Annotated in this window: 58 protein-coding genes (2 of these 58 cut by a window edge); 7 read left to right on the forward strand and 51 right to left on the reverse strand. The window is 37.7% G+C overall.

Annotated features, from left to right (window positions below; all coding sequences use genetic code 11):
• From QRN68_RS00370 to QRN68_RS00435, 14 genes are all read right to left on the reverse strand, one after another.
• Positions 1–148: the beginning of an ABC transporter permease gene (locus QRN68_RS00370; protein WP_285394555.1), read on the reverse strand. 638 nt of this gene lie to the left of the window's left edge; the window shows 148 of its 786 coding nt (coding positions 1–148); its start codon is at positions 146–148; the stop codon falls past the left edge of the window.
• Positions 148–990: an ABC transporter permease gene (locus QRN68_RS00375; protein ID WP_285394557.1), complete on the reverse strand. Its 843-nt coding sequence runs from the start codon at positions 988–990 to the stop codon at positions 148–150. The genes QRN68_RS00370 and QRN68_RS00375 overlap by 1 nt, the downstream gene beginning before the upstream one ends.
• A gap of 156 nt (positions 991–1,146) precedes the next feature.
• Positions 1,147–1,977 (reverse strand): alkaline phosphatase family protein, encoded by an 831-nt coding sequence (locus QRN68_RS00380; RefSeq protein WP_285394558.1) that lies wholly within the window; start codon positions 1,975–1,977, stop codon positions 1,147–1,149.
• Positions 1,967–3,055 (reverse strand): ABC transporter substrate-binding protein, encoded by a 1,089-nt coding sequence (locus tag QRN68_RS00385; protein ID WP_285394560.1) that lies wholly within the window; start codon positions 3,053–3,055, stop codon positions 1,967–1,969. Before QRN68_RS00385 ends, QRN68_RS00380 begins: the two co-directional genes overlap by 11 nt.
• Positions 3,056–3,292: 237 nt before the next feature.
• The gene (locus QRN68_RS00390; protein WP_285394562.1) at positions 3,293–3,670 is read right to left on the reverse strand and encodes a 2-oxoglutarate ferredoxin oxidoreductase subunit beta; all 378 of its coding nucleotides are present in this window, start codon (positions 3,668–3,670) and stop codon (positions 3,293–3,295) included.
• 359 nt (positions 3,671–4,029) lie between these two features.
• Positions 4,030–4,401, reverse strand: coding sequence for a hypothetical protein (locus QRN68_RS00395; RefSeq protein WP_285394564.1), 372 nt, complete (start codon positions 4,399–4,401; stop codon positions 4,030–4,032).
• A 47-nt stretch (positions 4,402–4,448) separates the two neighbouring features.
• Positions 4,449–5,834, reverse strand: a complete 1,386-nt coding sequence (locus tag QRN68_RS00400; RefSeq protein WP_285394566.1) for a sensor histidine kinase — start codon at positions 5,832–5,834, stop codon at positions 4,449–4,451.
• A complete protein-coding gene (locus QRN68_RS00405; protein ID WP_285394567.1) occupies positions 5,822–6,484 on the reverse strand; it encodes a response regulator transcription factor in 663 nt (220 codons plus the stop codon). The genes QRN68_RS00400 and QRN68_RS00405 overlap by 13 nt, the downstream gene beginning before the upstream one ends.
• Positions 6,485–6,512: 28 nt before the next feature.
• On the reverse strand, positions 6,513–7,268 hold the full coding sequence (locus QRN68_RS00410) for a lantibiotic immunity ABC transporter MutG family permease subunit (RefSeq protein ID WP_285394568.1): 756 nt from the start codon (positions 7,266–7,268) through the stop codon (positions 6,513–6,515).
• 3 nt (positions 7,269–7,271) lie between these two features.
• Complete coding sequence (locus QRN68_RS00415; RefSeq protein ID WP_285394569.1) at positions 7,272–8,000, reverse strand: lantibiotic immunity ABC transporter MutE/EpiE family permease subunit; 729 nt, start codon at positions 7,998–8,000, stop codon at positions 7,272–7,274.
• A gap of 2 nt (positions 8,001–8,002) precedes the next feature.
• On the reverse strand, positions 8,003–8,710 hold the full coding sequence (locus tag QRN68_RS00420) for a lantibiotic protection ABC transporter ATP-binding protein (protein ID WP_285394570.1): 708 nt from the start codon (positions 8,708–8,710) through the stop codon (positions 8,003–8,005).
• A gap of 274 nt (positions 8,711–8,984) precedes the next feature.
• Positions 8,985–9,851 (reverse strand): 2-oxoacid:ferredoxin oxidoreductase subunit beta, encoded by an 867-nt coding sequence (locus QRN68_RS00425; RefSeq protein WP_285394571.1) that lies wholly within the window; start codon positions 9,849–9,851, stop codon positions 8,985–8,987.
• Entirely contained in the window at positions 9,851–11,590 is a 1,740-nt protein-coding gene (locus tag QRN68_RS00430; RefSeq protein WP_285394572.1) for a 2-oxoacid:acceptor oxidoreductase subunit alpha, read from the reverse strand. Before QRN68_RS00430 ends, QRN68_RS00425 begins: the two co-directional genes overlap by 1 nt.
• 313 nt (positions 11,591–11,903) lie before the next feature.
• Positions 11,904–12,170 carry a stage V sporulation protein S gene (locus QRN68_RS00435; RefSeq protein WP_053594284.1) on the reverse strand — a complete coding sequence of 89 codons (267 nt, stop codon included), beginning with the start codon at positions 12,168–12,170 and terminating at the stop codon, positions 11,904–11,906.
• Positions 12,171–12,715: 545 nt separating this feature from the next.
• Here QRN68_RS00435 and QRN68_RS00440 point away from each other — a divergent pair.
• On the forward strand, positions 12,716–12,922 hold the full coding sequence (locus QRN68_RS00440; protein WP_285394573.1) for a hypothetical protein: 207 nt from the start codon (positions 12,716–12,718) through the stop codon (positions 12,920–12,922).
• 52 nt (positions 12,923–12,974) lie between these two features.
• On the opposite strand, the gene QRN68_RS00445 is transcribed toward QRN68_RS00440, so the two are convergent.
• From QRN68_RS00445 to QRN68_RS00485, 9 genes are all read right to left on the reverse strand, one after another.
• On the reverse strand, positions 12,975–13,772 hold the full coding sequence (locus tag QRN68_RS00445; RefSeq protein WP_285394695.1) for a TIGR00282 family metallophosphoesterase: 798 nt from the start codon (positions 13,770–13,772) through the stop codon (positions 12,975–12,977).
• A 214-nt stretch (positions 13,773–13,986) separates the two neighbouring features.
• Positions 13,987–14,997, reverse strand: coding sequence for a glycosyltransferase family 2 protein (locus QRN68_RS00450; protein WP_285394574.1), 1,011 nt, complete (start codon positions 14,995–14,997; stop codon positions 13,987–13,989).
• Positions 14,979–16,523, reverse strand: coding sequence for an oligosaccharide flippase family protein (locus tag QRN68_RS00455; protein ID WP_285394575.1), 1,545 nt, complete (start codon positions 16,521–16,523; stop codon positions 14,979–14,981). The genes QRN68_RS00450 and QRN68_RS00455 overlap by 19 nt, the downstream gene beginning before the upstream one ends.
• Positions 16,510–17,649: a glycosyltransferase gene (locus tag QRN68_RS00460; protein ID WP_350224324.1), complete on the reverse strand. Its 1,140-nt coding sequence runs from the start codon at positions 17,647–17,649 to the stop codon at positions 16,510–16,512. The genes QRN68_RS00455 and QRN68_RS00460 overlap by 14 nt, the downstream gene beginning before the upstream one ends.
• 353 nt (positions 17,650–18,002) lie before the next feature.
• Positions 18,003–19,082, reverse strand: a complete 1,080-nt coding sequence (locus tag QRN68_RS00465) for a glycosyltransferase (protein WP_285394576.1) — start codon at positions 19,080–19,082, stop codon at positions 18,003–18,005.
• A gap of 17 nt (positions 19,083–19,099) precedes the next feature.
• Positions 19,100–19,795: a CpsD/CapB family tyrosine-protein kinase gene (locus QRN68_RS00470; RefSeq protein WP_285394697.1), complete on the reverse strand. Its 696-nt coding sequence runs from the start codon at positions 19,793–19,795 to the stop codon at positions 19,100–19,102.
• Positions 19,796–19,803: 8 nt separating this feature from the next.
• Positions 19,804–20,520 carry a YveK family protein gene (locus QRN68_RS00475; RefSeq protein WP_285394577.1) on the reverse strand — a complete coding sequence of 239 codons (717 nt, stop codon included), beginning with the start codon at positions 20,518–20,520 and terminating at the stop codon, positions 19,804–19,806.
• Between the two features lie 95 nt (positions 20,521–20,615).
• Positions 20,616–21,719, reverse strand: a complete 1,104-nt coding sequence (locus QRN68_RS00480; RefSeq protein ID WP_285394578.1) for an O-antigen ligase family protein — start codon at positions 21,717–21,719, stop codon at positions 20,616–20,618.
• A 363-nt stretch (positions 21,720–22,082) separates the two neighbouring features.
• On the reverse strand, positions 22,083–22,844 hold the full coding sequence (locus QRN68_RS00485) for a tyrosine-protein phosphatase (RefSeq protein WP_285394579.1): 762 nt from the start codon (positions 22,842–22,844) through the stop codon (positions 22,083–22,085).
• Positions 22,845–22,921: 77 nt separating this feature from the next.
• Between QRN68_RS00485 and QRN68_RS00490 the strand changes: the two genes are divergently transcribed.
• Entirely contained in the window at positions 22,922–23,587 is a 666-nt protein-coding gene (locus tag QRN68_RS00490) for a hypothetical protein (RefSeq protein ID WP_285394581.1), read from the forward strand.
• A gap of 86 nt (positions 23,588–23,673) precedes the next feature.
• Here QRN68_RS00490 and rny read toward each other — a convergent pair whose 3' ends face one another.
• The 17 genes from rny to QRN68_RS00575 all read right to left on the reverse strand — a co-directional run bounded on the left by rny (position 23,674) and on the right by QRN68_RS00575 (position 43,556).
• A complete protein-coding gene (rny, locus tag QRN68_RS00495) occupies positions 23,674–25,233 on the reverse strand; it encodes a ribonuclease Y (RefSeq protein ID WP_285394582.1) in 1,560 nt (519 codons plus the stop codon).
• Between the two features lie 232 nt (positions 25,234–25,465).
• Positions 25,466–25,609: a hypothetical protein gene (locus QRN68_RS00500; protein ID WP_285394583.1), complete on the reverse strand. Its 144-nt coding sequence runs from the start codon at positions 25,607–25,609 to the stop codon at positions 25,466–25,468.
• Between the two features lie 216 nt (positions 25,610–25,825).
• Positions 25,826–26,893, reverse strand: a complete 1,068-nt coding sequence (recA, locus tag QRN68_RS00505) for a recombinase RecA (protein ID WP_285394585.1) — start codon at positions 26,891–26,893, stop codon at positions 25,826–25,828.
• Between the two features lie 393 nt (positions 26,894–27,286).
• Positions 27,287–28,543, reverse strand: a complete 1,257-nt coding sequence (locus QRN68_RS00510; protein ID WP_285394698.1) for a competence/damage-inducible protein A — start codon at positions 28,541–28,543, stop codon at positions 27,287–27,289.
• A 17-nt stretch (positions 28,544–28,560) separates the two neighbouring features.
• Positions 28,561–29,139, reverse strand: a complete 579-nt coding sequence (pgsA, locus tag QRN68_RS00515) for a CDP-diacylglycerol--glycerol-3-phosphate 3-phosphatidyltransferase (RefSeq protein ID WP_285394586.1) — start codon at positions 29,137–29,139, stop codon at positions 28,561–28,563.
• A gap of 50 nt (positions 29,140–29,189) precedes the next feature.
• The gene (locus QRN68_RS00520) at positions 29,190–30,095 is read right to left on the reverse strand and encodes a helix-turn-helix domain-containing protein (RefSeq protein ID WP_285394588.1); all 906 of its coding nucleotides are present in this window, start codon (positions 30,093–30,095) and stop codon (positions 29,190–29,192) included.
• Positions 30,096–30,121: 26 nt separating this feature from the next.
• Positions 30,122–30,910, reverse strand: a complete 789-nt coding sequence (locus QRN68_RS00525; RefSeq protein WP_285394589.1) for a DUF3388 domain-containing protein — start codon at positions 30,908–30,910, stop codon at positions 30,122–30,124.
• A 217-nt stretch (positions 30,911–31,127) separates the two neighbouring features.
• Positions 31,128–31,385: a DUF3243 domain-containing protein gene (locus QRN68_RS00530; RefSeq protein ID WP_285394591.1), complete on the reverse strand. Its 258-nt coding sequence runs from the start codon at positions 31,383–31,385 to the stop codon at positions 31,128–31,130.
• Between the two features lie 44 nt (positions 31,386–31,429).
• Positions 31,430–32,158, reverse strand: coding sequence for an elongation factor P 5-aminopentanone reductase (ymfI, locus tag QRN68_RS00535; protein ID WP_285394592.1), 729 nt, complete (start codon positions 32,156–32,158; stop codon positions 31,430–31,432).
• Positions 32,155–33,456 (reverse strand): EF-P 5-aminopentanol modification-associated protein YfmH, encoded by a 1,302-nt coding sequence (gene yfmH, locus QRN68_RS00540; protein ID WP_285394594.1) that lies wholly within the window; start codon positions 33,454–33,456, stop codon positions 32,155–32,157. The genes ymfI and yfmH overlap by 4 nt, the downstream gene beginning before the upstream one ends.
• Positions 33,453–34,724 (reverse strand): EF-P 5-aminopentanol modification-associated protein YfmF, encoded by a 1,272-nt coding sequence (yfmF, locus tag QRN68_RS00545; RefSeq protein WP_285394595.1) that lies wholly within the window; start codon positions 34,722–34,724, stop codon positions 33,453–33,455. The genes yfmH and yfmF overlap by 4 nt, the downstream gene beginning before the upstream one ends.
• A 395-nt stretch (positions 34,725–35,119) precedes the next feature.
• Positions 35,120–36,079, reverse strand: a complete 960-nt coding sequence (locus QRN68_RS00550; protein WP_285394597.1) for an ABC transporter permease — start codon at positions 36,077–36,079, stop codon at positions 35,120–35,122.
• 1 nt (position 36,080) lies between these two features.
• A complete protein-coding gene (locus QRN68_RS00555; protein ID WP_285394598.1) occupies positions 36,081–37,127 on the reverse strand; it encodes an ABC transporter permease in 1,047 nt (348 codons plus the stop codon).
• Positions 37,127–38,674: an ABC transporter ATP-binding protein gene (locus tag QRN68_RS00560; protein ID WP_285394599.1), complete on the reverse strand. Its 1,548-nt coding sequence runs from the start codon at positions 38,672–38,674 to the stop codon at positions 37,127–37,129. The genes QRN68_RS00555 and QRN68_RS00560 overlap by 1 nt, the downstream gene beginning before the upstream one ends.
• 540 nt (positions 38,675–39,214) lie before the next feature.
• Positions 39,215–40,297, reverse strand: coding sequence for a BMP family lipoprotein (locus tag QRN68_RS00565; protein ID WP_285394600.1), 1,083 nt, complete (start codon positions 40,295–40,297; stop codon positions 39,215–39,217).
• 55 nt (positions 40,298–40,352) lie between these two features.
• The gene (locus QRN68_RS00570; protein WP_285394602.1) at positions 40,353–41,081 is read right to left on the reverse strand and encodes a GntR family transcriptional regulator; all 729 of its coding nucleotides are present in this window, start codon (positions 41,079–41,081) and stop codon (positions 40,353–40,355) included.
• 198 nt (positions 41,082–41,279) lie between these two features.
• Complete coding sequence (locus QRN68_RS00575; RefSeq protein ID WP_285394605.1) at positions 41,280–43,556, reverse strand: FtsK/SpoIIIE family DNA translocase; 2,277 nt, start codon at positions 43,554–43,556, stop codon at positions 41,280–41,282.
• Positions 43,557–43,714: 158 nt separating this feature from the next.
• Between QRN68_RS00575 and QRN68_RS00580 the strand changes: the two genes are divergently transcribed.
• The gene (locus tag QRN68_RS00580) at positions 43,715–43,945 is read left to right on the forward strand and encodes a hypothetical protein (RefSeq protein ID WP_285394606.1); all 231 of its coding nucleotides are present in this window, start codon (positions 43,715–43,717) and stop codon (positions 43,943–43,945) included.
• 22 nt (positions 43,946–43,967) lie between these two features.
• On the opposite strand, the gene QRN68_RS00585 is transcribed toward QRN68_RS00580, so the two are convergent.
• The 6 genes from QRN68_RS00585 to QRN68_RS00610 all read right to left on the reverse strand — a co-directional run bounded on the left by QRN68_RS00585 (position 43,968) and on the right by QRN68_RS00610 (position 49,924).
• Positions 43,968–45,635 carry a ribonuclease J gene (locus QRN68_RS00585; RefSeq protein ID WP_285394607.1) on the reverse strand — a complete coding sequence of 556 codons (1,668 nt, stop codon included), beginning with the start codon at positions 45,633–45,635 and terminating at the stop codon, positions 43,968–43,970.
• Between the two features lie 601 nt (positions 45,636–46,236).
• Positions 46,237–47,154 (reverse strand): 4-hydroxy-tetrahydrodipicolinate synthase, encoded by a 918-nt coding sequence (gene dapA / locus QRN68_RS00590; RefSeq protein WP_285394609.1) that lies wholly within the window; start codon positions 47,152–47,154, stop codon positions 46,237–46,239.
• 13 nt (positions 47,155–47,167) lie between these two features.
• Complete coding sequence (locus tag QRN68_RS00595) at positions 47,168–48,205, reverse strand: aspartate-semialdehyde dehydrogenase (RefSeq protein ID WP_285394610.1); 1,038 nt, start codon at positions 48,203–48,205, stop codon at positions 47,168–47,170.
• 82 nt (positions 48,206–48,287) lie between these two features.
• On the reverse strand, positions 48,288–48,878 hold the full coding sequence (locus tag QRN68_RS00600; protein WP_285394611.1) for a dipicolinate synthase subunit B: 591 nt from the start codon (positions 48,876–48,878) through the stop codon (positions 48,288–48,290).
• Entirely contained in the window at positions 48,872–49,651 is a 780-nt protein-coding gene (locus QRN68_RS00605) for a dipicolinate synthase (protein ID WP_285394614.1), read from the reverse strand. Before QRN68_RS00605 ends, QRN68_RS00600 begins: the two co-directional genes overlap by 7 nt.
• Positions 49,652–49,660: 9 nt before the next feature.
• Positions 49,661–49,924, reverse strand: coding sequence for a YlmC/YmxH family sporulation protein (locus QRN68_RS00610; RefSeq protein ID WP_053594254.1), 264 nt, complete (start codon positions 49,922–49,924; stop codon positions 49,661–49,663).
• A 143-nt stretch (positions 49,925–50,067) separates the two neighbouring features.
• Between QRN68_RS00610 and QRN68_RS00615 the strand changes: the two genes are divergently transcribed.
• From QRN68_RS00615 to QRN68_RS00630, 4 genes are read left to right on the forward strand one after another with little or no spacing between them, the layout of a single operon-like run.
• Complete coding sequence (locus tag QRN68_RS00615; RefSeq protein WP_285394619.1) at positions 50,068–50,445, forward strand: GntR family transcriptional regulator; 378 nt, start codon at positions 50,068–50,070, stop codon at positions 50,443–50,445.
• Complete coding sequence (locus QRN68_RS00620) at positions 50,446–51,288, forward strand: ABC transporter ATP-binding protein (protein WP_285394620.1); 843 nt, start codon at positions 50,446–50,448, stop codon at positions 51,286–51,288.
• A 3-nt stretch (positions 51,289–51,291) separates the two neighbouring features.
• Positions 51,292–51,918 (forward strand): ABC-2 transporter permease, encoded by a 627-nt coding sequence (locus QRN68_RS00625; RefSeq protein ID WP_285394621.1) that lies wholly within the window; start codon positions 51,292–51,294, stop codon positions 51,916–51,918.
• Positions 51,919–51,930: 12 nt separating this feature from the next.
• A complete protein-coding gene (locus QRN68_RS00630; RefSeq protein ID WP_285394622.1) occupies positions 51,931–52,545 on the forward strand; it encodes an ABC-2 transporter permease in 615 nt (204 codons plus the stop codon).
• Positions 52,546–52,588: 43 nt separating this feature from the next.
• Here the strand turns inward: QRN68_RS00630 and QRN68_RS00635 are convergent, their stop codons facing one another.
• The 5 genes from QRN68_RS00635 to ribF all read right to left on the reverse strand — a co-directional run.
• Positions 52,589–53,812: a M16 family metallopeptidase gene (locus tag QRN68_RS00635; RefSeq protein WP_285394623.1), complete on the reverse strand. Its 1,224-nt coding sequence runs from the start codon at positions 53,810–53,812 to the stop codon at positions 52,589–52,591.
• A gap of 32 nt (positions 53,813–53,844) precedes the next feature.
• Positions 53,845–54,036: a hypothetical protein gene (locus QRN68_RS00640; protein ID WP_285394624.1), complete on the reverse strand. Its 192-nt coding sequence runs from the start codon at positions 54,034–54,036 to the stop codon at positions 53,845–53,847.
• 184 nt (positions 54,037–54,220) lie between these two features.
• The gene (gene pnp / locus QRN68_RS00645) at positions 54,221–56,335 is read right to left on the reverse strand and encodes a polyribonucleotide nucleotidyltransferase (RefSeq protein ID WP_285394626.1); all 2,115 of its coding nucleotides are present in this window, start codon (positions 56,333–56,335) and stop codon (positions 54,221–54,223) included.
• Between the two features lie 309 nt (positions 56,336–56,644).
• A complete protein-coding gene (gene rpsO, locus QRN68_RS00650; protein WP_053483257.1) occupies positions 56,645–56,914 on the reverse strand; it encodes a 30S ribosomal protein S15 in 270 nt (89 codons plus the stop codon).
• Positions 56,915–57,198: 284 nt separating this feature from the next.
• A protein-coding gene (gene ribF, locus QRN68_RS00655) for a riboflavin biosynthesis protein RibF (RefSeq protein WP_285394627.1) crosses the window boundary here: on the reverse strand, positions 57,199–57,671 show its 3' end. Its footprint extends 484 nt past the window's final position; 473 of the gene's 957 nt are visible here — the last part of the coding sequence; the start codon falls outside the window, past its right edge; its stop codon occupies positions 57,199–57,201.

Genomic DNA, 57,671 nt, shown 5'->3' on the forward strand with positions numbered 1-57,671 from the left:
TAGTAATCCATTTAAATGTTAATCCTTCTGGCAAAATGGTGTTGTTCCAATTTTCCGCAAAGGCATAAAGCATTGTTGCAATAACTGGAAACACTAAATACACGACTAACAGGAGGAAAAATAAATCAGCAACGCCTCTCTTTTTCACTATAACTTCCTCCTTGTTTTTGAAATGCTCCATTCACTTAACAGCATCGCCGTCACCATCGTTACCGCTAGTATGACTGCAATAGCACTTGCCAGCTCTGGTTGGGCAAAAATATCTCCTTTAATAAGAGAACCAATACGTATTGCGACTAAATTGTAACTACTATTCGTTAGCGCATAGGCTGAGGCATACGCTCCCATTGCATTGGCAAACAATACGCTAAATGTCCCAACGATCCCAGGAAGCATAACAGGAACACCAATCTTTATCCAAAACTGCCATGTAGACGCTCCAAGCAGTGCCGCCGCTTCCTTCCATTGTTGCTGAATTCCATCATAAATTGGGTATAGAAGCATTAATGCTAACGGTAGCTGAAAATAAACATAAATGAGTAACAAGCCACCCCAGCTATAAAGAGAAAATGAAGATAATGCGTCGATACCCCATTTATCGAATAGCAATGTAAAGAGCCCGCTATTTCCAAGTAATACGATAAAGGCAAATGCCAATGGAATACCTGAAAAATTAGATGTTAAGTTTGTTAGTAGTAAAATCTTCTCACGTACTGGCTCAGAAAATCTCATAATCGCATAGACTGCAAATAAGGTAACGATTAAGGCAATTACTGCTGAAATAAAGGACAGTGTAATACTATTTTTAAAGCCTTGTAAAATGTAATCGTTCGTTAGTACTGCTTGATATTGCGCAAGTGTAAAACCATCACTATTTTGAAAGCTTGTGATTAGCATATACAGTAACGGTATTAAGAAAAATAACAATACAAGTACTAGAAAAGGAGAAAGCCAGGCAACTGTTTGCCGCTTCGAAATCAAAACAATCACTTCTTTCTATAGTTAATCCAAGTTGTTTCGATAAAATGAGAGAACATACCGATAAAAGCTAAAATTGTTCCGATAAAATGAGACTTTGTTCCGATAAATCTTTAAAGTTTTCATTTCTGGCCGGGCGCTTTCATGGGCGCGCCCAGCCTCTTTTAATTATTTTTTTAAAGAATGCGTCCCTTCTAATAACAGTGGAACCATTTCATCAGAAGGTTCGATATTCAATAAATGACAGCACAGCGGAGCAATTTGTAACTGTGATACAATCTCATCTTTAATGCCTGCTTTCACTCGATTTGAAATAACAAACATCGGTACATGACGATCCTCAGCTGTTGTTCCTCCATGATTACCATCACTTGTCATCCCATGATCAGCTGTCACTATAACCTCATAGCCCTGTGCAAGACATTTCGGGATAAATAAAGATAATAAGGCATCAACTGCTAAAACACGGTTTCGATACTGCGCTGAGTCAGCTGTAAATTTATGACCATCATCATCTACATTCATCGGATGAATATATAAGAAATCCGGTTGCTTTTGATCCATTAGCCATGCAGCATCAGCAAATAAATGACTGTCTGGATAGTGATCCTCAAAGTAGAACAAGCCATTCTCGATCGGCAATTGAGTATCCAATTGTAGCCTGTCTTCCATATGCACAAATGGTGCGCGATTGTATAGCTCACTTACCCAATGATAGGCAGCCGCTGCTGTCGACAGACCGCTTTCTTTCGCCAAATGGAATAGACTGTTTTGCGTAGATAGACGTACTGTCATATTACTTGTTACCCCATGTACAATGGGTGGTGTCCCCGTTAAAATCGTTTCATATAAAGGTCTCGATAATGACGGGACCTCCGAGCAAACCTTATAGCGTGCTGCAACTTTACGTTCAACTAAATGGTGCATAAACCCCATATGCGTACAGGCTGTATCAAAACGCAGTGCATCTACGACAATTAAAACAACTTTATTTTGCATGAATTAATACCTGTTCCTGATATAGTTGTGGAATTTGTTTCGTTGTTTCTTCCCATTTCTTTTGGTCTTTTACAGGCTGTGCATTTTTGTACATTTCTTCAGGTAATAATAGCTCCTTAACATCTTGAGGTAGTTGAACCTTGTCACGGATTGGGCGAGCATAACCCTTCGCTAAATTTTCTTGACCTGCATCGGATAAAATATACTCACGAGCTAACATTGCTGCATGTGGATTTTTTGCGTATTTATTAATGATCGTTGCATAGCCAGATGTTACAGAGCCTTCGGATGGAATAGCGACATCAAAACGTTTTTCATCGATTTGGTGACGATAGCCGAGCGCATTGAAATCCCATAAGATGGCTACATCAATTTCACCCTTTTCTATATTCGCTACAGAAGGATCACCTTTTAAACGCCCCTGCTTTGCTAAGTCTGCGAAAAAGTCTATCCCTGGTTGGATATTTGATTCATCGCCGCCAAATGCCATAGCAGCTGCTAAAATAGCAAACTGTGCTTGGTTTGCTGTTAGTGCATCACCAATGCTGACAGTGTAATCGCCGTTTTTAAGGTCCTCCCAAGATTTTGGGGCGTTTTTGACATTGTTTTTATCAGTTAAAAATGAAATTGTTCCTGTGTAACCTACAACCCAATGTCCTTCATCATCCTTTGCCCATTCAGGTATTTCATTCCAATAAGATGTTTTGTACGGTAATGTTAATCCCTTTTCCTTAGCAATTGGACCAAAGGCAATTCCTACATCACCAATATCCGCAGTTGCATCGTCCTTTTCTGCTTCAAACTTTGCTAGCTCTTCAGCACTCGACATGTCTGAATCCGTATGCTTAAGGCTATATTCCGTACCAAGTTCTTCCCAAGTCTCTATCCAGTTAGCCCACGTATCTGGCATACCGACAGAATTGACAGTACCTTCTTCTTTTGCTTTTTTCGTAACCTCTTCAAGCGTTAAATCACTGTTTACCTCATTGGAACTAGATGAACTGTCAGAACAAGCTGCCAACATCGAAATTGCTAATGCACCGATTAGACCTTTCTTCCACAACTTTTGAATCGCCATTTAGTTGGAACCTCCATTTGTTTTTGTTTATTTTTATTTGCTTACAACAGTTATGTTATAAAACAAACATTAAGCAAGTATGGAGGACATTAAAATATTCAGTAAAAATTATGTAGGAATTATTGATTTAATGGAGGAATTGTAAAGATAATCATTTATTTGAGGGGAAAATAAGAAGGAATCTAGTAGAGTATGCGCACGTTTGTGTAGTATTTCAAGACGTGCACACACTCTAGATTAATCAGATAAACCAAGAAAATCTGCATATGTATGCGGCTCGTTCTCCTTTAAAATTGTTAAAAATGTAAATGCAAGCTGCACAACCGACCACCATCTCATATTGTAGGACTTTTCAAAGCGAGCAGGCTCTAATGTAAAAACATCCTGAAAAATATCAAGTGGCTCAATTTGTTCATCTTTTAATATTGAGAGAAACCCTAAAAATAACGTATGATCTTTGACCTCAATCATTTTTTTATCAACAAGTTCATCAATATTTTCTGGTTGTTGAAAATTACATTGCGTCGCAACGTACTTCTCTAAATCCTGCGCACGTTGCCTTTCCTCACGTTCTCTTTTCTTTGCAATAAAATCAATGACGTTACTCACGCGCATCGCCTCTTCTTTTTTTCTTTTATTGTAGCATCTTTTACAAAACGATTGCCTCGACACGGCCCCCATTTTTTTCTTTCTGCTAAAACAAAAAAGAATGATCTTAGCAAATTTGCCAAAATCATGGCTCTTCACCATAACGTGTGGTTGATTTCTTTGATAGAAAGAGCTTGTTTTTCGATAAAAACCCAAATAGTTTCGATAAAATGAGATTTTGTTTCGATAAAAGCTCAAAAAGTTTCGATAAAGTGCGATTTTGTTTCGATAAATCTTCAAAGTATGCCTATAAAACGGACGAAAGAGATTTAGCAATTCTGTTTTAGGGCTCGACACTAAAACATTCACAAAGATATTTTTCAATACTAAGAAAAGAGTTGTCTCTTGCGCTGAGACAACTCTTTTTTTGGCTCTTCGGCAAAAAAAACGTGAGGTTGATTTCCGTTCCGGCTGGGTGCTTCGCTTTCGCACAGATAAACATTTGTCGCTGACACTTCGCTTTCGCACAGATAAACATTTGTTGCTGACACTTCGCTTTCGCACAGATAAACATTTGTTGCTGACGCTTCGTTTTCGCACAGATAAAACATTTGTTGCTGGCGCTTCGCTTTCGCACAGATAAACATTTGTTGCTGGCGCTTCGCTTTCGCACAGATAAAACATTTGTTGCTAACGCTTCGCTTTCGCACAGATAAAACATTTGTTGCTGACACTTCGCTTTCGCACAGATAAAACATTTGTCGCTGTCACTTCGCTTTCGCACAGAGCTCAGCGACAGCAACAATTACACCGTAGCGAAATTAATTGGGATTGTTATGGTCACTTTCCCTCCACCAGTTGATAAATCATTATCAATTAACAGCGTTCCTCCATGTTTTTGAACAATTGATTGGGCAATATATAAACCCATACCATGGTGATTTCCTGCATTTCTACTTGGGTCTCCTCGATAAAACTGTTTGGTAGCCTCATTTAAATCCTTCGGAGAGAATCCACAGCCGCTATCTGTAACGATAAATTGAACAATATCAGTGGCTCCTTCAACTGATAAAGAAACGTTTCCATTTATCGGCGTATACTCCACTGCATTGACAATAATATTTAAAATCGCTCGACTGAAAAGTTCCTCATCGATAAAAATACGCTCTGGTAATATGCCCTTTTGTACATCAACATGAAGTTTTTTTTCAGAAGAAAGTGCCTTCATTTGATTGTCCAACTCTGTAAGAAATTTCTCCGTTTTAACGAATGTTTTTTCACGAACGATATTTTTCTCCATTTTCGATAGATCAATAAGCTCATTTGTGAATTTTTCTATTACAATCGTATTTTTCAAAATATAGTCATTATATTCTCTTTGCATATCGTCTTGTACAGTGTCCTGTAAGAGCTCTGCATTTCCCCTAATAATTGTAAGTGGTGTTTTCAAATCATGAGCAAGAGCAGAAATTTGTTCTCTACGTGTCTGCTCTGTTTCCCATTGCTGTTTTAACGAGCTATTTAAAGCCTCTTTCATCTGCTCAAGAGAAATCGATATTTCATCTATTTCACGAATTCCTGAATGGTTAATCGTAAAATCCAAATTTTGATTTTGTATTTTTTCAATCGCTTCCTGTAAGCCAAACATTTTTTTCTTTAGACTTCTACCAAAGTGGATCGCGAGCACAGCTGCATAGGATACTATCCCTATAATGAGCAATAGAAATTCTAATAGTTGTGGGTTAGGCAAATATTTCCTTAAAATTTCTGAACGATACTGGGGTACTAAATAATACCGTAATATACAAATCTCATTTTCCCGCTCTATAAACGAGTAAAATTGGGAACCACTTTGAGTTCCCCCTTTTTTCATGACATCCCAAGCTTTAAAAGCTTCCTTTTCTGAGAGATTCCCTGCAAGAAATTGCCCATCTTTAGAAAAGACAGCGTAGTCAACAAGGTCTGGAATAATATCAGCTGTAACCGAACTACTAGACGCAATATGATCCTTTGATAATGAAATTTGAGTTTCTGCATAATTTGCTGGTAAAACGATGTTGGTAGAAAAGGACAATAAAAATAAACTAAACAGTAGTACTACGAATAGAATAGTGCCTATACAAAGGAAAAGTAGATATTTAAGAAAAAAAGTATGAAGGCGCGTTCCTTTATTGGGCTTCATTGTCTCCATTTATAGCCAATCCCCCAAACAGTGTCAATGACATCAATTTCAAAGGCATGTAGCTTTGAACGAATATTTTTAATATGCTCCGTAATAGCGGTACTATCACTTCTTCCATCAAATCCAAAAATCGTTTCATAAATCTTTTCTTTAGAAAACACTTGTCCTCGATTTCGAGCTAGAAATTCACATATTTCATATTCGCTTTTTGTCAGCATTACCTTCTCTTCATTTACATACAACTCTTTACCAGATAGATTGAAATGAACTTGATCTGCAAAGAGAATGCTACGTCTCTCTCTTTTTTCGCGTCTTAAATGTGCATTCACTCTCGCACGTAGCTCTCCAATTCCAAAAGGCTTAATTATATAATCATCCGCGCCAAGGCCTAGTCCATACATTAAATCTTCTTCTAATGATTTAGCCGTCAAAAAAAGAATAGGACAATCTACAGCATGACGGATTTGTCCACATAATGTAAACCCATCTAATTCGGGCATCATCACATCTAGTAAAATTAAATCGAAGGCACCAAGATCCATTTTATTTACTTCCGTTGCATTAGAGACTACTGTTACTAAATGTTCGTCTTTTAGTAATGCATTTTTTATCAATACTAAAATACCTTTTTCATCATCTACCGCTAATATTTTTGCCATATTTCTACCCTCATCATTCCTTCATACACTAATTCTCCGATTTTCGTCCTTCCCACTTCCAAAACCATAAACAAGACAGGGCTAAAGCTAGCAATGTTCCACTAACCGAAGCAATAATTCCAGCTTGTAATCCCGTTTCTACCATTGAAAAATCAATTCCTGTCGCCTTCATTGTCCAAAATGAAACGAAGTGACCACCCCACCCATAAGGTATAAATGACCAAATACCATCACCTAGTCCAGTAAGCAGTAAGGCTACTAAAAGTGATCCCACAATCCCTAATCCGATTGAGGCGCCTTTACCAAATTGAAGACTAACAAAAAGATGTAAAATATATAAAAATATATAGCTTACAAATAGAATACATCCAGCTATTAAATAAAATTGAAAACCAAAAGTATCTTCATGCAAAAGTTCAATAAAACCAACACTAAAAATACCTACGGACAATAATATTGCCCCAAAACTAAACAACAATAACAGTAGTAGTTTGCTTAAATAACCCACTATTTTTGTTTTAGTAGCTTTTAGCATCTCCTGGAAATGGCCTGCAGTTGCTTCTTGCTCCGCCGCCATTGCACAAACTAATCCAATAATCATTGGAAACCCACATGCTACTGCTTGAAGATATGCCGTTACCCTATCATAAAAACCCCATGGTGAATAAGTATAGTATGCTAAAAACATCCCTGAAATAATAATAGGTACAATGAGATGTGTAAGTAAAAAAGGCGTTCTTTTTGTTTTAAGAAGCTCTGCTCTAAGTAATCTTAACATTACCATTGACTATTTCGCCTCCCTTTTCTGAAACCATCGTGCAGTAAGGAAGCTTATTAAAGCAAACCATGCTAAGGCAACTAGTATACCTGGGACTATAACCCACATGTTTAATAATGGACTGCCCTCAGGGACCGGCAAACCATTTGGTAAAATCTCAAGAGTTGGACAAATTAGCCTTGCTGTAATGCCGTAAGGAACGCTAAACCAAAACTCTCCATCTGCAAGTGCTACTATACCGACAATATTACCAACTAGATTTATTAAAATAGCTATATAAGTTCCTAATTTTGCTGCAAGGAATAGACAAAGTGGAATTTGCCATAAAAACGTTAAGAAAATTAATAAACTACCTGTAAGACTATTTGTTAAAGGAAAGCTATTTCCAAAAAGTATTCCACCCGCAGTAATACCTGCAAAGAAAATGAGTGTAGTTAATAGCAACCAGGTACTACATGCAAGTATTTTGCCAAACCAAATCTTTTTAAGATCAATCGGCATTGCGAGAATGCTATGATATTTTAATTTCGCATCTTTTTCTACCGCTAACGCACAACATATTGTCAGTGCACCCGGCAAGAGCATTGAATACCACCAATTATAAGCACCCTTTTGAAAAAAACTCCCTCCCATTAAACCTGCACTCAGTAACAGCGTCACGATGGGGGCTAGCCAAAGTAATTTAGGAATAAAAGTCTTTTTCCATTTTAATCTTTCTGCCTTCATAATTGGAATCATTTTTATATGCCTACCTTTCGATTAGCAGACACGACTTCCATAAATAATGATTCTAATTCCTGTCCTCGCGGAGCAACTCCCTGATAGCCTAATTTACCACCTGCAATAATGCCAATTTCATCAACGACCTGCTCTACTTCTGAAAGTATATGGCTCGATAAAATAACTGTAATACCTAGCTCTGGAAAAGATCGAATTAGTTTTCGAAGCTCTTGAATGCCGATTGGATCAAGACCATTTGTTGGCTCATCCAGAATTAACAGCTTTGGATAGTTTAATAGTGCAATAGCTATTCCTAGGCGTTGTTTCATCCCTAAGGAAAACTGTCCTGCTCGTTTTTTTCCTGTATTGGTTAAGTCAACAATTTTTAATACTTCGTCAATACGCGATTCTGGTAAACCTAGTGCAATCGTTCGAACCTTAAGATTTTCTCTTGCCGTTAAATTTTCATAAAGCGGTGGTGTTTCAATTAATACGCCAATATCTTGTAAATCATTGCGATTCCATTCATGTCCATTAAAAAATATCTTTCCTGTATTTGGACGCAACATCCCTGTAATCATTTTTAACGTTGTTGATTTGCCTGCACCGTTAGGACCGAGTAAACCGTATACTGTATTCCGTGGTATAGTCAAAGTCAGGTTTTCTACAATTGTTTGTCCTTTAAAGCTTTTACTAAGATTTTCAGTTTTTAAAATAAAATCATCCATAACAAGTCATCATCTTCCTTTCGATGACTATAGTGTAGAAAATGATTATAAGGAATTTATAAGGATAGCGAAAATTATGTGGAACATCACTATGAAAATCAATATGAGCAAGGTTTTTGTGGCACTTTAAATGAACGGAAATCACCCCCTCGTTTTGCCGAAGAGTCATACTTTGTAATATGACAGCTTAATTTCATAGTCTTTTAAAAACATGAAAAAGCATTTGGAATGAGGACATCCCAAATGCTTTTTGTCATGCAATATGAAATTTGATTTACATAAATTCTTTCACTAATTCATTAAAATCATTTTCGCTCATTTTAATATCAATGTCCGTTAATGGTAGCTCTGAGTAGCCTGGTACTTTTTCTTGATATGAAGTTGTTTCAGTATCTTGATAAATAATACCTGTTACTAATCCTTCATGCTCCATTACTGTACGCATTGCCATACCGCGGTTAGAATTGTCATAGCCCTCGATATCAGCAAGTTTTGTTAAGTTCTCTTTAAACCAATCGTAAGTGTTCACTTTATTATAAGTAACACAAGGTGAGAATACGTTGATGAATGAGAAGCCTTTATGATTAATACCCGCTTCAATTAAAGCTGTTAACTCTTTAATATCCGTAGAGAAACCTTGTGCCACAAATGTAGCTCCACTTGTTAAAGCTACTTCTAATGGTTTTAATGATGGCTCAATCGCACCACCTGGCGTAGATTTAGTAATAAATCCTGCAGCAGAGCGTGGAGATGTTTGCCCTTTTGTTAAACCGTAAATTTGGTTATCCATAACAACGTATGTGATGTCAATGTTACGACGGATGGCATGAATTGTATGACCCATACCAATCGCAAAACCATCCCCGTCACCGCCAGAAGCAATAACTTTTAAATCACGGTTTGCCATTTTTAAGCCCTGTGCAATCGGTAATGCTCGACCGTGAATACCGTGGAAACCGTAAGAATTAATGTAACCTGAAATACGGCCAGAACAGCCAATACCTGAGATAACAGCTAGTTCGTTTGGTTCAATACCCACATTAGCAGCAGAGCGCTGAATTGCAGCTTGTACAGAGAAGTCTCCACAGCCTGGGCACCAGTTTGGTTTCACTGTATTACGAAAATCCTTAAATGTTGCCATTAGCGAGTCAACTCCTTCACACGATTTTCTAATTCACCTGGCAAGAATGGTGTACCATTATATTTTGTAATAGTCTCGATCTTATCGTGACCACCAATATTCATCTTCATAATATTTGCTAATTGACCTGTGTAGTTATTTTCTACAACAATTACTTTTTTCGCTTTTGCTACAAGCGGTGCCACCTCAGTAGATGGGAATGGGTGAATTAAACGAATATGCGCATGGTTTACCTTCATACCTTGAGCATTTAATCGCTCTTGCACTTCTTCAATAGCTCCACGAGTTGAGTTAAAGCCTACTAATAAAATATCGGCTTCTTCGTGTGGCGCATTTGCGTATACTGGATTGTCGAATTTCAATGCAGCTAGCTTACGGAAACGTTTATCCATTTGTACTTGACGGTTACCCGTTGCTTCAGATGGTTTACCAGTTTCATCGTGCTCAACCCCGGTTACATGGTGAATACCATTTAACGTACCAGGTAGTACACGTGGTGAAATACCGTCTTCCGTATTTTCATAACGTTTGAAGTATGCTTTATCAGCTGCTTCTTCAATGTCGTCAGTGACAATTTTACCGCGACGAATTTCGATTTTATTGTAATCGAATGGTTCAACAGATTGTTTACCTAGAGATAATTGTAAATCAGTCATTAAAATAACTGGTAATTGTAATTCCTCTGCAATGTTAAATGCTTGGATTGTGTCAAAGAATGCTTCCTCCATTGTAGAAGGTGCAATCACTACTTTTGGAATTTCACCATGCGTACCATATAACATCGCCATTAAATCTGATTGCTCTTGTTTTGTCGGTAACCCTGTTGATGGACCACCACGTTGTGTATCAACAACAACTAGTGGCTGCTCTGTCATCCCTGAAAGACCAATCGCTTCCATCATTAATGAAAGACCAGGACCAGCTGAAGCTGTAAAGGAACGAACACCACCAAAGTTTGCCCCAATTGCCATTGTAGCTGCAGCAATCTCATCTTCTGTTTGAATAACCGCACCACCGAATTTTGGTAATTTCTTAATAAGGTATTCCATAATTTCAGATGCTGGTGTAATTGGGTAGGCTGCCATAAAGCGTGTCCCAGCAGCAAGTGCACCAAGTGCTATTGCATCGTTCCCAATCATGAACATACGGCGATTGCCATCTGCTGGCGCAAGTTTCCATTCACCTACACGATCTCCTAAAAGCCCATTCATTAATTCATGACCACGTGCAATGGCCTCCATATTTTTTTGAACAACTTCTTCGCCTTTTTTACCAAAAATATCATCTACAACATTTTGGAACACTTCGTCCTCTAAATTTAGCAATGAAGCTGTTGCTCCGATTGCCACCATATTTTTCATCAATGAAGTGCCCAGTTCTGCCGCTACCTCAGTAAAAGGTACCGCAAATAATGGCGCTTTTGAATCTTCTGGCTTTACCGGATCAAATTTTGAATCCGCTAAAATAACACCTGTTTCTGTTAACTCTTTATAATTGACGTCGATTGTTTCTTGGTCGAACGCTACTAAAATATCTAAATCATCCGCAATTGAACGTACTTCTGTTGGACGAACTGTAATTTTATTATTCGTATGGCCACCTTTAATTCGTGAAGAGAAATGACGATAACCGTATAGGAAGTAACCTAAACGATTCATTGCCATTGAGAAAATTTCGCCTGTACTCTCAATCCCTTCACCCTGTTGCCCACCGACTTTCCATGAAAGCTGATGTAACATGTCAACAACTCCTTAAATCCAATGTGTACTATTTATTTTTCCTTCATAAGTTTAACATGAAGAAACGGTCTGCACTATTGTTATTCCACGATTTAAATGAAATTCAGACCTTTGACTGAAAATCCTGTTCAAAAAGTTGTAATTTTCAAATCAATTAAAATTAACTTGCTGATTTCAAGTGTTATTTAACATGTAAATATGTAAAGCATGAACAAAATTTTCTGAACTATGCAACCATATTTTTAATTACTATGCAAAACGAAAAAATGCCTTGCAGCTTATTATGTGCAAGGCATTTTACTTCATAACTTTTTTATCGAGTACGCTTTTCTACAAGAAGCTTTAAGGCTGTACGTTCCTCACCAGCAATTAAAATATCGGCAAACGCTGGTGCGCAAATTAAATCTGTGCCACTTGGCGCTACAAATCCGCGGGCAATGGCCACTGCTTTCACGGCTTGGTTAAGTGCACCTGCCCCAACTGCTTGCATTTCTGCTTGCCCTTTTTCTCTGATTACCGCGACTAATGCACCTGCAACTGAATTTGGATTAGAGCGTGATGATACTTTTAATGAATCCACAATTATTCCTCCCCGTTTCGCGAATAGTGTTTACGCTCAACAACTCATGTCCCTCTTTTTTGGACTCAAGTTATTGTCGATAGGTCATTTTATGCTCGGGAAGAAGAAAATAGACTATTTTCATTTCTTATATATCGAAACAATCGAAAAAGACTGAAAATTTATGCAGAAACTACTGGATCAATGAAATAATGATACCATATTAAAAATAGTGGAGCTTATCAAAACGAGAGGGTGATTTCCGTTCCAGGCTACTCGCTTTCCTGTGGGCGAGCGCCGAGCCGCTTCCTCCGCTCCGCCCTTCCACTCCAATCAACAATAGTGTAGAATTTTTAAAAATTTTAGTATTTCAAAAGCGAACGCAATGGTTACACATGAGAATAAAGACTACTAACAATTAAGTCGATTGTATACCTGTGTCGCTTCACTTTCGCACGAAAACGCATCTTGTTGAAGCTTTTCTTTTTCACTATAAATTAGAGTAACACGCCAGAAAATACATACTAAGTGAAGAAGTTGATTGTAGTGGAGGCCTGGGCGACTCCTTGGGGATTAGCGTCACAGATGAGACCCTGCAGCGAAGCGGATGTTTTCTGTGCGAAAGCGTAGCGACAGCGGCAAATGTTTTATCTGCGAGAGCGAAGCGTCAGCAACAAAGCGCCCAGCCGGAACGGAAATCAACCCTCGTTTTGTGGAAGAGCCATACTTTATTTAATATAATGGTTTATTTTCATCGACATAACAATTTTTAAACATAAAAAAACTACTGTGTATTTTTTAATACACAATAGTTTCTCACTCGCCTTATCCTTGAAACGGATAATCTTCATTTATATAAATTCGCTCACAATGTAGAGCTTTTCCTGTTTTATCATCAATCTCTACAAAGAAACCACTTAACACTTCGCGTCCTTTTTTCGGGACTTCAAAACGCGATGGCATATTTGTTTGGAATTTATAAATGACACTTTCCTTCGTCATCCCTAAAATTTCATCGTATGGACCTGTCATACCAACGTCCGTAATATAGGCTGTTCCATTTGGATAAATACGTGCATCGGCTGTTTGCACATGTGTATGTGTACCAACGACCGCTGATGCCTTTCCATCTAAATGCCATCCGAGTGCAATTTTTTCACTTGTCGCTTCGGCATGAAAATCCACGAATACTAGAGGTGACGTTTTATGTGCTTCTTCGATCAATTTCTCTGCCATCGCAAATGGATCCTCATGAGGCGGTAAAAATACTCGACCATGCAAATTAATAACAGATAATGTTACACCGTTTTTTGAAATTTGCACCATTCCTTTACCTGGTGCCTCATTTGAAAAGTTTGCCGGGCGTATTAAATAATCTGCATCATCTATAAAATCAAAAATGTCTTTATTATCCCAAGTATGGTTACCCATCGTAATAACATCTACACCCATTTGTAATAGATCATTATAAATATTTCGGGTAATTCCACGACCTGCTGCTGCGTTTTCACCATTTGCAATGACAACATCTAAATTGTATTTTTTCTTTAAGCGGGGCAAATATTTTTCCACAGCATCTCGCCCTATTGAACCTACAATATCACCTATAAATAAAACTTTCATTTTTACAATACCACTCTTTCTATCCATTACGCCTTACAGTCATTTTGATTTCTTGCTAATGACATTGAGAGGCTTACTCTTCATTACACACACCTAAAATGGCAATTACTATGCTTTCATTGAAGATAAATAAATATAAATAACATCATTAATTGTAACCTCAGTAAGTGTATTAAGCAAAAAAAATATAAATCACTAATTATTTTGCAGATCTCTATATTATTTTATTCTTTTTCAAATTAACATAAATAATTGTAGAGGATAAATTTAGCCAATTCATCTTTACTAACCTAAAAAAAAGTAATTGCTTCACATCTCTATTAATAAGCTTGACTTTTAATAGATCCGGATACTTTTTTAGAAATGATTGTATCTCTACTTTAATATCTCGTCTAACTCTATTTGTCTGTATTTGATGCACAATCACAAGTAAACCTTCAAACTGATAATTTAAAAAGCTATTCTTCACTTCATTATACACTTTGCCAATTTCCAGCTCTTTTTTCAATCTTTCATATAATACATCATACTTCTGACGTAAATTAACAATTGACCCTCTCGTTAATGAGTTTTCGTTTCCGACATTATAGTAATATAACTGCTTCGGAACATAACAAATGGCTTGATTTTTTATGACAGCTCTCGTCATAAAAACTGTATCCTCTGCAAAACTCATATCTTCATCAAATCGTAAAGCATATTTATCTAGAAAAGATTTTAAATATAATTTACAGCTAGCAAAGCCAAAATGTCTTTCTCCTATTTCAGAAAATAACTGATTTAAACATTCTACTGCACTATAAGTACAATAAGCCTGAGATGAATAACTCAATTGCCTACTACCAGTCTTCTCCTGCCAATATAAATCACACTTTGCAATATTCGATCCCGTTAATCTACAAGCAAGATACAATTCTTGGAGCATTGTTAACTCAATCCAATCATCTGCATCAACAAAGGTTACATATTGACCATTTGCATGCGCAATGCCTAAATTCCGTGCTTTACTTACACCTCCATTTGGTATATCAAAAACAGTGATTCGTGCATCTGCTTTAGCAAATTTTTGTAAAATCATCATTGATTGATCACAACTACCATCATTAATAGCAATAATTTCAATGTTTTTTAACGTTTGGTGACATATGCTAGTTAAACATTTCTCTAAATATTTTTCTGCATTATAAACAGGAAGGATGACACTTACTAAGATTTGGGGTTCCAAAATTTTGCACCTCCCTTATTTAAAGTAGTGACTTTTAGCTGCTCAAGCCACCTTTTTCTCGTTTCTTTTTTCAAGCCTATACATAAAAGGCTAACGCCTACAATTACACTATAGAAAAAAATATATAGAACGATTGAAAACCAAGTAATTGTCGGATTTGTCACTAGCCACAAAAGCTTTATAAGACTGATGGAAAGTCCAAAGGGAATAGCTAATCTTCCTATCGCCTTCCAAAAGCTATAAATATCTAATTTTATTTTCTTATGATAATAAATATTCATGATTACTACATTCCCAATAAACAAGGAACACGCTGTGACAATCGCTGTACCAATTTTTCCATAATAATAAATTGCAGGAATCGAAATGAAAATATTTCCTACCGCTACACATATTAATAGAATCGTTCTAAATTTAAACAAATTTTTTGCCTTTAACACACTTAATCCAAGATTTTGTATGAGATCAATTATGAAAGGCATCATAATAATTAACACAATATAATAAACGGCTATAAAATCTTTTCCTAACCATAGCGTTAAAAATTCTTTTCCAAAAAGAAAAAAGCCTCCCAAAATATAGCCAACTACTAAAAACTGCATGGATCCTACTTTTATAAATAATTTATTAATGTGCACTAACCCATCTTCTTGTGTCACTAAAATAGAGATTCGAGGCAAAAATAAACCGCTAATCGCCAAAGCCAGTGACATAAAAATTAAGACAATTTGTATAGCAACTGCATAAATCGCCACATCTTCAGTTCCTTTTAATATACCTAAAAGAATTTGATCCGTTTGCCAATAAATTTTATCGACAATAACCGTAATAAAAATAAAAATGGCATAGACAAAGATTTCCTTTATAAATGCTCGATTATTCATTTTAAACGTAAATTTAATAGCTAATACTTTCAGACAGAATATCGCATCAATTAGTAAAAAAAGCGCATTGTAGATGGCTACAATATAAATCAATGTAACAGCATTTGTACCCTGTAAAAGAAAAAACAACATCGTTAGAGGCTGTATGATGACCTGTAGTAATGCTGTTAATTTAATAAAAATAAATTTTTCATAAGCTTGTAATATGGAGGAAAATACGCTTAGTGGAAATTGCGCAGCCAAGCTTATTGTCATAATATAGCCCATTATCTTGGCTTTATCTAGCTGCTCAACAGTCAGGCTTTTTCCAAAAATAACGTCCACTTGTGAAAATAAAAGAAAGCCAATAAATAATGTAATGAAGCCAATGCCTATAAATAATTTTAGAAAAAAACCATTTAACGACGCTTCTAACGCTTTATCATCCGTCGCTCTGTTTCTAGAAATATAGCGCACAATGGCGTTACCTAACCCTAGATCTAAAATGGAAAGATAACCAACAAGTACAATCATAAGTGAATATAAACCGTACTCTTCTTGACCAAGTTTCGAGATGATTATCGGTGTAAATATTATGGAAGAAATAATCGTACAACCGATTGTTATATATGAAAGAACTGCTGCAATTTTAATTTCTTTCATAAATATTTTTAGGCAACACCATTGGATACAAAGACTGATATTGCTCTATTACCTGTTTAATATTGAAATTAGCTAGTACGTGCTCTCTACCAAGCCTTGCCTTTTCAGCATATTGCTTTGAACTATAATTTAATGCTTTATTCATTGCTTGAGATAACGCATTAGCATCCTTTGCAGTGACTGTCTCACCGAATTCTCCCACTAAATATTTACAATCACCAACATCTGTCGTGATACAGCACGTTCCACTCGCTAATGCCTCCACTAATACATTTGGTAACCCCTCACCTGAGGAAGATAAAACAAACAGATCAGCAGCCGACATTAACGGTGATATATCATCTCTACCGCCTAATAAAAAAATGACTTCCTCTAAATGGGCATCCTTTATCATTTGCAGTAACTCACTATTATTCTCATCTATTTCAAGCCCTACTAAAAACATATAAAAATCCTGTCTTTCAAGCCTTAACATCTGTAAACTAGCAATTAAATTTTTATAATCCTTCAAAGGGTCCCATCTGCCAACATGTAATAAAATATGTCGATTCTCTACATCAAAATGCTCGAAATAATATTGCCTCTTGATACTAGGCTTAAACAGTTCCGTATTTATACCATTGACGATGACCTTATGTTGATGACTGTCGTAGCCAATTTCTTCATGAATCTCTTTTACTTTTGGACCACAGGAAATAATCATATCCACCTTTTTAGATAATCTCGCACAAAGCTTTGCAATTAAAATCGTTGTCCATTTATTTTCCTTTTTATCTAAATTGCTATGGTGAATCCCCCAAATTAACTTTTTTCTCCAAACTCTTGAAATCAGATAACCCAATAAGTTTGAATGGTACATCCACGTTTGGATAATATCGCTATTTTTACATATTTTAAAACACTTCAGTAATGAGCGTAGGAAATTAGATCTCAAATCACAAATATAAACATTCATATTTAATTGCTGTTGAATTAACTCGCCATACACATCCATTTCCGTCAAACAAATAACATCTACCTCATACAAATCTCTGTCAACAGATTGTAATAATCGATAAAGCATAGTTTCCGCTCCTCCAAAGCCAATCGCAGTTATGATATGAGTAACTTTAATCTTTTTTTGTATACGATCATCCTCTTTTTAATCATGAGTTTAGATTATATTTGCTTACATTAGGGCCTAAAGGGGTGGTGCTTTTACCTGAACGAATTCTTTGAATCTCTTATAAGAGCGGTTGAGTCTTCTAGCCTAGTAGGTCCTCTGCTTACCCGAGCTGCTCTTCCGGTTACCCGAGAGATTGAGTCCCCTACCTGAGCAGTTTCTCCGGTTACCCGAGCGATTGAGCCCACTACCCGATCAGTTCCTCCAGTTACCCGAGCGGTTGAGCCCACTACCTGAGCAGTTCCTCCGGTTACCCGAGCGGTTGAGCCCACTACCTGAGCAGAGGTTTAGGTTACTTGAGTATTCGTCGCTTCGGTTTATATATAGTAAGAACACATTTTTTTTGCAATATCTTCTGCATCCAATCCTTTGTTTTCGATTCCATGCACGATGCTATTCAGTTCAATCGGTTCATTCTTTCTGTTGATTTCTTGTAGCCAATCTTCAATATTTCCATTTATATCCAAATACTGGATTAGGCCAATATTAAGATCTACATCTCTTGGTACAGTTGCAGAAACAATTGATGGCGTGCCACATACTTGTGCTTCTAATAGGACAATTCCAAATCCCTCATATTTAGATGGTAAAATAAATTTATCGAACAACTGAAGAAGATTGATAATATCAGCACGTTGCCCTAACAGTCTTACAGATTCCTGTAATTGATTGCGCTCGACCAACAGACGAATTTCTTCCTCTAAAGGACCCTCTCCAATAAAAATCAATTTAAAATTAATATGTTTTTGCTTTAATCTCGTGGCAAGTTTCAATAAAAACTGCTGATTCTTCACAGGAACAAAACGTCCAATATGTCCTAAAACTAAATCATTTTCACTAATTCCTAATTCTTTTTTTAATAATTTCTTTTCTGCCTGTGAGAGATATTTTATTTTATTGATATCCATTGGGTTAAATAAAATGTCAAAGGATTTCTCACCAAAGCAAAATTCTCCTGCCTGTGTACTACATGCAACGAGCTTAGTCGCATTCATCACACTTATTTTTTTTAGGAAAGATAAAAGATATTTATTACTCCATTCTTCCGCAACATTTGTATGACTGTGTAACACTCTACATTTGACGCCAGCCAATCGTGCTGCTAACAATGTAAAAATAGCGCGATAACCCGTATGATCATGCACTGCATCATATCCATTGTCTTTAATTATTTTGTATATTTTCATCATATAGGCAAGAGGACCCTGCTTCGTAATATATTTTTGATAAAACAATTTGGAACCATGTTCTATAAAAGTGTCATGATATCTTCCCTTGTTGAACACTACAAAATCAAAGTGGTACACTGACTTATTTGTATTAGCCCAAATGTCTAATATCATCGTTGTAATTCCGCCAAAATCTGTAGTAGGAATAATATGCAAAATCTTCTTCATAGATTTTTATGTCACCCTTACTCTATTCCATAATATTGATAGTACTTATTGCACTTCATTTTAAAATTATTCAAGACAATCCCTAAAATATTGGCTTGAGAAATCGTTAATATGGACTTTGATTTTAATACCGCAGCTTTCCCAACAGTACCTGAATTGACTATTAATATTGTGCCATCACATTTATTGGATAAAATTTGTGCATCAGATACATATAATAAAGGCGGGGCGTCGAAAATAACGATATCGTATTTTTCTTTGGCAATCGCCATAAAAGATATCATCGTTTCAGATGCCAGTAGCTCTGTTGGGTTTGGTGGAATTGTTCCACTTGCAACAATATCCACTCCTTCTACAAACGTTTTTTGGATAACATCTAGAAATTTTTCCTGCCTAGATAATATAGAGGAGAGGCCCACACTATTTGCGAGATGAAATGTATGGTGGAGAGTCGGCTTACGCATGTCAGCATCGACAATTAATACCTTCTTCCCCTCTTGTGAAAAAACGACACCGATATTCGCTGTGTTAGTAGACTTTCCTTCACCAGGAATGGAGGAGGTTACTAAAATAGTTTTCACATCTTGATTTGGTTGTGCAAATTTAATATTTGTGCGAATCGTTCGAAACTGCTCAGATGGAATTGATTTAGCATCAGAAACAGTAACTAGCTTGCGGGCCATCAGTGATTTGTTCTTCTTTTTCCTTCGCATTGAAAACATTATGGGTTCCCCCTAGACTTAGACTTTTTTCCTGTTTGCGGCTCTATATTACTGACCACCCCGATAACCGGAAGTGATAAAATTTCTTCGATATCACGTTCAGTTTTGATTGTCTTATCAAATGTTTCCATCATATAGGCAAGCAAAAGGGCAAGAGCGAAACCAACGATAGCGGCTATTAGTAAATTAAAAATTTTATTTGGTTTAACAGGTGCTGCATTTTCACTAGATTTCGCAACAGACAAAATATTAATATTGTCCACATGCATGAGCACGGGAATTTCTTCTTTAAAAATTTCGGCAACTGTATTGGCAATTTCTACTGCCCTAGACTCATTCTCATCTTGTACACGAATATTTACTACTTGAGAATTACTTGCACTAGAGACGTCTATTTGATTCATTAATTGTTCCGGTGTGGTCGTTAGCGACAGCTTATCAACCACCTTCGTTAAAATAGCGGGGCTTTTAATAATGACATTGTACGTATTAATTAGCCGAAGATCCGTATCAACATTTTGTGCCCCTACTAATTGCTGATTATCATAGCTTTTTTGATTCACTAATATTTGTGTTTCCGCTTCATATATAGGTGTTAAAACAAAAAAGCTTAACATGGCGGCAATACCAACCGACAACATTGTAAGCACTAGGATAAAGAACCAGCGTTTTTGCAATGTTTTTATTATACTTTGCACCGTAATTTCTTCATTCACAAAAATAGATTCCCTCCTACAAATGCAGATAATTGTAATATTAATTAAGTATATTAAGCAAGTCCTACAGTTATTCGGCAAATATTTTGCAATAACTACGATGTCATGTTTTTATTTCTATCAAATCCACTTACTACGAAGACAAGTATATGAAGCACATTAAAATAGAGAATTTCAAATGTAGATACACCAAGTGCAGCGACAATGACGAAAACTGTAAATACTACTAGTTGTTTGTCCATTTGGCTATGATCTTTCGCAATCGATAAAAGAAAGACAGCATAACATACTAGTGGTAGTAAACCCGCCTCCTGCAATATATTGACAAATGTATTGTGCGCATGAGAAACTCCTATTGCCCATAGTGATTCAGCACCATGTCCCCAAAAACTAAATTGCTCAAATACATATTTCCAAATATCAAGACGACCATCTGTAATATTTGTAGATTTTTTCTCCATTTTTAAAAGAATACTTTGAAAGGCCTTCTGCATCATGTCAACTTCATAAATAGCTATCACTAGTAATAAACAAGCTGCTATTAATAAAAAAATAAATTTTAGTAATGGCAAAAATCTTTTTTTCATCCTTTTTACTACTAAGACAATCATCGCTGCTGTCACAACGGCAATTGTTAATAATGATGTACGCGCATTTGACAGCATAATGACATACAAAGCAAATAAATAAAAAATTGTATAGACCCCTAAACAAATGGTCAATTTCAGCTGTCGATGTCCCTCTAACATGGCAATTATGATTTCATATAGCTTCATCAGTATCACAATCGTCAAACCTATCATAGAAAATCCTAATGTGTTTGGATTTTCAAATACTCCTGCAAAAGCACCATACATAAAATGATTTTCTCGAAAACATAAAATAAGAAATGGTATATAAGCTAATAAAACACCATTAAGGACAATTTCTTTAACATGCTTTCTCACGATATCATTAAAGAAAATCGCTACAGCTAAAAAAATGCAAAATAACTGAAGGCAATTTTTTAATAGCCCTATATCCTGGTTGACCCCTGCAGAAATGACACAAAAAAAAGTATATAAACTAAAAAATAAGCTAGCCTGTACATTTTGGATGATTATTTTTTTATGCATTAGAAAGGATAGCAGGATTATTACTAGGCTAATCAACAATGTTAATTTATGATAAATCCCTTCAACAGGTTGCATTAAGCTCATAAATATAAGGGCGCTAAACAGTAGCGTGTAACACATTTTCATCTGGGAATCACGCTCAATTCTAGTTAGATTGATCAATTATGCCTCGGCATAATTGCGTCCGGAATCGGCTTTGTGCTTAGGCCTGCACGACGCGGGTCAGTTAGCCGTTATCGCATGGATGCGATGATTTTAGGCTAACATCCCCTAAGCACTCCTCTCCGATTCCGTGACATCCGCCGGAGGCTTTAACTTCTTTCAGAGGGTGTTTGGACACCCGCTGAAAAGCAACTTAAATTCGTATTCATCTCACCACCTATAGAGGTAGGAGACTTCTGTAGCTGACGTTTCACTTTCACTACAAAGAATATTTGCTAAAAGAAGTTAAAAACTCCACCATTTCTTAATGTAGATTTTGTCCAATTCAAGCGGAAGTATCGGCTTGTTTGCAATGACATTTGCATTATTCTTTAAGAGTTGATCAACAGCATCTAGCTCCTTCTGCTTTTCAAGGTAATTGAGTGCTTTGTTATAAAAAAATGGCCTCGATGTTACATTATGCGTGTCGGATCCAAATGTATGAATATAATTCGCTCTCACTAACGCTAACGATAAACGCTGTACCTCTTTACCATAAAGACCTGTTAAACTTCCTGCCGTTATTTGTGTCAATGCACCTTCTTGAATCAATATTTCAAGTCGCGTCGGTTTTTCTCTAATCGCATAGTTCCGTTCAGGATGCGCAAGGATTGGCGTATAACCCGCTGCCTTCAACAGTATAATCATTCTTCTCGTATACGCAGGGATCGTGCTAGATGGTAATTCCAAAAGGATATAGTTAGAATTTGCCAATGTGTGAAGTTGCTTTTGCATCACCAATGTATGTAGTTCTTCGTGTAAACGCACTTCATGCCCTGTATGAAGTATGATTGGAATCTGCTGTTCCTCTAACACTTGTCGTAAATATATTGTTTGCTCCTCTACAAGTGAATAATTTACATGATATTGTGGATGCATCGCATGGGACGTACAAATTATTTCTGTTATCCCTTCACTTGATGCTTGCTGCAGCATCTTTAATGATTCCTCCATATTTTTTGGCCCATCATCAACACCGAATAATAAATGAGCATGTATATCAATCATCTATATCACAACTTTCTTTTTTAATGACTGATTATCTAATTAGCCTTCTTTTCTTTTATGAAAAATACTTGTTAAAAATGACTAGTATAGTGTTTTTTTCTAGATATTTATCAGATGTTAACATTCAATCAGTGCTTTGGACTGTTCTATCTGTCGCTTTGGATGCTTTCCGTCGTTCCGGCTCTTCTTTCCGTCGCTTTGGCTCTTCTATCCTTCGCTTCGACATTTCTATCCGTCGCTTTGGATGCTTTCCGTCGCTCTGTCCTTTCTATCCGTCGCTTCGGCCCTTCTATCCTTCGCTTCGCCTTTTCTATCCGTCGCTTTGGATGCTTTCCGTCGCTCTGCCCTTTCTATCCGTCGCTTTGGCTCTTCTATCCTTCGCTTCGCCTTGGCTATCCGTCACTTTGACTGCTTTCCGTCGCTCCGCCCTTTCTATTCGTCGCTTTGGCTCTTCTTTCCGTCGCTCTGTCCTTTCTATCCGTCGCTTCAGCCCTTCTATCCGTCGCTTCACCTTTTCTATCCGTCGCTTTGACTGCTTTCCGGCTCTCTGTCCTTTCTATCCGTCGCTTCTGCTTTTATTCGTCGCTCTGCCCTTTCTATCCGTCGCTCTGGCTCTTCTTTCCGGCTCTCCGCCCTTTCTATCCGTCGCTTCGGCCCTTCTTTCCTTCGCTTCGCCTTTTCTATCCGTCACTTTGGATGCCTTCCATCACTCCAGCTCTTCTTCCTGCCCTTTTCGCTGCTAATCCATCACTTCAGTTCTTTTATGATAAAAACAATAAAAAAGAGGCTTCCCTAGATTTTCATCTAGAGAAACCTCTAACTTTCAACATTATTTCGCATACTCCACTGCACGTGTTTCACGAATGACAGTTACTTTTATATGACCTGGGTAATCAAGTTCTTCTTCGATACGCTTACGGATATCTCGCGCTAAGCGATGTGAAGCTAAGTCATCAATTTTTTCAGGTTGTACAATAATACGAATTTCACGACCCGCCTGAATCGCAAAGGATTTTTCTACACCATCATAGCTTTCAGAAATTTCTTCTAACTTTTCAAGTCTGCGGATATAGTTTTCAAGTGTCTCACTTCGAGCACCTGGACGAGCTGCTGATAATGCATCTGCAGCAGCTACTAAAACTGCGATAACAGATGTTGCTTCTGTATCACCGTGGTGAGAAGCAATACTATTTATAACGACTGGATGTTCTTTGTATTTTGTTGCTAACTCCACACCGATTTCGACGTGGCTACCTTCAACTTCATGGTCGATTGCCTTACCAATATCATGTAATAAGCCAGCACGACGAGCTAATGCTACATCTTCACCAAGTTCAGCAGCGAGCAAGCCTGCTAAATATGCGACTTCAATTGAATGTTTTAGGACGTTTTGTCCATAACTTGTACGATATTTCATGCGGCCTAAAATCTTCATTAAATCTGGATGTAAGTTATGAATGCCAATTTCAAATGTTGTTTGCTCACCTGTTTCGCGGATTTGCTCATCCACTTCACGACGAGCTTTCTCCACCATTTCCTCAATTCGAGCAGGGTGAATGCGGCCATCCTGTACAAGTTTTTCAAGTGCAAGTCGAGCCGTTTCACGACGAATCGGATCAAAGCCTGATAAAATAACCGCCTCTGGAGTATCATCAATAATTAAATCTATACCTGTTAACGTTTCCAAAGTTCGGATATTTCGACCTTCACGACCAATAATACGACCTTTCATTTCATCATTTGGCAAGTTCACGACAGATACTGTTGTTTCTGCAACGTGGTCTGCTGCAAAACGCTGCAGTGCCAGTGATAAAATTTCACGTGCTTTTTTATCTGATTCTTCCTTCGCACGTGTCTCAGCTTCCTTCGTCATCACAGCAATATCAGTTGCTAGCTCTTTTTCTACTTCTCCTAAGATAATAGCTTTTGCTTCATCTCTAGTTAAAGCAGAAATTCGTTCTAGCTCTGTTTTTTGCGCGGCAACGAGCTCGTCCACTTTGCTTTCCATCTGTTCAATATGCTGTTGTCTTTCGGCTAGAGCCTGTTCTTTTCGCTCTAAGCCTGCTTCTCTCTTATTTAGAGCATCATCCTTGCGATCAAGATTCTCTTCTCTTTGCAATAAACGGTTCTCTTGTTTTTGAAGTTCTAAACGACGTTCACGAATGTCATTTTCGGCTTCAGTGCGAAATTTGTGAGTTTCATCTTTGGCTTCAAGTAGTGCTTCTTTCTTCAATGCCTCCGCTTCTCGTTTTCCTTCTTCAACGATTGTTTCAGCGACATGTTTAGCACCAGTGATTTTTGAGTCATTCACTTTTTTCATGTAGATATAGCTAACAGCGGCACCAACGATGATTCCAAGCAAAGCGGAGATGATAGTAATTCCATCCATATGAACACCTCCTCTTGCTATTTAGGTAATACAGTTTCAGTAGGCGCATACATTGTATTGCCTATTTAAAGTCATAATTCAGAAATTATACATATTTAATTGTATAGCTAGCCACAAGCTCTGTCAAGGATAGTCGGGCATCTGTTCGCCCTTCCATAGAAAAAAAGTAAGTCATATCCATTAAGAGAATCAGTTCCCTAACATTTCCCTGGTTTTACATCAAATTGAATCATCATAACGTGTGGTTGATTTCCGTTCCGACTGGGGGCTTTGATTGCTGTCGCTTCGCTTTCGCACAGAAAACATTTGCCGCTGTCGCTTCGCTTTCGCGCAGAGCAGAGCTTCCTGGGGCTTCCGATGAGACGCTAATCTCCAAGGAGTTGCCTAGCCGTAACGAAGATCAACTAATATACAGGGCATATATTTAAAAAAATGTTATCCACAACTTTTGGTGATGATCCCATATTTCTCTAGTATGGGTAAATATTAAAAAAATACATTGCTCTCACTCTAAAGAGTGGGAACAATGTATTTTAACTTATTTCAGAAGAAGTCTCCCACTCTAGAGGTGTGAGATGAATGTTGGCTTAAATTATTTTTCGTCTTCAAGTAGAAGTTGTAATTCTTCATCCATTTCTTCCTCTTCATCGTGCGCAGCAATAGTATACGAAGAAGAAGCAATACCGTAAGAGGCACGGATTTTATTTGCGATGTCGTCAAGGACTGCTGGATTTTCTTTTAAATACTGTTTGGCATTTTCACGACCTTGGCCTAGGCGCTCATCACCGTAAGCATACCAAGAACCGCTTTTTTGAACGATGTCTAGTTCAACACCTAAATCGACTGTTTCGCCCTCTTTTGAAATTCCTTCACCATACATAATATCAACTTCAGCTGTACGGAATGGTGGCGCTACTTTGTTTTTCACAATTTTAATTTTAGTACGATTACCCATAATGTCATTGCCTTGTTTAATGGCTTCTGCACGACGAACTTCTAAGCGAACGGAGCTATAGAATTTAAGTGCACGACCACCAGGCGTTGTTTCTGGGTTTCCGAACATAACACCGATCTTTTCACGAATCTGGTTAATGAAAATAGCAATCGTTTTTGATTTATTAATAGCACCTGAAAGTTTACGTAAAGCCTGAGACATTAAACGCGCTTGTAAACCAACATGCGAGTCACCCATATCTCCTTCGATTTCCGCTTTCGGAACTAATGCTGCTACTGAGTCGATAACGATAATATCGATAGCGCCACTACGTACTAATGCCTCTGCGATTTCAAGCGCTTGTTCTCCTGTATCTGGTTGAGATAATAGAAGCTCATCAATATTGACACCCAATTTTTGTGCATATATTGGATCTAATGCATGCTCAGCATCGATAAACGCTGCTTGTCCACCATTTGCCTGAACCTCTGCAATGGCATGAAGCGCAACCGTTGTTTTACCTGATGATTCAGGGCCGTATACTTCAATAATACGTCCACGCGGATAACCACCTACACCTAATGCAGCATCAAGTGCTAGCGAACCACTTGAAGATGTAGCAATTTCTAAATCCGTCTTTTCGCCAAGTTTCATGATAGAACCTTTACCAAAGTTCTTTTCAATTTGTTTTAACGCCTGTTCTAAGGCTGCTTTACGATCACTCATTCATTTTCCTCCTTCGAAAACTGTTCACTGTTTTTCTCTATCTCTACTATACTTGTTTTTAAGAGAAGACGCAAGAAAAAAGCGAACATTTATTCGTTTTTTCTTCAAAATAAAAATTTGGGTAACTTTTCTCTACCCAAATTTCTATTTTCAACTATATTATGGACCATCACCAAAACTTGTGGTTGATTTCCGTTCCGGCTGGGCGCTTTCCTGGGGGCGCCCGATGAGCCGCTTCGCTTCGCTGCAGGGTCTCATCTGTGACGCTGATCCCCAAGGAGTCGCCCAGCCTCCACTCCAATCAACTTATTTTCATAATAGACGTTTTAACAAAAGTCATCCGCAACTTTTGGTGATAAACCTATGAACCTATATTATGCCGGAGCAAATTGATTAACGTTTTTTAAAGCCTCTTTCTTCCAAAAGCTGCATTAAATAATGACATGTAAACTTCACCGTACGAAGTCTATTTGTATTGCGCATGCCTGATAAATGAAGTAAATACGTAATTGGCTCTTCATTACCAATCGCAATACCAATCCAAACCGTCCCTACTGGTTGATGATCATGAGCCGTAGGACCTGCTGCACCTGTTAATCCAATACCAATATCCGTTGCGAATTTTTTACGTACTGTACTAGCCATGGCCGCTGCACATTCACTGCTTACAATCCCATGTGTATCTAATAATTCTTTAGAAATACCAAGCTGCTTAATTTTAGCCTCTTCTGTATACGTAACAACACCACCAACAAGGGCATCTCCTACACCTGGTATCTCAGCAAGCTCTGACTGAAATAACCCTGCTGTTAAACTTTCTGCCGCGGCAATTGTTAACTTATTATCTAGTAACATTTCTACTGTTTTAGAGGCAAGAGAATCATCATCTCTACCATACTGATAGTCACCAACAAGCGCTTGAATTTCTGCTACCTTTGCGGCAATGAGTTGCTGCGCTTCTTGCTCCGATTCTGCCTTGGCCGTTACACGCAATGTAACCTCGCCGTCAGAAGCAAGTGGAGCAACAGTTGGGTTTGTTTGCGAATCTAAAATATCTTGGACACGTACCTCAAGTTCTGCTTCGCCAATTCCATAAAAGCGCATAACGTGCGATGCAATAACCCCTCCAGCATTTAACATCGCACTAAGCTTTGGCTTTGCTTCAAACTGGAACATCGGCTCCAGCTCTTTAGGTGGCCCCGGAAGCAAAATATAAGTACGCTCATCTTTTGTTAGTATCATGCCAGGTGCCATACCGTGATGGTTAGCAAGCACCTCACTACCTGCTAGTATTAAAGCCTGCTTACGATTATTGTCCGTCATTGGACGTCCTCGCTGTGCAAAAAATTGCTCAATATATGTCAGTGCGATATTATCAAATTCGAGCTTAACGCCAAGATGACGAGCAATCGTTTCCTTTGTTAAATCATCCTTTGTAGGACCAAGACCGCCTGAGAAAATGATTAAATCAGCACGAGTCTCTGCAACGGAAATAGCCTCTTCTAAACGTTTTGCATTATCCCCTACAACAGTGTGATAATAAACATTTATCCCCAACTCGGACAACTGATTAGAAATAAATTTCGCATTTGTATTCGTAATCTGACCAAGCAATAACTCTGAGCCAACTGCAAGAATTTCAGCATTCATCATCCCCAAGACCTTCCTTATTTAGACTCAAGTAAGACACGTCGATTTAGATAGAAATAATCCCATCCAGACCATAGTGTAAAGAACAATGCAATATATAGCATAATATCATCAAATGGAATACCGATCAGTGTAAAGATTGTATTGTGTAAAAGCGCTGCTGCAATAGCCATAATTTGAGTCCATGTTTTAATTTTACCAAGCTGATTCGCCGCAACAACTTCTCCTTCACCCGCCAATATTAAACGCAGGCCAGTTACCGCAAACTCACGGCTAATAATAATGATTATTAGCCAGGCAGGAGCCATATCAAGCTCTACCATTAAAATAAAAGCTGCTGAAACTAGCAATTTGTCAGCTAGTGGGTCTAAAAATTTCCCAAATGTTGTCACAAGATTATACTTACGTGCATAATAACCATCCACCCAATCAGTTGTAGAAGCAAAAATAAAAATAAGTGCACCTATAAAATGATGAACAGGCATCTCTGCACCGAATAGTGACATTGTTCCCCAGTTGAAATCAAACATCATCACAATGACAAAGAACGGAATAAGTATGATTCGAGAGATGGTAATTTTATTTGGAATGTTCATTTTTCTAACACCTTTCATGATGAAAGAAAGTAGTCATCACTAGATGACTACTATTCTTTATTGAAATTGATGACGATGTTTTGCGTTACAATTTGCTGTGCATACGTTAAAAGTTCGTCATTAATATATACCTTAGCTTGTGCTGAATTACCTAAACGGATACGGGCGTAGTTTTGAGATGTTGCGTCGAATTCCACTACTTCACCTGCATTATATACACGTGTATCTGTTAGGATTTCTTGTTGTTGTTGATTTCGAATACCGATAAATGTAGGACCTGATACCTCAATACGAATTTTAAATGTATCTGTACCTGTTAACGTATAAGAAGTTGTAGCCCCATCCGCTTCAATAGCTCCCGCTGAAATCGATTGCTTAACCTCTTCAGTTGGTTTTTCATCAGTTTTTTTCTCTGCTGAATCTGTTGAGTCTTGTTTAGCTTTTGCTTGAGCTTTTTTATCTTCTTTTTCTTTATCTTTCTCACTATCGATTGGTTTTATTTGTTTATCATACTGTATTTCTGGAGGTGTATCCTCAACAGCGTCTGACCCTGCTTTATTTTTAGATTGCAATAACACCCAAATTGCTACAATAATGACAATGATAAATAAACCAACGATTATTTTTGGCATTGCCTCCATCATTCTATTGGAAGGGCCCTTTGAAACTTTTCTTCTACTTGGGCTATTCGTCATCGATTGACTTACTTGATCATTTTTTGTTCCTGGCAATTCGCTCTTATAGGTTTCTAAAATTTCCTCAGCGTTCAAACCAACAGCGTCCGCATATTGTTTAATAAAAGCTCGTACATAAAATGAACCAGGCATAATCGAATAATTGCCCTCTTCAATCCCTACTAAATAACGTTTTTGAATTTTCGTTATTTCTTGTAAATCGTCTAAGCTGTAGCCTTTAGACAGTCTCGCTTCTTTCAGTCGAGTCCCTAATTCTGCCACTCCATAACACCTACTTTAATATCAAATTAAAAATTAAATCCTCCAAATGAATCGGATTCGGACATCATATGGTTTTTTTCCATTATCTCATACGTAATTTCTTCATCTGGGTGATGACGTAATTCAATGATATAATCAAAATCCTCTATCTTATATTCTGAATGCTGAATAAACATATCTGGATGCTCGACAACCTTAATAGAAGGCATACTCATCATTTCACGTACTAGTTGCAAATGTCGCTCATCAGATGAACGACGTGTTACAATGCCATCTAATATAAAAATATTATTGTCACTGAATTCATCACCAGCCAGTTTATTGCGGACAGTCTGCTTAATCATTGTAGATGATAAAAAAATCCATTTTTTATTGGCACATACACTAGCCGCTACAATCGACTCGGTTTTCCCAACACGAGGCATTCCACGTATTCCAATGAGCTTATGCCCCTCTTTTTTAAAGAGTTCAGCCATAAAGTCAACTAAAATACCAAGTTCATCTCGTACAAAACGGAAAGTATTTTTTTCATCTGCATCTCGAGGAATATAATGACCGTGCCTCAGAGCTAAACGATCACGGAGTTTAGGTTGTCGAAATTTGGTAACGTTAATATGTTCCATTGTCGAAACAATTGTACGAAAACGCTCAATTGCCCCATCATTGTCTGTATGCACTAACATACCACGTCGATCCTCATCGACACCATTTATCGAAATAATATTGACACGAAGCATCCCTAAAAGTGAAGTAATATCTCCTAATAATCCAGGGCGATTCACCTGAATTTCATATTCAAAGTACCAATCGCTCAAACACACTCGTTCCCTTCCTATTAGTTAACGTAAAAAACCCTTTATAAGTTCCATCATAGCTGATTTTTTATGTAATGGAAAGTTAGAATATATGGAATTACGGTGTTATTTTTAAAAACTTACTATTTTTTTTGGCAGCATTCAAAATAGGCTTACATACGTTCCCTTTTCCATGCAAAAAATATAGAAAAAAGAGGAGATAAGCTCTCCTCTTTTTTTACTGCACATGCTTATTTTGTACAAGTTTAACGACACAATTCGCCAATGCTTCTTTTTCATCTTCAGAGGCAACGCCCCATAAATCCGACAGCACTCGCTCTTGTTCGTTTTTAGGATCGACATTCGTCGCCAAATATTCGCCAATTTGTACAGCAGCCTGTTGAATCAATTTCTTTGGCATACCGCTTGATTCTGCATTCGTAACATTTTGTCCTAAAAACGATGTCCATTTTTGCCAGTTTTCTAAAATGGTCATATGTTCCTCCTCCTTTACACATGTAGTATGTGCAAAAAAGAAAATTATATGTACCAGCCACCGTTTAATCGAATTATTTGTCCCGTTACATAATCTGCTTTTCCCGAAAGATAGAAACGTACCATTTCAGCAACATCCGTAGTTTGTCCAACTAAACCTAACGGAATGTCCTCTATAACATATTCAAGCTCCTCTTCACTTAAATGATTGTTCATCGAGGTATTAATAAAGCCTGGTGCAATAGCATTAACACGAATTCGTGACAATGCTGCTTCTTTCGCATATGACTTTACAAAAGCATGCTGGGCACCCTTCACAGTGGCGTAAAGTGCTTCACCAGCCGATCCAGCCTCTCCCCAAATGGAACCGATAAACAGGACATAGCTGACATCATGAGCGCGAAGCTTTGATGAAAGCAAGGCCGTTAGACGCATTGGATTTTGCACATGAACTCGCCATAATGCATCCATGTCCTCCACCGTTGTATCTTCAAGTAGAGAATAATGTGCCTGACCATTTGCAAAGACAATCGCTTGCACATTAAAAATTTGAGATGCTAGCGATTGCGCCCCAGATACTTTCGAAAAATTTCCCTGTACAAGCATAAATTCCTGTGCAGGGAAGCTTTCTGAAAGGGAGCAGAATAAAGCCTGCGCCGCCTTCTCATTGTTTGAAAAATGTATGTAGATGGACCAACCATCTTCTGCCAGACTCTGACAAATAGCACGGCCAATCTCACCTGATGCACCTAACACGAGGGCAAACTTTTTCACTGTACGCCCTTCTCTGTAGGTAAAACTTTAAAGACAGTTTGTTGAGACTCGCCTTGAACCGAAGAAAATGCTTTTTTCAAATCATCGATCGTCAGTTCTTCTAGTACAGGCACGACATCGAACAAATTCATATCATTAAACGAATAACGCGTAAATTGGTTAGCGATAAATTCAATAGAGTTTAGTGCACGTAAGAAGAAACCTATTTTTTTACGTTTCACTCGTTCTAAATCGGCATTTTCAAATTGTGCATCTCCATCATACTTTGCTAATTCTTCCTTAATAGCTTTCTCTAATGCAGCTGGCTCTGTAGAATCTGAGCCAATCATAGCAAAGCCAAAACCATTTTCTAACGTAAAATCAAAGGCATACGTTTCATCAATTAAACCATCTTCATAAATACGCTCATAAAAACTAGATGTACGTCCAAAAATAAGTTCAAGTGCAATTTGAACAGACAGCTCATGCTTTAACATATCACGACCAGAAAGATTTGTTTCTTTTGCTTTTAAGCCAACATAGACCTTTGGCTTTTGTACATCCATATGCAATTCACGCTCTTTGACAGCAACCTCTGTCGGCTCCTTATCAAAGAAGCGTTGAATTGGTGTTGGTTCAGGGAATTCTTTTTTGTTTTGATTGTCACGAATATACGTCATCATTTCATTAGGATCTACGGCACCAATGACAAATAATAACATATTGGACGGATGATAAAATGTATTGTAGCACGTATATAAATGCTCTGCCGTAATGCCGTCAATCGACTCTATTGTACCCGCGATATCAATTTTCACTGGGTGATTATGATACATATTTTCGATTGTGCCAAAATACAGGCGCCAATCTGGCTGATCATCGTACATCGTAATTTCCTGCCCAATAATGCCCTTTTCCTTATTGACTGTAGCTTCTGTAAAGTAAGGCTCTTGGACAAAATTTAATAATGTTTCAGTACTTTTATAAATATTGTCTGTCGATGAAAATAAATACGCCGTACGTGTAAATGACGTAAAGGCATTGGCCGAAGCACCATATTCACTAAACTTTTGGAAGACATCTCCATCTTCTTTTTCAAACATTTTATGCTCTAAAAAATGGGCAATGCCATCTGGTACAGTAATGCTTTCCGAATTACCAATTGGCACAAATGTACGGTCAATCGAGCCATACTTAGTTGTGAACGTTACAAATGTTTTTGAAAAGCCTTTTTTTGGTAAAATATAGACATCTAAGCCATTCTCTAATTTTTCATAATACAAAGTTTCATCTAATTGTTTGAATTCAATTGTTTTCATTGTGCGGCTTGCTCCTTTCCACATAAGAAATAGACCGCTTCTAGCTGTACTTGTTTCGCCATATCAACAACATCTTCCTTCGTAACAGCTTTCCATTTATTTGCCCAGGCTTCAACAGCGAATTCCTCAGGTAAATCTTTATATTGGTCAAAAATTTCTATTTGTCCTCGGGCAGAATCCAATGATTCTTTTAGCTGATTCGTCAGCATTGCCTTTGTTTGCTCTAATTCTAAATTTGTAATATCGCCTGCTTGCATAACAGCAAGTTGTTCCTTAATAAGCGATAGTGCTTTTTCTTCATTCTTTGGTTCGATGCCAGACACTACAAAGACTAAACCATAATGTGATGCATATGAACTAGACGCATAGTAAGCTAAACTTTCCTTTTCACGAACATTCATAAATAATTTGGCATGAGGATAACCACCAAAAACGCCGTTAAAGATTTGCATTTTTGCGAAATCCGGATCACCAAATCGTACTGGTGTACTAAAGCCAATATGCATCTTTCCTTGCTTCATGTCTTGTTGTTCACGTACATAATCATTTTGTGGATGCTGTTGTGGAAGTACAGCAGGAATTTCTTCAGGTGTACGATCATTAAATGGTAGCGCTTTTTTCAACTTCTCTACTATTTCTTCTTCATTGATATCACCTGCGACATAAATGTCTATTTTATCGTTAGCAAGCATGGATTGATATGCTTCAAACAATGATGTTGAGGTAATATTTTGAATGTCCTCGACAGTTCCATTAGCAGAAATAGATGCCGGTTCATTCGGTCGTAAAATTTGCTGAAGGCGTTGCTGTGCAAAACGAGATTTATCGTCAAAAATGGATTCAATACGCTGAATAACCGTTTTCTTTTCACGTTCCACAATAGATTCCTTAAATACACCGTTTTCTAAATTCGGTTCAAATATTGCTGTGTGCAATAAACCAAGTACTTCATTTAAAACACTTGTATTTGCCAAGAAATGATCATTAACAGCTTCTACATTCATCAGAACTGTATGTTCATTGCCACGCTTAGATGTGTCAAAATACAACACTGTGCCATATAAGTCATCTAAAAAGCTACGGAATGCGGCTGTTGTCGTAAATTTGGCATTACTGTGTTGCAATACATTTGTTAACACGGTGCGTTCAGACGCATTTGTAGCCGTTAATGCTCTTCTCCATTTTATTGAAAAATTTACGGTTTTAAATTGGGTTGTTTGTCGGATATGCAAATTGACACCTTTTGCAAAAGGTATTGTTTTAAACATATGGAACCCTCCTATCTTTCTTAATATAACAATGTACTACACATACTATACATGTCTATTGTCTATAATTGCAAAAAGAATCCAAAGTATGTATATAAATATGTAAAATTACATTAGTTTTGTTGATTAACCAGTTCATACTAGGAACAAATGCGCTAAAACGCTCGTTTACATCCAACAAGCGCCGGAGAGCCCGAAGCAAAAGTAAGCGCTCCTCCACTTTTGCCCGAGGAATCGAAGCGACCTAGAGGATGTAGCACTTTAGCCTTGATGAAAACCTTTGCCCTTGATTAACCTCCAACCATTATTTTCCCAAACGTTCGAGATATGTACAAGGAAAAAAGACTGGGCAGTTTCGCCCAGTCTTTAGTGATAGAAGATTATATGTTTTGTTCTTAGCGTTTCCCTTTAATATAAGGTTGTCCGCTAGCCTTTGGTGCATTCGCTTTACCGATAAATCCTGCTAATGCAAAGATTGTTAATACGTACGGTAAAATTTGTAGGTATACTGAAGGAATGTCTTGAACATAAGGAATTCCGCTCCCTGCAATACTTAACGTTTGCGCTACTCCAAAGAATAATGCCGCACCTAAAGCACCAATTGGATGCCATTTACCAAAAATCATTGCCGCAATCGCCATAAAGCCTTGACCAGCAATTGTTGCATGTGAGAAATTAAGTGTAATTGATTGTGCGTATACTGCACCACCAAGACCACCTAATGCACCAGAGATAACAACAGCAATATAGCGCATTTTATTAACATTTACGCCCATCGTATCTGCAGCCATTGGATGTTCACCGACAGCACGTAAACGTAACCCAAATGGTGTTTTATAAATGATAAACCATGCACCAATAGCTACTACAAAAGCTAAAATTGACGTACTATAGACATCACGGAATAATAATGGACCAAAGAACGGGATATCTTGTAAATAAGGGATACCAAAACGGTCTATTGATCGGGTAATCATATCTGTTTGACCTTTATCATAAATCATTTTCACCAAGAATACGGATACTGCTAAACCTAGTAAATTGATAGCAACCCCTGACACCGTTTGATCAGCACGGAATGAGATCGAAGCAACAGCATGGAGAAGTGAGAAAATTCCTCCAACAATGACAGCTGCAAGCATCGCTACCCAAATTGTTGCTGCACCGAATGTTGAAGCATATTCTAAATTGACATAAATACCAACAAATGCCCCAACAATCATTAAACCTTCTAGTCCGATATTTACAACACCAGAACGTTCAGAGAATACACCACCGATTGCAGTAAATATTAAAGGTGTTGCATAAAGAATTGCAGAAGGGATGATGAAATATAACATTTCTAAAAAGCTCATGTTATTGCCCCTCCTTTTTCTTGCTTAACTTTTGTAAACCTACTCGAATAATGTAGCCTGATGCTACGAAGAAAATAATTAACGCGATAATAATAGATACGATTTCCTCTGGAATACCAGCAGCATTCGGCATATTTAGCGCTCCGTATTTAAGTGAGCCGAATAATGAAGCCCCAAATACAACCCCAAGTGGCGTATTGGCACCAAGTAAGGCAACGGCGATACCATCGAAACCTATTCCAGTAAAGCCTGCTTTAATAGAAGCGTTTTGGAAAGTACCTAGTGCCTCCATCGCACCACCAAGACCGGCGAACATACCTGAAATCGTCATAGCTAAAATAATGTTTTTGTTAACGCTCATACCAGCATACTCTGCAGCATGTTTGTTAAAGCCTACCGCTTTTAGCTCGTAGCCACGTGTTGTTTTTTCTAATATGAACCACATAACAACTACCATTAACAGTGCAACAATGATCCCATAGTGAAGACTTGAATTGTCTGTAAGCTCTCTTAAAAACGGAGAACGTAAAGAAGCTGATTCATGAATTCGTTCTGTTTTAAAGCTTCCATCAGACAATTTTTTAATTACTGCATTCGCAATATAAAGTGCAGTATAGTTTAACATAATTGTCGCAATTACTTCGTGGACTTTAAATTTCGCTTTTAAGAAACCTGCAATAAAGGCCCAAAATGCACCAGCAGCTGCAGCCGCAAGTAATGCTAATGGTATGTGAATAATTTTAGGTAATTCAAATGCATATCCTACCCAAGCTGCTGCTAGCCAACCTAAAATTAGCTGACCTTCAACACCGATGTTGAATAAACCTGTACGGAAGGCAAATGCTACTGCAAGACCTGCCAATATATACGGTGTTATTTGACGGATTGTGTTCCCAATTGAATATGAATCTCCAAAAATACCTGTCCAAAGGGCGCTATAACCTTGTACTGGGTCATAACCGCTGACTAACATTACGATAGCCCCAACAATTAAACCGATAATGATAGAGATGATAGGAACGAGTATATTAATGACACGATTTGACATTAGTCGTTCCCCTCCTTCGCACCATTCATGTTATTTTTTTTACTTTGTCCAGCCATTAATAGGCCAAGCTCTTGCTCTGTTGTTTCTTTTGGATTTAACTCGTCTACAATTTGACCGTCATAAAGAACGGCGATACGGTCCGAAACATTCATGACCTCATCTAATTCAAATGAAATTAACAGTACTGCTTTTCCATTATCACGTTGCTCGATTAGACGATGGTGAATAAATTCAATAGCACCTACGTCAAGACCACGCGTTGGTAATGCCGCAATTAATAAATCTGGATTACGATCAATTTCACGACCGATAATTGCTTTTTGTTGGTTACCACCTGAAAGAGCTCTCGCTGGTGTCATTTCACCATTACCAGTACGGACATCGTATTCTTTAATGATTTGACGCGCTTTTTCAGAAACTTTCTTGTAGTCCATAACAAAGCCCTTAGCGATTGGAGACTGGTAATATGTTTGTAGAACGATATTATGGCCAATTGGGAAATCTAATACTAAACCGTGCTTATGACGGTCTTGTGGGATATGCCCAACGCCTTCCTCTGTAATTTTTCGAGGCTTCATATTTGTTATATCTTTGCCATTTAACTTAACGTTACCACTTTTAATTTTACGTAGGCCTGTAATAGCTTCGATTAATTCGGATTGCCCGTTACCATCAATACCAGCAATACCAACTATTTCACCTTTACGAACCTTTAAGTTTAGACCTTTTACTTTATCGATATTACGGTAGTCTGTAACGACCAAGTTATCAATCGCAAGTACTTCTTCAGTTGGTTTTGCTTCCGTTTTTTCGGTTTTAAATTCGACTTGACGACCTACCATCAATTCCGCTAATTGGTCAGGATTTGTTTCAGAAGTTGTAACAGTTCCAATCCCTTCACCTTTTCGGATAATCGTTACACGGTCAGAGACTTCCATAATTTCTTTCAGCTTATGGGTAATTAATATAATTGATTTCCCCTCGGCTATTAAGCGGCGCATTATTTGTATAAGCTCTGTAATTTCCTGTGGTGTTAAAGATGCAGTAGGTTCGTCAAAGATTAAAATCTCTGCACCGCGGTATAGTGTTTTTAAAATTTCAACACGCTGTTGCATCCCTACAGTAATATCTTCGATTTTGGCACGTGGATCAACATCTAGTCCATATTTTTCAGAAAGTGCTTGTACTTTCTTTGCCGCATCTTTAATATTTACAATCCCCATTTTTGTAGGTTCAGAACCTAAAATAATGTTCTCTGTTACTGTAAAATTTTCCACCAACATAAAGTGTTGATGGACCATACCAATCCCTAAATCATTGGCCACATTTGGGTTTGTAATTTTAACAGCCTTCCCACGAACTCGAATTTCGCCACCCTCTGGTTGATACAAACCAAAAAGGACGTTCATTAAAGTCGATTTACCTGCACCATTTTCGCCTAGCAATGCATGAATTTCGCCTTTTTTCAGTTGGAGGGTGATGTTATTATTCGCCACGAAACCACCGAATTCTTTTCGGATTCCTAGCATCTCAATCACGTATTCCAATTTTGTCACTCCCTTAATAGGCACTTTTATAAAGTTAATACTTGCCGTGCGTATTACTATCTGCCGCTTTGACTTTTAGTGCAGATAAACAATACGTCCAGTCTTTGAAATGTTATTTAGATTTTTTTGAGACATAAATAAACGACTCTACTAATCTAAATACTAGCCATAATCACTGTTAGCTCAACGTTTTTCACATCGAACAACATTGACTTCAGCCAGAGGTTTTATCTTCGTTCAGTGGGCATTATGATAATCCCATTAACAAAAAATTCACTCATATCTTAACCCACCAATAGAGGTAGATATCTTCTGAATGAAGATAAATTAATACAGGAAAGGTCATCGTTAGAAACCTTTCTTCTATTAACTTGTTACCATCATTACTATTCTTGCGATAAACTCATAGAAAAATTACTACCTCTATGGTAAATAAAAATATAGTCTAATTGAGTATTACAAATAGTCAAAATATAACGATACATTGAAAAATCATCATAAGGGTCTTCTAAAAGTCCCTTATGATGACCAAAAGATGAATTATTTTTTCACTTTTTCTGGAACTTTAATTTCACCCTTAGCAATTTTTTCTTTATAGTCGTCAATGACAGCTTGAACATCCGCTGGAATCGCACCACGAGAATCTGCAAGTTTCACTCCGTCTTCAGCTAAACCATAAGTAAGCGTTTTACCACCTGGGAACTCACCGTTTTTCGATTTATTTGAGATATCTACAACTGCTGCGTTAACACCTTTTAACATAGAAGTTAAAGTTACGTTTGTTTTATCGTCAATTTTACCTTCTTCGTATTGGTCAGCGTCTACACCAATTACCCATACATTTGCATTAGGGTCTTTTTTCTTACGTTCTTTTGCCTCAGAGAATACACCATTACCAGTTGCACCAGCAGCGTGGAAGATAACATCTACACCTGAAGAGTACATGCTGTTTGCAGTAATTTTACCAAGGTCAGCTTTATCGAATGCACCAGTATATTTTGATTGGATTTCGATCTTTGGATTTACAGCTTTTGCACCTTCAACGAAGCCAGCTTCGAAGCGGTTGATAACTGGAATATCTACGCCACCTACGAAACCAACTTTACCAGATTTAGACATTTTAGCAGCAGCTACACCAGCTAAGAAAGCACCTTCTTGTTCTTTGAACATTACAGATACTACGTTGTCTGCTTTTACTTCAGCATCAACGATTGCAAATTTGCCATCTGGATTTTCTTCAGCAATTGCAGTCATAGCATCTTCCATCAAATAACCAATACCGTAGATTAAGTTAAAGTCACGACGTAATAATGCATTTAAATTCGATTCATAATCTGCATCTGATTTTGATTGTAAGTAGGCGAAGCCTTTATCTTTTTCTAAGCCATGTTCTTTACCGTAAGCTTGAACACCTTCCCAAGCTGATTGGTTGAATGATTTATCATCAACGCCACCTACGTCAGTAACCATTCCTACTGTGAATGCTTCTTCTTTTTTGCTTTCGCTAGATGATGCATTTTCTTTTTCTTTTGCAGGTTTTTCTTCTTTCGCACCACATGCACCTAAGATTGCACTTGCAGCTAAAACTGATGATAATACTAAGCCAAATTTACGTTTTTTCATTTTAATTAACCCCCCAAAGGTATTGTAATTAGCAGGAAAAATCTTTAGAAATGTTCTACACCCGTTTACGAACTACATGGAAACTGAATTTATCAGCTCGGAAATAATTTTTTGAATATAGCACTACTTGATCATGATCATCGTAATGCAACTGCTTTAAAACTAAAAGAGCTGTTTCACGACCGCAATTTAAAATCGGTGATGCTTGCTCATGATACCCAACTGGATCAATATATGTCACAGCATAGGCAACATGAATTTTACCGGATTGTTCAAGTGCGGAGAAAAGTGAAACTTCTTTTTTTTCTACAAAGTCAGTTGGCAGAAAGCTTGCAGGTAATCTGTCAATGCAGTATACTACTGGTTCACCATCTGCTGTTCTGACACGTTCAATCGTGAGTATTTTATCTCCGTCATCACATTGGAAGCGTTTTAAATCTTCCTCAGAAGGTATGTTTTCTGTCGCTTTTAAAAAGCGAGAACCGGGTTCCATACCTACTGCCTCGATCATAGAAGAAATGCTTGATAAATGCTCGATACCTGATGTAAACAATGGCTTAGGGTTTACAAACGTACCCACCCCATGTCGACGCACAATGACATTTTCTTCTTCCAACAGCCGTAGCGCTTCTCTAAGTGTTGCTCGACTGACTCCTAGTGATTTCGATAATTCAAACTCTGAAGGCAGTTTTTCATTTTCTTTAAAAACGCCTGTATCAATGTCAGACTTTAAACGATCAATTACTTGAAGATAGAGATGACGATGATCTGCTTTAATAGTCACATATATCACCACCAAAATCAGAGATCAGACATCTGATGTACAACATTCCTACTAATCGTTCATAAATATAACATTTTTGTAGAATGAAATAAACAGTTTTGAATAAAATCTGTTTTAGAATTCACCCTTTATCCATAACCTTTTCAAATTAATAGACAAATATACAGCATTATCCACTAATTTGTCATTATTTCGGTATCAATTATCATACTGATGAATGAGCACTTGACGAGGTTTACTACCTTCAGAAGGCCCGACAATACCGCGTTGTTCCATTTGATCGACTATACGAGCAGCTCTTGAATATCCGATACGGAAGCGTCGCTGCAACATGGAAACTGATGCTGTCTGCATACTTACCACTAGTTGCACTGCTTCATCAAATAATTCATCCGTTTCCTCTAAAATGGTTTCTTCTTCGGTCGGTATCATCTCTTCCTGATACTGTGCCTTTTGCTGTTCTATAACAAAATTAACGACCGATTCAACTTCTTGATCTGATAAAAAGGCACCTTGCACCCGTTTTGGTTTAGATGCACCAGCAGGTAAAAACAGCATATCTCCTCGACCGAGTAAACGCTCTGCGCCCCCCATATCTAAAATCGTTCTTGAGTCAATTGCTGACGACACCGCAAAGGCAATGCGTGAAGGAATATTTGCTTTAATAACACCTGTCAACACATCTACACTTGGTCGTTGGGTTGCAATTATTAAATGGATCCCTGCAGCACGTGCCATTTGTGCTAAACGTGTAATAGAATCCTCTACATCACTTGATGCAACCATCATTAAGTCCGCTAACTCATCTACAATTACCACAATATAAGGTAATTTCGGATGTTTTTCATCGGTTTGCTCATTCATCTTTTGTACATGGCTATTATAGCCCTCAATATTACGTGTACCTGTATGAGAAAACAAATCGTAGCGACGTTCCATTTCTGACACTACTTTCTTTAGAGCCTGAGACGCTTTGCGTGCATCTGTAACTACTGGTGCCAGTAGATGCGGAATGCCGTTATAGACATTTAATTCCACCATTTTTGGGTCAATCATCATCAGTTTTACTTCATGAGGTTTCGTACGCATTAGTATGGACACGATAATACCATTTATACACACACTTTTCCCACTGCCCGTTGAACCTGCAACAAGTAAATGCGGCATTTTATTAAGCTCAGCAAGTACAGCTTGCCCTGTAATATCACGGCCAAATGCGACTTGCAATAATGCTTCCGGCTTTGCTCCGTCTTTCGATTCTAACACTTCACGCAGTGTGACAATGGCTACCTCACTATTTGGTACTTCAATGCCGATTGCAGACTTACCAGGGATAGGCGCTTCCATACGAATATCCTTCGCGGCAAGTGCTAAGGCAAGATCATCCTGTAAGTTTACAATTTTACTTACTTTCACGCCTACATCTGGTAATATTTCATATTTCGTTACAGCTGGGCCTAAATGAACCTGCGTTACTTTGGCCTTTACACCAAAGCTTTGCAACGTTTGCTCAAGCTTTTTCGCATTTGCCTGTATGACAGAATATTCGCTGCTTTGGTCATGCTGTGGCGGTAATTGTAATAGATTATATGAAGGAAGTTGATAATCTGCATTTTCTACAGCATCTGCACCTTCAATATGGACATCATCTACAATTTCTCCATTTTCAACAGTTGCAAATGCTTCTCGTTCGTGAGACACATTTTGAGTAAAGGCAGAGATAATAGGTTCATGGGAAACCACTTCTTCTTCCTCTTGTATCTCATCCGCTTGATCAACAGCAGCAATTTCATCCGTACTTTCAACTCTTGAACGGCGATTTTTAGGTTTCTTTGGCATATTTTTTTTGTTATCACGATGTTTCTTTTGCCATTTGCCAAAAAGGTCGGGCATTTTTTCCGCTAAATATGGAACAAGTGCCTTTCCTGTTACTAAAATTAATCCGATAAAGAAAATAACCCATGCAACGACCTTCGCACCTGTTGCTTCGAATAATACATGGAGAGCACTAAATAACAGTGCACCAATCATACCGCCTCCAAGAGCATCACTTCGATGGATGACACCCTCAGTATCAATTAAAATTCGCCAAGATTCTCGTAAAACAGAATCTGATAATAAACCTCCAGATTTTGATAATTGTTCAAAAAGAATGCCGTGACTAAAAATGGTTAAACTCATAACGATTAAGAGCATACCTACAATTAGACGATCCTTAATGCTTATTTTCTTTCGCCCAATCATGAGCAACACTGCAACAAATATAAGCATAAATGGCACAGCAAAATGTAGATTTCCAACAAGAAACATAGCTATTGTTTGTAGGACACGTCCAATCATGCCATATTCAAAAATCATAATAACCGCTACTGCAATTAAGATGAGTCCTAAAATTTCATACATAAGCGGATGCATTTCTTTTTTTTCTGTTTTCGCTTTTCCTTTAGTGATTTTTCGTTTTTTACTAGTCGCCATCTATTTCACCTTCTTTTACAGTCCATTCTATATATGTAGCGAATAATAACATGTAGAACTTGATTATTTCAAAAAAAAGACTCATCGCCATAAAGTGGGGTTGATTTCCGTTCAGGCTAGGCATTTTCCCGGGGACGTCGGGGCACCAAATATTTTCTGTGCGAAAGCGAAGCGACAGCAACAGCAACAGGGTTTTTGTCTGTGCGAAAGCGAAGCGACAGCAACAACAGATGTTTTCGGATGCTTTTATCCTTCGTTCCTTTACTGCGCTCCAAGATCTCATCTGTAACGAAAAATACAATCCCCCAACTTTTGGTGATGAGCCAAAAAAAGGATTTTCCACCGTTCTCATTCGGCTAGAAAATCCTTTTTTATTCACTTCTTACTAAACATTCAACGATGAGTTATTTTTTAATATTCCATAATGATTGGGATAATCATTGGGCGGCGCTTTGTTTTTTGGAATAAATACGTATTTAGTGTATCTCGAATTTCTTGTTTAATGTTTGTCCATTCAAATGTATCTTTACCCACGTATTTTTCAATAACGTTTTTCGCAATTTCAGAAGCTTCCACCATTAATTCCTCTGATTCACGTACATATACGAAACCACGCGATAAAATTTCTGGACCAGATGCAATTTTCTTTTGAGCACGGTTTAATGTTACTACAACAATGAAAATACCATCCTGTGATAATAATTTACGATCGCGTAGTACAATGTTGCCTACATCTCCAACACCAATACCATCTATTAATACATTACCAGCTTGTACACGGCCACTCATTCGCATTTTACCATTTTTATATTCTACAATATCACCCTTATCGGCGATGAATATTTGTGATTTGTGCATACCTAGCTGTTGAGCAAGCTTAGAGTGAGCAATAAGCATGCGGTACTCCCCTTGCACAGGGATAAAGTACTTTGGTTGCATTAAGTTCAGCATTAACTTTAAATCCTCTTGGCTACCATGACCCGACACATGTACATTTTTGCTAGATGTCAGAATTTCAGCACCTGCTTTTGCGATGGAGTTCATCGTATTAGCCATCTGTACTTCCATTCCAGGAGACGGTGTAAAAGTAATTAATACTGTATCATCTTTCTTAATTTTAATGTCTCGGTGATGTTTGCGGACAACTTTTTCTAATGCGTCAAGTGGCTCGCCTTTATTACCTGTTGCAATAATAATAATCTCATCATCTTGATACTTTTGCATTTCTGAGATAGGGATGATTGTATCTTCTTCTACTGTTAAGTAACCTAGATTTGCACCTAAATCCACAGCTTTTTCTAAAGGTTTTCCTACAATAACTACTTTACGGAACGACTTTTGAGCTTGTGTCAATACTTGTTGAATACGAATAAAATTCGATGCATAAACAGCAACTAAAATACGACCTGGTGCTGAATGGAATGTTTTTGATAATTGCTCTTCAATCACAATCTCAGATGTCGTATAACCTGGTCGCTCAGCTTCACTCGACTCAGATAGCAGCATAAATACGCCTTCTTCTCCTAGCTGAGCCATTTTTGCTAAATCAGGCTTAAATTTACCTGTCGCGGATTGATCGAATTTAAACTCACCTGTATGAACAATTGCTCCTTCAGATGTATGGAACACTACCCCTAACGAATCGGGAATACTATGTGTTGTATGGAAGAATGTCACATACGTTGAGTTAAAATTCATACGACTACGGTTCGTAACCTCAAAGAATTTCACCTGATGTGGTGCAGGCAATTCCTTTAAATGTTCCTTTGCAAGTGCAATTGTTAATTTTGATCCGTACACTGGCGCTTTCACTTTTTGTAATACGTAGGCAATGGCGCCAATTGCATCTTCATGACCATGCGTTAAGAAAATCCCTTTTACACGATCTTTATTTTCCTCTAAATACGTAATATCTGGAATTACGATATCAATACCCAGCATTTCGTCTTCAGGGAACATCAAGCCACTATCCACTACAAATAGCTCTTCGTCAATTTCTACTACGTACATTGCTTTACCAATTTCGCCCACGCCACCAAGTGGAATGATGCGAATTAATTCATTTTTCTTTTTTGTCAATTTATTTCCTCCTAAAAAATATCCCGAACAGCAACCACTTAAGATTTATTATACGGTTTGCAAAGCTTTTGCACAAATCAAAAATACACGTTTCATGATTGAAAAAGAAAATAATTGCTATTTTGCATTACCATTAGGTGGAAAGGATTGTGGGGATATAGCGTGGTGAAGGCTCTAAATTTGTCTTTTATAAGCAAAAACTATTGAAGTAAGCTGGATTTATCATTGCTAGGATGTTCATCACTTCCACTTTGATGGTTATAGTGGCTGGGTATAGCGCCTGAGCAGTTTTCCTATTTACCAGAACGGATTTTGATATTACTTGAGCTGGTCTCTTTTCTACCGGAGCGGTTTTCGGGGCTACCTGAGCGGTTTTTCTTCCTACCCGAGCGGATTCCTCTGGTACCTGAGCGATTTTCACTCCTACCCGAGCGGATTCCTCTGGTACCTGAGCGATTTTCACTCCTACCCGAGCGGATTCTTCTGGTACCTGAGCGATTTCCCCTTTCTAATCCTAAAAAGAAAAAAGACTTTAGACAAACCTAAATTTCAAGTTTGTCTAAAGTCTGGGAGGCTAATACGAATTAGCTCCAATTACAGTTTAGCTAAAGCTACTTATTTTTCTAAAGCCTCTCGCCTTTTCTTGATACGTATCCCAAATTTGGTCAAAGTTTGCTTTTTCTTCATCCGTCATTTCCATCATTGGCAGACGAACGTTGATTGTATCAAAGCCTAATTTGGTCATCGCATATTTTACAGGCGAAGGATTTGGTTGTGCGAACAGCGCACGTACAAGTGGTAATAATGCTCGGTGAATTTTGGCTGCTAGCTCGTGATTTCCTTCTTCAAACGCTTTAATCATTAATTGCATATCATTACCAACTACATGGGCAGCCACTGAAATAATACCTGCTCCGCCGATTGCTAATAGTGGAAGTGTTAAACCATCATCCCCACTATATACTAAGAAATTATCATTTAAATCAACATTTTCAATAATATCGCCCATTTGAACTAAATTGCCGCTTGCTTCTTTAATCCATGCAATATTAGGAATTTTACTTAAAGCAACGGAAGTTTCATAGGCAACATTGACACCCGTACGTCCTGGCACATTATAAAGCATGACAGGTAAACTTGTTTCTTTAGCAATTGTTTCAAAGTGCGCAAAAATACCGCGTTGATTTGGCTTGTTGTAATATGGTGCTACAAGCATAATACCATCTGCACCATTTTCTTCAGCCTTGTGCGTCATTGCAATAGAGTAAGCAGTTTCGTTATCCCCTGTACCCGCAATTACGGGTACACGGCCTGCTACTTTTTCTACTGTAAAGCGTACAACTTCAATTTTTTCTTCTGTGGACATAGTTGGGTTTTCAGAGGTTGTGCCACATGCGACAATACAATCTGTACCATTATCAATCAAATGATTAATAATACGTTCTAGTTCTGGATAATTAATCGTGCCATCTTCTTTGAACGGCGTAATCATCGCCGTTCCAATTCGCCCTAAATTCATCCTTACACCCCTCTTATAGTAAGTTATCCTCCAGCAATGCTTCTGCAATTTGGATTGAGTTCAATGCAGCCCCTTTTAAAAGATTGTCGGAAACGATCCATAGGTGGAATCCTTTTTTGTTGTCTAAATCTTGACGGATACGTCCTACAAAAGTAGCATCTTCCCCTTCTGCATAGATAGGCATTGGGTAAGTTTGTGTTGCGATATCATCTTGTAATATCACACCTGGTGCACTGCGTAATACTTCAAATATCTCTTGTACCGTTGCTTCTTTCTCTACCTCAATATAAACAGACTCAGAATGTCCTGAAACGACTGGCACGCGAACGCAAGTTGCAGCAACTTTTAGCTCTGGTGCATTCATGATTTTTTTCGTTTCATTAATCATCTTCATTTCCTCGTATGTAAAGCCATTGTCTGTAAATTTATCAATTTGTGGAATGACATTACGAGCGATTGGATAGTGACGTTTGTCGCTACCAGAAGGTAAAATATTTGCTTCTACATCCTTACCTGCATCCCAGTTAGTACTTTGTGCCTTTAATTCCTGAATGGCAGAAACACCTGCACCTGAAACAGCTTGGTATGTCGATACGATAATTTTTGTTAAGCCAAATGCATTACGAATAGGTTCAAGTGCAGCCATCATTTGAATGGTAGAGCAGTTTGGATTCGCAATAATTCCTTTATGCTTAGCAAGATCACCACGATTTACTTCTGGTACAACTAGTGGTACCTCTGGATCCATGCGGAAATGGCTCGTATTATCGATCACTACTGCACCGCGTTTTGCCGCTTCTGGTGCAAGTACGGCAGATACCGAGCCACCAGCAGAGAATAAAGCGACATTGACGCCCTCAAAAGCTTCAGGTGTCGCTTCTTCTATTGTATAAGTCTTATCACTAAACTCGATTGATTTTCCTGCTGAACGAGCAGAAGCTAAAAACTTAATATCTCCAATCGGAAAATTACGTTTAATAAGCTGCTCCATCATTTTTGTTCCTACTGCTCCTGTTGCCCCAACAACTGCAACTGTTAACTGCTTTGTCATCTGTCATCTCTCCTTGAATACAAGTTCCATAATGTGTGCTATTGTATCACAAAAATACTGAAAATTGTGTGTAATCCATGAATTATTTGAAATATTGTATCAACAGCGGTTGTAATTGCTTTTTCTCAGTAATTGCTTCATGAACAGTGGCCACCATTTGTTCAAAATCAGCAATCAAAGAATTTGGCTTTGAATGCGGTGAGTCCTGCCCAAATGGGATAAAGTAAATGTTTTTGGCATTTAGTAGCTTCATTATATTTAAAGAATTTAAGCCAAGAGCATCATTTGTTGAAATGCCTAGGATAACAGGCGAACCGTTACGCAATGTTGCCTTCGCAGCCATTAACACCGGGCTATCTGTTGCTGCATTAGCAAATTTACTAATACTATTGCCTGTCATCGGAGCTATAACCATCGCATCCAATGGATTGGATGGTCCGAATGGTTCTGCCTCTTTAATAGAGGAAATAACCTTTTCTCCAGTCAACTCCTCTATTTTTGCTATCCACTCCTCCCCAGTACCAAAACGCGTAGCTGCATGTAAAACGGAGTGTGTAATTATTGGGATAACTGTTGCCCCTACGTCTATAAAGTTTTGAATTTTAGGTACTACATCCTCATACGTGCAATGGGAGGCTGTAATACCTAAACCAATTCGTTTCCCTATTAGCAATTTTCTTCCTCCTCTATTGCCTTGCACAGTATTGTAGCTGCATCATGTGCAAAGTATTTCCCGGGTAATGACGGCAATAGCACATACGTTTGTAATTGTTCAGCGTCTATATCTAAACAGCCAGGCTCTGAAGCCAAATCATATAGTACAGTTGGGACATGTTCTTTAAATGAATCAGTAATCCACTTAGCTGGAATCGTATTAATAAAAATTCCATCACTAATTGACCATTGGCGATCATCTAAATTCGTAGCTTTATAACCATATGCTTTTGCTTCACTCACTTGTACAACTGAACGCGCTACAATATGGACATTAGCGCCCATCTTGACGAGTAAAGAAGCGAGCATTTTGGCGGTGCGCCCAAACCCTGCGATAGTAAAGTTTTGTCCGTAAATACATTTCTGCTCGAGTCCGTAAAACGTGGCGATAAATCCCTCCGCTGTTAATCTTGCGTTTTGCCAAATAAAAGATTCTTGCTGCAAATAGCAATTTGTTTTATTTCTCTCAAGTAAATGCTTCCAATGCATAGTTAAACGCCCTGTATAAAATTTAACTTGTGATATGCCATACAGTTGTTCCACTTCAATTTTCAGCGGAAGTATGGGCAGAATAATTCTATTTGGTTGGAATTCTAATACAAGCTTATTTAATTCCTCATTCCAAACTGACGTTCTTTTATAAAATACAGTTCTCGATGGGCTTCTTAGCATTGTAGCTAATTCCTTTAATCTTAGATCTTCACCGATAACAAGCCATTTTTCATTTTCCAAAAGCTCACCTCACTGTAAAAATTCTGACTGTACCGTCGTTGTTTTATTAAATAAAATCCGATCTTCACCAATTAGTATAATTTCATGCCAAGGGATCATTTCACTAACTTTCACTTTCTTTTTTTGGAATGGCAACTTATCTTTAACAATCTCAAAGCCATGTATCTTTCCAGTTTGCACATCTAAGAGACATTCTGTATGTGCCAGTATACCAAAATGTACGCCACCTTCAACTTGAATTAACTCTTTATCCACCATCTCTGATAGTAACATGCCTCATCTCCCTCCTTGAACCGTTACCTCAATATATGCCGAGTTTTTGCAATTCGTGACCCCTACCCAAAGTAGGAAAATATTGCATTTACCCATCCATCTGTGTATAGTGTGTATATACAGTTATGAGAGGTGAAAAATTTGTGCATATCCATTTAAGCAACGCTAGCAATAAGCCCATTTACGAGCAAATAACCTTACAGCTTAAGGAAGCTATATTAGCAAATAAATTACAGGCCGGTGATGCACTACCTTCTATTCGTGCACTTGCAAAGGATTTAAAAATTAGCGTTATGACAACGAAGCGTGCTTATGCAGATTTAGAGCGAGATGGATTTATCGAAACGGTGGCCGGGAAAGGAAGCTTTGTTACAGAACGAAATCAAGATTTTCTGCGCGAGGAATTATTACGCCAAGTTGAAGAGCATATGCAGAAAGCGGTTAAAACGGCAAAAACGGCTGGGCTGACAAAAGAGGAATTACAAGAGTTACTTTCATTAATTTTGGAGGAGGACAACTAAATGAATGCTATTGAAATTCATGATTTACATAAAAGCTTTGAAGGGTTTGCTCTTAGTGATGTAAGTTTTTCAGTACCTCAAGGCACTGTCATGGGCTTTGTAGGAGAAAATGGCGCTGGGAAGTCTACTACAATTAAATGCATACTTAACTTATTAAAAAAAGAATATGGCGAAATTCTGTTATTCGGGAAGGATATTGTCGAACATGAATTATCGATAAAAAACGACATCGGTGTGGTTTTTGACGATTTACATGTTCCTGAAACGCTCAATGCGACGCAGCTCGACAAAATCATGAAAAAAGTATTTAAAACGTGGGATTCAGACTTTTATTTTGAGCGATTAGCACAATTTAAAGTTCCAAAGAGGAAGAACGTAAAAGAATTATCCCGGGGAATGAGGATGAAGCTGTCCATTGCATTAGCATTATCGCATCATCCAAAATTGTTAATTTTAGATGAACCAACGAGTGGACTAGATCCAATTATACGTGATGAAATTCTCGATTTATTTTTAACGTTTATGCAGGATGAAACACATAGCATTTTATTTTCTTCTCATATAACAAGTGATTTAGAAAAGATTGCTGACTATATTACATTCATTCATAACGGCGAAATTTTATTTAGTGAAGGTAAAGACGTACTGCTCTACGAGTACGGAATATTTAAAGGCAATAAAGAGGAAGTAAGTGAAATACCAGAACATGCCATTATAAGAAAACGTAATGGAGCCTTTGGTATAGAAGCCTTAGTTCTAAAAAATGAAGTAAACGAAGTATTTTCTCTTGAAAAGCCTTCTATAGAAGATATTATGCTATTTTATGTGAAAGGTAGTGTTTGAATCATGGCAGGTCTTATCTTAAAAGATTTAATGACGATTCAACGTCAAATAAAAGCTCAGGCCCTCGTGTTGATTTTTTTCCTATTCATATCAATTTTTATGCAACAAGCTTTAATGCTCTTTACGATTATTATTTTTGTCGTGACCTTTCAAGCTATAACTGCTCTTACGTATGATGAACAAAGCAGCTGGGATAAATATGCGAATACTTTACCCATTTCAAAAGGGGACATCATACTTAGTAAATATATACTTAGTATCGTTCTTTTGATTTTTGGACTCATCCTCGCACTACCGATTGTATTCATTATTCATCGTTTTACGAATAATTGGGCATCTACAGAGTTTTTTCTAACATTTAATCTTATTGTGACGTTAGCCTTTTGTATGCTAGCACTATTATTACCGATTTACATTAAATTTGGTTCCAATAAAGGAAGAATGGTTCTTATTGCTTTTTGCTTCATACCTAGCTTTTTATTTAGTCTTTTAAACGAGCACTTACCAGATATGCCATTAGCATTGTCAGACTTAAAACAGTATATGTTTTTAGCTCCGTTTGCTGGACTTTTAATCTTATGGCTATCTTCTCTGATTTCAACTGCCATATATAAACGGAAAGAATTTTAAAGGAGTGAGTGAATGCAGGCTTTACTTTTACAAAGAATAATGGTGCAAAAATGGTCCATTCTTTTTGCAGCTATTATTTGTATGATCATTAGTTTCACGGAAATACCTATTTTAGACAGTCCCTCAATAGGAATATTTGTTGTAGTTTTTTCTGCTTCCATTGTTGGAGGAATCTACGAGGACGATCAAAAAGCAAATTGGGAGTTGTTTGTAAATAGTCTACCTTTGACGAGAAAAACACAGTTACAGGCTGATTTTCTATATTGTCACGGCGTAGTGATCCTACTTTTTATTCTAATAGCACCTGCTTATTTTTCACAAACTGCAGCAAACGATAATTTTTCAGAGCATTTCGCCATGTACTTCGCCTATATTAGCAGCGCTTCTTTACTCATCTCCATCCAGTTTTATATCCATCATCTAGACGAGACAAAGCGGATACGTTATTTTAGAATGATGACAGCCATCTTCCTTATTTTTATAATTAGTTTCCCTATCCATTACTTTTTATCTCAAGTAGTAGAAAATTTATTGATAATTTTGATCCCTACAATCATGAGCATCATCATTAGTATTTTTATTTTACTTCAAAGCCTTACCTTATATTTAGCAAGAGAAGTTTTTTAAAGCAACTGAATAGAAAAAAGGTTGCCTATAAATGGCAACCTTTTTAAGCTTCTGGGCCGATTATTGAAATGGCTGGCTCAGCTTTCAAGATTTTTGCTATTAAACGATTTACTGATTCCATTGAAACGACATCGATTGACGCTAATACTTCGTCTACTGAACGATGTTTGCGATGCACCAACTCACTTGTACCGTTACGATTCATACGAGCGCCTGTCCCTTCTAGACCGAGTACAAAACTACCCTTCAGCTGTTCCTTCGCATTCATAAGTTCTTCCTCTGTCACGCCACCTGCCACGATATCAAGTAATGTCGCATCAATTGTATGCTGAAGCTGTGATAATTGCTGACGACTTGTACTACCATAAATCGTAAATGCCCCAACATCAGCATAACAGGATTGGTAAGAAAATATTGAATAGGCTAAACCACGTTCCTCACGTACTTCTTGGAACAAACGAGAACTCATATTACCACCTATAATATTATTAAGTGCGATGAAGCTATACATATCTGAATCTTTTACACCAATTGCTGGATAAGAAATGGCTAAATGCGCTTGCTCCGTATCACGAGTTTTTGAAATCTCTCCTGGATGAAAATGAGGATTCGATAGCACAGGTTCAACCGCAAGTGGTGATGGTTGATATTGGCCAAATAAGTCTTCAATTGTTTGCATGAGCTTTGCAGAAATATTTCCCGCTATTGAAATAACAACTGACCCTGGACCATAATGTTTAGCCATATAGTTACGTATTTTTTTTGCTGTAAATGTTTTCAAAGTAGCCGCAGTTCCTAGTATTGGACGACCGAGTGCATCATTCGGATACATAACTCCCCATAGCTTTTCATGAACATCGTCATCAGGTGCGTCTTCACTCATTAATATTTCCTCTAGCACAACTTGTCGTTCTTTCTCTAACTCTTCTTCTGCAAATGTAGAGTTAAAGAACATATCTGCTAATATTGTAACGGCAAGCTCAGCATGATGGTCTAAAATCTTTGCATAATAACAAGTATTTTCCTTGGATGTAAAGGCATTTAACTCTCCACCAATTCGGTCAAATTCTTCAGCAATTTGACGAGCTGTTCGAGTTTTTGTTCCTTTAAAAAGCATATGTTCTATAAAATGTGTAATGCCATTTTCCTCAGGTAGCTCATAACGAGATCCTGCATTAACAAAAATGCCTAGCGCAACTGATCTTACATGATCGATTTGCTCAGACACAATACGCACACCATTCTGACATGTATGTACTTGTACCAAAAAATCTCCCCCAATTTATCTCTGGCTCTACATCAAGGACATAATGTGGGATCATCACCAAAACGTGTGGTTGATTTCCGTTCCGACTGGGCGCTTTCGCGCAGATAAAACATTTGCCGCTGACGCTTCGCTTTCGCGCAGAGCAGAGCTTCCTGGGGGCGTCCGATGAGCCGCTTCACTCGCGATGCTCGCTCCAGGGTCTCATCTGTGACGCTAATCCCCAAGGAGTCGCCCATTCTCCACTTCCATCAACTTATTTACATAGTATACGTTTTACCAAAAATCATCCACGACTTTTAGTGATGAACCATAATGTAAGATTCCCACAAAATATCCCTTATTGAACCATTTTCAATATATTTGATTTAAAAAAGGCTGCGCATTATACGCAGCCTTTTCTACAATTTATTATTTATCTTGCTCAGCGCGTTCTTTTTCCTCTTGGATCACTACTTTACGAGATAAATTCACACGACCTTGCTTGTCAATTTCAATAACTTTTACAAGTAATTGATCGCCAAGTTTTAAGACATCTTCAACTTGTTTTGTACGTTCCTCTTGAATTTCAGAGATGTGAAGTAAACCATCTTTACCTGGGAATATTTCACAGAACGCACCGAATTTTTCAATACGTTTAACTGTTGATAAGTAATACTCGCCAACTTTCGCTTCACGTACGATGTCTTCGATAATTTGTTTTGCACGAGCGTTCATTTCTTCATCTGCAGAAGAGATGTAAATTGTACCATCTTGCTCCGTATCAATTTTTACGCCAGTTTCTTCAATAATTTTGTTAATTTGTTTACCGCCAGGTCCGATAACATCGCGAATTTTATCAGGATTAATTTTCACGATGACAATTTTCGGTGCAAATGTAGATAATTTTTCACGTGGTTCTGCAAGAGTAGCAAGCATTGATTCTAAAATGTGCATACGGCCAATTTTAGCTTGTGTTAATGCTTCTTCTAAAATGTTGCGTGATAAACCATCAATTTTAATGTCCATTTGAAGTGCTGTTACACCTTTAGCTGTACCCGCAACTTTAAAGTCCATATCTCCAAGGTGGTCTTCCATACCTTGAATATCCGTTAAAATAGAGTAGTGTTCTCCTTTTTTAATAAGACCCATTGCAATACCTGCTACAGGTGCCTTTAATGGAACACCAGCATCCATCATCGCTAACGTTGAAGCACAGATTGAAGCTTGAGATGTAGAACCGTTTGATTCAAGTACTTCCGATACACAACGGATTGTATATGGGAATACAGATTCATCTGGAATAACTGCATCAAGAGCACGCTCTCCTAATGCACCATGACCGATTTCACGACGACCTGGTCCACGAATCGGGCCTGTTTCCCCTACAGAGAATTGAGGGAAGTTATAGTGATGCATAAAGCGTTTTGATTCTTCTACACCTAAACCGTCGATAATTTGTACATCCCCAAGTGCACCTAATGTACAAATAGAAAGGGCTTGTGTTTGTCCACGCGTAAATAATGCTGAACCGTGAGTACGTTGTAATAAACCTGTTTCAGAAGAAAGTGGACGGATTTCGTCTAACTTACGACCATCTGGACGAACTTTATCTTCTGTAATCTGACGACGTACTTCGTCTTTAACCATTTTATCTAGAATTGTATATACTTGCTTCATTGTTTCATCATCCGCTTCTTGCTCTTCATAAGAAGCAATAACACGGTCTTTTACCGCTTTAATAGCCTCATCACGTGCATGTTTTTCTGCAGTTTGAATTGCATCATGCATGTCAGTCTCACAAGCTGTTTTTATATCTGCTTGAATCGCTTCATCAATTTCAAATAACGTTACTGGTAATTTTTCTTTCCCTACTTCTGCAACAATTTGCTCTTGGAGAGCAATAATTTTTTTGATTTCTTCATGACCGAACATAATGGCTTCTAGCATTACTTCTTCCGGTACTTCTAGTGCACCTGCTTCAACCATGTTGATAGCATCCTTGTTACCTGCTACAGATAAATGGACTGTTGATTGATTAGATTGTTCCACTGTTGGGTTCACAATAAATTTACCGTCAATATATCCAACTTGTACACCTGCAATCGGTCCACCGAATGGAATATCCGAGATAGCTAACGCTAATGATGAACCAACCATTGCAGCCATTTCAGACGTGCAATCTGGATCGTTAGACATAACCATCGAAATTACTTGTACTTCATTACGGAAACCGTCTGGGAACATCGGACGAATCGGACGGTCGATTAAACGGCTTGCTAGTATTGCTTTTTCAGATGGACGTCCTTCACGCTTAATAAAGCCACCAGGAATTTTACCTGCTGCGTATAAACGTTCTTCGTAGTTTACTGTTAATGGGAAGAAATCAAGTGGTTTCGGTGATTTTGACATTGTTGCTGTTGAAAGTACAGATGTATCACCATAGCGTACTAAAACGGCCCCATTTGCTTGTTTTGCTAACTGTCCAACTTCGATTACAAGCGGACGGCCAGCCCATTCATAGGAATAGACTTTCTTTTCGTTCATTCAATGAACCCCTCTCTATTATAAAAACACTTACTTCGTCTGTATGTACTAATAGTAAGTGTACCAAAAATGCTTGTTCTATGCTAAATATTTCATGAAATAATCATACATTTAAATTCAGTTATTGCCAATTTATTTAGGATTTATTTCTGTATTTTATTGAAACTGTGTTTTTTAACTTGATTTAATAGAGAAACTATTAAGATTCATGCCATATACGCTTGTTTTCTCAATATGAAAGCTTGTCATCTTCTCTTTGTTTATAAACATAAAGAAAAAGCGGGATTAATCCCGCTTTTCGATTGACAATTAGCGACGTAAGCCTAAACGAGTGATTAGTTCACGGTAACGTTGTACGTCAGTTTCACGAAGATATTTTAATAAGTGACGGCGACGACCTACCATTTTAAGAAGACCACGCTCAGAGTGGAAATCTTTTTTGTGTGTACGTAAGTGAGCATTTAGAGCGTTAATTTCCTCTGTTAATACTGCAACTTGTACTTCTGGAGAACCAGTATCACTTTCGTGAGTACGGTACTCAGCAATAATTTCGTTTTTACGTTCTTTTGAAATAGCCATTTGTATGGACCTCCTAAATAATTGTTAATCCCCATTAGCACAGTACACGTTGGAGTTATCGATATACCGAGCTAAGGTTAAGCATATTATGCACTTATGAATGTTACCATAAATCAAAAGGTCAAGCAAGCGTTAACGTAAGCGCCTATTCAAATGCTAAAGTAGATTTTGGCTCATCACTATAACGTGGGGTTGATTTTCGTTCCGTTAGGGCGCTTTCCTGGGGAGGCCCAGTTGTATCGAAGATCAACTTATTTACAAGTATACATTTCCAAATGCCATTCCTAACTTTCGGAAATGACCCCAAAATAGTCAATCGCTTCTTGTTTATCCTTTTCGATTTGTGCTTTCAACGATTCAATACCATCGAATTTTCGTTCACTTCTTATACGTTTATACCAAGCTACATGTACTTCTTCACCGTAGATATTTTTTTCAAAGTTTAGTATATGGACTTCGATGGATAATTGCTTGTCGTTTGGATCTTTAAATGTTGGTTTATAGCCTACATTACATACACCATCATACCAGTTATTTTGTACAAGTAAACGAACCGCATACACACCGCTTGCTGGAATATACGTACCCTCTAATGCTTGAACATTAGCAGTTGGGAAACCTATTGTACGCCCTCGCTTATCACCATGAACAACGATACCCGTAACTTCAAATGGTCGTCCTAAGAGCAATCTTGCTTCTTCCATATCTCCCTCTTGTAAAAGCTTACGGATACGTGTAGAGCTAATTTTTTCGATGT

The organism is Lysinibacillus sp. fls2-241-R2A-57, from assembly GCF_030209535.1.
In the GTDB taxonomy this organism is placed as follows: Bacteria; Bacillota; Bacilli; order Bacillales_A; family Planococcaceae; genus Lysinibacillus.

Coding starts and splice junctions, on each gene's coding strand:
- QRN68_RS00630 (WP_285394622.1), top strand. CDS start 51,931: ATGCAGGCTTTACTTTTACAAAGAATAATGGTGCAAAAATGGTCCATT.
- rpsO (WP_053483257.1), bottom strand. CDS start 56,914: ATGGCTATTTCAAAAGAACGTAAAAACGAAATTATTGCTGAGTACCGT.
- QRN68_RS00490 (WP_285394581.1), top strand. CDS start 22,922: ATGACTAGTATAGTGTTTTTTTCTAGATATTTATCAGATGTTAACATT.
- dapA (WP_285394609.1), bottom strand. CDS start 47,154: ATGAATTTAGGGCGAATTGGAACGGCGATGATTACGCCGTTCAAAGAA.
- QRN68_RS00410 (WP_285394568.1), bottom strand. CDS start 7,268: ATGGTAATGTTAAGATTACTTAGAGCAGAGCTTCTTAAAACAAAAAGA.
- QRN68_RS00555 (WP_285394598.1), bottom strand. CDS start 37,127: ATGTCAAATCGTGTCATTAATATACTCGTTCCTATCATCTCTATCATT.
- QRN68_RS00610 (WP_053594254.1), bottom strand. CDS start 49,924: ATGTTACTATCAGAGATGGTGGATAAAGAGTTAATTCAAGTTGAAGGT.
- yfmF (WP_285394595.1), bottom strand. CDS start 34,724: ATGTTTAAAACAATACCTTTTGCAAAAGGTGTCAATTTGCATATCCGA.
- QRN68_RS00550 (WP_285394597.1), bottom strand. CDS start 36,079: ATGAGCTTTTTAGAAATGTTATATTTCATCATCCCTTCTGCAATTCTT.
- recA (WP_285394585.1), bottom strand. CDS start 26,893: ATGAGTGATCGTAAAGCAGCCTTAGAACAGGCGTTAAAACAAATTGAA.
- pnp (WP_285394626.1), bottom strand. CDS start 56,335: ATGAACGAAAAGAAAGTCTATTCCTATGAATGGGCTGGCCGTCCGCTT.
- QRN68_RS00565 (WP_285394600.1), bottom strand. CDS start 40,297: ATGAAAAAACGTAAATTTGGCTTAGTATTATCATCAGTTTTAGCTGCA.
- pgsA (WP_285394586.1), bottom strand. CDS start 29,139: ATGAACATTCCAAATAAAATTACCATCTCTCGAATCATACTTATTCCG.
- QRN68_RS00575 (WP_285394605.1), bottom strand. CDS start 43,556: ATGGCGACTAGTAAAAAACGAAAAATCACTAAAGGAAAAGCGAAAACA.
- QRN68_RS00480 (WP_285394578.1), bottom strand. CDS start 21,719: ATGAGCTTAATGCAACCTGTTGAAGGGATTTATCATAAATTAACATTG.
- QRN68_RS00455 (WP_285394575.1), bottom strand. CDS start 16,523: ATGAAAGAAATTAAAATTGCAGCAGTTCTTTCATATATAACAATCGGT.
- QRN68_RS00395 (WP_285394564.1), bottom strand. CDS start 4,401: ATGTTTTATCTGTGCGAAAGCGAAGTGTCAGCAACAAATGTTTTATCT.
- QRN68_RS00390 (WP_285394562.1), bottom strand. CDS start 3,670: ATGCGCGTGAGTAACGTCATTGATTTTATTGCAAAGAAAAGAGAACGT.
- QRN68_RS00625 (WP_285394621.1), top strand. CDS start 51,292: ATGGCAGGTCTTATCTTAAAAGATTTAATGACGATTCAACGTCAAATA.
- QRN68_RS00385 (WP_285394560.1), bottom strand. CDS start 3,055: ATGGCGATTCAAAAGTTGTGGAAGAAAGGTCTAATCGGTGCATTAGCA.
- QRN68_RS00405 (WP_285394567.1), bottom strand. CDS start 6,484: ATGGCAAAAATATTAGCGGTAGATGATGAAAAAGGTATTTTAGTATTG.
- QRN68_RS00470 (WP_285394697.1), bottom strand. CDS start 19,795: ATGCGAAGGAAAAAGAAGAACAAATCACTGATGGCCCGCAAGCTAGTT.
- QRN68_RS00595 (WP_285394610.1), bottom strand. CDS start 48,205: ATGACAAAGCAGTTAACAGTTGCAGTTGTTGGGGCAACAGGAGCAGTA.
- QRN68_RS00510 (WP_285394698.1), bottom strand. CDS start 28,543: ATGAATGCTGAAATTCTTGCAGTTGGCTCAGAGTTATTGCTTGGTCAG.
- QRN68_RS00425 (WP_285394571.1), bottom strand. CDS start 9,851: ATGGCAACATTTAAGGATTTTCGTAATACAGTGAAACCAAACTGGTGC.
- QRN68_RS00530 (WP_285394591.1), bottom strand. CDS start 31,385: ATGACCATTTTAGAAAACTGGCAAAAATGGACATCGTTTTTAGGACAA.
- QRN68_RS00400 (WP_285394566.1), bottom strand. CDS start 5,834: ATGGAGACAATGAAGCCCAATAAAGGAACGCGCCTTCATACTTTTTTT.
- yfmH (WP_285394594.1), bottom strand. CDS start 33,456: ATGAAAACAATTGAATTCAAACAATTAGATGAAACTTTGTATTATGAA.
- QRN68_RS00465 (WP_285394576.1), bottom strand. CDS start 19,082: ATGAAGAAGATTTTGCATATTATTCCTACTACAGATTTTGGCGGAATT.
- QRN68_RS00445 (WP_285394695.1), bottom strand. CDS start 13,772: ATGAAAGTTTTATTTATAGGTGATATTGTAGGTTCAATAGGGCGAGAT.
- QRN68_RS00430 (WP_285394572.1), bottom strand. CDS start 11,590: ATGTTACATCAGCTTTCATGGAAAGTCGGTGGGCAACAGGGTGAAGGG.
- QRN68_RS00485 (WP_285394579.1), bottom strand. CDS start 22,844: ATGATTGATATACATGCTCATTTATTATTCGGTGTTGATGATGGGCCA.
- rny (WP_285394582.1), bottom strand. CDS start 25,233: ATGGATGGAATTACTATCATCTCCGCTTTGCTTGGAATCATCGTTGGT.
- QRN68_RS00380 (WP_285394558.1), bottom strand. CDS start 1,977: ATGCAAAATAAAGTTGTTTTAATTGTCGTAGATGCACTGCGTTTTGAT.
- QRN68_RS00420 (WP_285394570.1), bottom strand. CDS start 8,710: ATGGATGATTTTATTTTAAAAACTGAAAATCTTAGTAAAAGCTTTAAA.
- QRN68_RS00415 (WP_285394569.1), bottom strand. CDS start 8,000: ATGATTCCAATTATGAAGGCAGAAAGATTAAAATGGAAAAAGACTTTT.
- QRN68_RS00620 (WP_285394620.1), top strand. CDS start 50,446: ATGAATGCTATTGAAATTCATGATTTACATAAAAGCTTTGAAGGGTTT.